Raw genomic sequence first — 57,671 nt, 5'->3', positions numbered from 1 at the left:
CTGCGCGTCAGCACGCGGCCAGGATTGCGCAGAAACAGCTCCAGTAGCGCCAGTTCGCGGCTCTTCAGGCTGACGGCTTCGCCATCGCACTGCACGCTGTGGCTGCCGGGCGCCATCACCACTTTGCCGTGTTTGAGTTCTGGCTGCAGTTGGCCGTGACGGCGACGGATCAACGCCTGCAAGCGTGCCGCCACTTCTGTTAATGCAAACGGCTTGCACAGGTAATCGTCAGCGCCGAGCTGCAATCCTTGCACGCGCTGATCGAGCGCATCGCGCGCGGTAAGAATCAGCACCGGCACATCCTGTCCTTGCTGGCGCCACTGACGCAGGATATCCAGACCATCGCGTTCTGGCAGCGATAGATCCAGCACCACCGCGTCCCAGGGCGCGGCCGCCAACGCCTGAAATCCGGCTTCGCCGGAGACAAACCAATCCACGCTGAAACCGAGTTTGGTCAACCCGACTTTCAAACCGTCGCCAATCAGCGTGTCATCTTCAATCAGTAAAATGCGCATCAACTCTCCTTCTGTTAAGCGGAGTTATACGAAGCACAATCACTCTTGTACAGCGAAAGTCCCAGCAAATAGACTATTTTTCATGAATGTTAGCTCAACGGATTCTCTTAAGATCCTGTTAAGAACCTTGTGGTGAAATAGCTCCCGTAAACCAACACATTCATGGAAAAGAGGTGACATATGAAAAAATCTGCAGCCCTGTTAGCTATCATCGCTCTGGCCGCCACGCCGGTTCTTGCCGCTCAACAAGGTGGCTTTGTTGATCCGAATGCACCCTCCACGCAGGTGAAGTCTGGTGGTTTCAAAGCCGATAACACCAGCGTTGTCACGGTGAAACAGGCCGAAGAGATGAAGGACGATAGCTGGATCACCGTGCGCGGTACGCTTGAGAAGCAAATCGGTGATGAGGATTATCAGTTCCGTGATGCCACCGGCACCATGAAGGTCGAGATCGATCATAAACGCTGGAACGGTTTGACCATCACGCCGAAGGATCAGGTTGAACTGACCGGCGAACTGGATAAAGATTTCAACTCCATCGAACTGGACGTGAAACAGGTACGTAAACTGCCTTAATCCCTGCTTCGGGGCCGCAGCAGCGGCTCCAACATCCCACCAAACTCAAATTCTCTCTGGCACAAGCGAAACGTTTCGATGGCGATCACATTTCCGTGATGCCGCCATTGAGTTGCCGTGCGCATTTTATACACTCCCGATCAGCGAAACGTTTCGCTGTGGAGTGGAATAAATGAAAAAAGGTCGCTTGTTAAACGCTGAAGTCTCTCATGTGATTGCTCGCCTGGGGCACACCGATACGCTGACGATTGCAGATGCAGGCTTGCCGATTCCGGCTGGTCCACAGCGCATCGATCTGGCGTTAACGCCGGGTACGCCCGAATTTTTACAGGTGGTTGAGGTTGTCACGCAGGAGATGCAGGTCGAAAGCGCCCTGATGGCGGAGGAGATTAAGCAGCACAATCCGCAGCTCCATAGCGCACTGCTCGCCGTGCTCGAAGCCTTGCAACAGCACCAGGGAAATATCATCACCATCCGTTACACCAGCCATGAACAATTCAAACAACAAACGCAGCGTAGTCAGGCGGTCATTCGCAGCGGAGAGTGTTCTCCGTATGCGAATGTCATCCTGAGCGCCGGCGTGACCTTCTGAGGCCGCTATGCAACCGTTATTGCAACTCAAAGGGATTGAAAAGTCGTTTCCTGGCGTTAAAGCGCTGAATGGCGCATCGCTCGCCGTTTATGCGGGACGCGCAATGGCGCTGGTGGGCGAAAACGGCGCGGGCAAATCCACCATGATGAAAGTGCTGACCGGCATATACAGCATGGATGCCGGTTCTATGCAGTGGCTCGGTAAGGATGTGGCGTTCTCTGGCCCGAAAGCGTCGCAGGAAGCGGGTATTGGCATTATCCATCAGGAACTTAACCTGATTCCGCAATTGACCGTCGCCGAGAATATCTTCCTTGGCCGCGAATTTGTTAACCGCTTTGGCCGCATCGAATGGAAAAAGATGTACGCCGAGGCGGATGCGCTATTAAAGCGCCTCAATCTGCGCTTCAACAGCCACAAGCTGGTGGGCGATTTGTCGATTGGCGATCAGCAGATGGTGGAGATCGCCAAAGTGCTCAGCTTCGAGTCGAAAGTCATCATTATGGATGAACCGACCGATGCGCTGACCGATACCGAAACGCTGTCGCTGTTCCGCGTCATCAACGAACTGAAAGCGCAGGGCTGCGGCATCGTCTATATCTCGCACCGCATGAAAGAGATCTTCGAGATTTGCGATGACGTCACCGTGTTCCGCGATGGGCAGTTTATTGCCGAGCGTGCGGTGTGCGATCTCAGCGAAGAGAGCCTGATCGAGATGATGGTCGGCCGCAAGCTGGAAGATCAATATCCGCGTATCGATCAACAGCCGGGTGAGATCCGCTTAAAAGTTGAAAACCTCAGCGGTCCGGGCGTTGATGACGTCAGCTTTACGCTGCGCAAAGGGGAAATCCTTGGCGTGTCGGGCCTGATGGGCGCGGGACGTACCGAACTGATGAAAGTGCTGTACGGCGCGCTGCCGCGCAGTAAAGGTAAAGTCACGCTGAATGGCCGCGAAATCACCACCCGCTCCCCGCAAGACGGATTGGCGAACGGCATCGTTTATATCTCCGAAGATCGTAAGCGCGATGGTTTGGTGTTGGGCATGTCGGTGAAAGAGAACATGTCGCTGACCGCGCTGCGCTATTTCAGCACCGGCGCGGGCAACCTGAGACACAGCGACGAGCAGCTGGCGGTGGGCGATTTTATCCGCCTGTTCAACGTCAAAACCCCTTCAATGGAGCAGCCAATTGGCCTGCTTTCCGGCGGTAATCAGCAAAAAGTGGCGATTGCGCGCGGCCTGATGACGCGCCCTGATGTGTTGATTCTTGATGAGCCAACGCGCGGCGTCGATGTCGGGGCAAAGAAAGAAATTTATCAGTTAATTAACCAGTTTAAAGCCGAAGGGCTGAGCATCATTTTGGTGTCGTCGGAAATGCCCGAAGTGCTGGGCATGAGCGACCGCATCGTGGTGATGCATGAAGGCCATCTGAGTGGCGAATTTTCCCGTGAGCAAGCTACCCAGGAATCCCTGATGGCGGCGGCAGTCGGTAAGCAACACAGCGAGGAGTTAGTTGTATGAGCACCCAAACCTTACCCGCCAGCCGTCGCTGGTTCAGCAAAGCCTGGCTGCTGGAGCAGAAATCACTGATTGCATTGATCGTGCTGATCGCCGTGGTTGCCAGCCAGAGCCCGAACTTCTTCACGCTGGCCAACATGTTCAACATTCTGCAGCAGACCTCGGTCAACGCCATTATGGCGGTCGGCATGACGCTGGTGATTCTGACTTCGGGCATTGATCTGTCCGTGGGATCGCTGCTGGCGCTGACCGGCGCGGTGGCGGCATCGATTGTCGGATTAGAAGTGAATGCGCTGGTGGCCGTTGCGGCTTCGCTGGCGCTGGGAGCGGCAATTGGCGGTATTACCGGCGTGATTGTGGCGCGCGGCAAGGTACAGGCTTTCATCGCCACGCTGGTGATGATGTTGCTGCTGCGCGGCGTCACCATGGTTTACACCAACGGCAGCCCGATCAATACCGGCTTCAACGATAACGCCGATCTGTTTGGCTGGTTCGGTATTGGTCGTCCGCTGGGCATCCCAACGCCGGTGTGGCTGATGGTCGCGGTGTTTGGGTTGGCGTGGTACATGCTGCATCACACGCGCCTTGGCCGTTACATCTATGCGTTGGGTGGCAACGAAGCGGCTACACGTTTGTCAGGCATCAACGTTAATCGCGTCAAAATCATCGTTTATTCGCTGTGCGGCCTGCTGGCGGCATTGGCGGGCACCATCGAGGTGGCGCGTCTCTCTTCCGCACAACCTACCGCGGGCACCGGTTATGAACTGGATGCGATCGCGGCGGTGGTGCTGGGTGGTACCAGCCTGGCGGGCGGCAAAGGTCGCATCATGGGCACGCTGATTGGTGCGTTGATCCTCGGTTTCCTGAACAACGGCCTGAATCTGATGGGCGTATCGTCTTACTACCAAATGATTGTTAAAGCCGTCGTCATTCTGCTAGCGGTGCTGGTGGATAACAAAAGCAGTAAATAACTCTGACCTTCACACAGGATTTAAAAATGAAAAAGTTAACTGCATTGGCCGTCATTCTTGGCGCCACCCTCAGTGCTGGCGCGATGGCAAAGGACACCATTGCTCTGGTGGTTTCAACCCTGAATAATCCGTTCTTTGTGTCTCTGAAAGATGGCGCACAGAAAGAAGCTGACCAACTGGGTTATAACCTCGTGGTGCTGGATTCGCAGAACAACCCGGCGAAAGAGCTGGCGAACGTGCAGGATCTGACGGTGCGCGGCACCAAGCTGCTGCTGATCAACCCAACCGATTCTGATGCGGTGGGTAACGCCGTTAAGATGGCAAACCAGGCGAATATTCCGGTGATCACGCTGGACCGCGTGGCAGCACAGGGCACCGTAGTGAGCCACGTGGCTTCTGACAACCGTTTCGGCGGCAAAATGGCCGGTGACTTCATCGCCAAAAAACTGGGTGATGGCGCGAAAATTATTGAACTGCAAGGCATTGCCGGTACGTCTGCGGCGCGCGAGCGTGGCGAAGGCTTTAAACAAGCGGCTGATGCGCACAAATTCAACATCCTGGCGAGCCAGCCTGCTGACTTCGACCGTACTAAAGGTCTGAACGTAATGCAGAACCTGCTGCAGGGACATCCGGATGTGCAGGCCGTCTTCGCTCAGAACGATGAAATGGCGCTGGGCGCGCTGCGTGCGCTGCAAACTGCCGGGAAAACCGACGTGCTGGTGGTGGGCTTTGACGGCACCGCTGACGGTGTGAAAGCTGTCGAATCAGGTAAACTGACCGCCACTGTGGCTCAGATGCCAGACAAGATTGGTGTGATTGGCGTGCAGACTGCCGATAAAGTATTGAAAGGCGAGAAGGTGCAGGCGGTTAATCCGGTTGACCTGAAGCTGGTTACCAAATAATAAGTAAAGAAAAGCAGGGCAACGCGCCACCGTCCTGGTGGCGCATCTTTCTGGATGAATCCCAATGACCACAAGCGCAAAACTGGCCGTTCTCGGCAGCATCAATGCCGATCACATCCTTAACCTCGCCCACTTTCCACGTCCGGGCGAAACGGTGATCGGGAAACAGTACCAAATTGCCTTTGGCGGCAAAGGGGCCAATCAGGCGGTGGCTGCGGGTCGTGCTGGTGCAGACATTGCCTTTATTGCCTGCGTCGGCGCTGATGATATCGGCGAGCGCATTCGTCAGCAGTTGCAGCAAGACCGTATTGATACCGCACCCGTTGAAACCGTCGCTGATGAATCGACCGGTGTAGCGATGATCTTCGTGAATGGCGAAGGCGAAAATAATATCGGCATCTATTCCGGTGCCAATGCCGCGCTGACGCCAGCTCGCGTTGCGCAGCATCAGCAAGTGATTGCCGATGCCGATGCGTTGCTGATGCAGCTGGAATCTCCGCTGGAAAGCGTTCTGGCCGCCGCGAAGATTGCTCGCGCGCAGCAGACGCAAGTGATCCTGAATCCCGCTCCGGCCACCGCGCTCTCTGATGAGCTGCTCGCGCTTATCGACATCATCACGCCAAATGAAACCGAAGCAGAAATTCTCACCGGCATTGCGGTGAAGAGCGATGAAGATGCCGCGCGTGCTGCTGCGGCATTGCATGCCAAAGGTATTGCTACCGTGTTAATTACGCTAGGTCGTCGCGGTGTGTGGCTGAGTGAGCAAGGCAACGGCGTGCGTATTCCGGGCTTCAGCGTGCAGGCCATCGATACTATCGCGGCTGGCGATACCTTCAACGGAGCGTTTATTACCGCACGTCTGGAAGGTGTGCCAATGCACGATGCCGTGCGTTTCGCCCATGCCGCCGCCGCGATTGCGGTAACGCGTCCGGGCGCGCAGCCCTCAGTGCCGTGGCGCACTGAAATCGACGCCTTCCTGCAACAACAGGGCTAAGCGCTTGGCTACCATGAAAGATGTCGCTCGCCTGGCGGGCGTCTCCACCTCCACCGTTTCACACGTCATTAATAACAATCGCTTTGTCAGCGAGCAGGTGCGTGAAAAGGTGGATCAGGCAATTCGTGAGCTTAACTATGCGCCGTCCGCGCTGGCCCGCAGCCTGAAGATCAAACAAACCCGCACCATCGGCATGCTGCTAACCGCCAGCAGTAACCCGTTCTATTCCGAAGTGGTGCGCGGCGTGGAAAACAGCTGCTACGAACGCGGCTACAGCCTGATTCTGTGTAATACCGAAGGCGATGAAGAGCGCATGAATCGCAGCCTCGAAACGCTGATGCAAAAGCGCGTCGATGGTTTACTGATAATGTGCACCGAAACCCATCTGCCATCGGCGGAGATCCTCAATCGCTATCCGTCGGTGCCGATGGTAATGATGGACTGGGCGCCATTTGAAGGGCGCGGCGACATTATTCAGGATAACGCGCTGCTAGGTGGCGAGCTGGCAACTCAGCATCTGATCGATCGCGGCTATACGCGCATTGCTTGTATTGCCGGCCCGCAGGATAAAACCCCCGCGCGTTTGCGTCTTGAAGGTTTCCATAAAGCGATGGCCAACAGCGGATTAGCGGTTCCGTCGGGTTATGTGGTTGATGGCGATTTCGAGTTTCAGGGCGGCTTCAACGCTATGAATCAATTGCTGACGCTGGATACGCTGCCAGAAGCGATATTCACCAGCAACGATGCGATGGCGGTTGGCGTCTATCACGCCTTGTTCCAGGCCGGATTGCGCGTGCCGCAGGATATTGCGGTGATGGGCTATGACAATATCGAGCTGGCGCGTTACCTGACGCCGCCGCTTAGCACCATCCATCAGCCGAAAGATGAGTTAGGCGAACTGGCGATTGATACCTTGATTCATCGTATGAGCGATCCCGACGCCAGTCAGCAAACGCTGGTGCTGACGCCGGAGTTGGTGGAGCGCGGTTCGGTCTAAGCCGTTTTCTTCTTTTTCTCGCGGTTGGCGATCAGATTACGGCCATCGCCCGGACGTAACATCATAAAGGTAAAGGCTGACAACACCGTGACGACGCCCATCGTCAGGAAGGTGGCGTGGAATTGTGCGACGGTTGTAGCCTCGACATCCTGATAGAAACGCAGCACTGCGGCGCTCACTGCCACACCAAAGCTGATCGACAGCTGCTGCGTTACCGCCAGTACACTGTTCCCGCCGCTGGCGTTCTCATCATTTAAATCCGCCAGCGTGATGGTGTTCATCGCGGTGAACTGCGTAGACATCGCCATCCCCAGAATCAACAGTGCCGCCAGCAACATCACCACGCTGCCACCCGGCGATTGCAGTGAGAAGGTGGCGATCAATATGCCAATGATGATGGTGATACCAACCAGCGTATGGCGATAACCGAAGCGGCGTAGCACTTGCGTCACCGTGGATTTGGCCAGCAGCGCGCCAATCGCTGTCGGTCCCATCATGCAACCGGCAATCAGTGCGGGATAACCAAAGCCCACTTGCAACATCAGCGGCATCAGGAACGGGATGCAGCCGGTTCCCAGACGTGAAGCGATGTTGCCAATGATGCCGACCGAGAAGGTGCGGGTTTTAAACATTGGCAGATTAATCAGCGGTGCCGGATGGCGACGCGCGTGCACTATATAGAGAAGAAGTAATGCAATGCCGCTAAACAGCACCAGCAAAGCTTGCCATGGCAATACCACGCGCTCGCCGAACAGTTCGATGCCGACCGAGATCAACACCAGACCCAAACCAAACAGCAGGAAGCCTGAAAAGTCGAAGCGGCGTTTTGGGGTAGTGAAGTCCGGCATATATTTGCGCGCGTAAAAGATGCCGGCGATACCGATGGGAATGTTGATGAGAAATATCCAGTGCCAGCTGGCGTAGGTCACTAACAGTCCGCCCAGCATCGGGCCGAGAATCGGCCCCACTAAACCCGGCATGGTAACGAAGTTCAACACCGGCAGCAGTTCACTGCGCGGATAAGCGCGTAACAGTGCCAGGCGCGCGACGGGCATCATCATCGCTCCGCCAATCCCTTGCACCACGCGCGAGACCACTAACATGCTCAGCGAGCCGGACAAGGCACAGGCCAGCGAACCGAGCGTAAATAGCGATACCGCAACAATGAAGATTTTGCGTGTGCCGTAGCGATCGGCCAACCAGCCACTCACCGGGATCAGCATTGCCACCGTTAGCGTGTAACTGATGATGGCGGATTGCATGGCTAAAGGAGAACGTTCGAGGCTGGTGGCGATAGCAGGAAGCGCAGTATTCAGGATGGTGGCATCAAGTGCTTGCATGAAAAACGCCATGGCGGCGATCCAGGGCAAGCCGGCCATACTGCGCGCGGAGCGAATCATTGAAAGTCCTTCTCGAATAATTGTCAGCCTGCGACAAAGAAATTACGTTTGGTTAAAGAGAATAGCATTGGTGTTTAAGGTGATGGCGCTGATTTATGCCGATGAAGCGGCGGTTTTGACTGATTCTTCGCCGGGAAATGTCTGTTTTTAACGCGTTCGTTTAAAAAAGAGGCGCTCAGTCATTTTTTTGCAATTAACCCTTGTCACCTCCGAATAACTCCCTATAATGCGCCACCACTGAGACGGCAAAGCGGCAACGCAGACGGCTCAGCAGGGAGTGAAGAAATTCATCCCGCCGGATGAAAACGCTGAAAAAAGTGTTTGACTCCGAAGGAGAGTAGCGTAGTATACGCCACCTCGCGACAGACGGTTCAGCCGCTGCTCGCAACGCTCTTTAACAATTTATCAGACAATCTGTGTGGGCACTCGCAGGATTGATATCAGCGTCTCCGGACGTAAAAAATATCAAAGCCTCACGAGTGAACACATAATGAAATTCATTATGACGTTTTACAGATGAGCACCGCTGAACTTGTTTCAGCAAATCAAACTTAAATTGAAGAGTTTGATCATGGCTCAGATTGAACGCTGGCGGCAGGCCTAACACATGCAAGTCGAACGGTAGCACAGAGAGCTTGCTCTCGGGTGACGAGTGGCGGACGGGTGAGTAATGTCTGGGAAACTGCCCGATGGAGGGGGATAACTACTGGAAACGGTAGCTAATACCGCATAACGTCGCAAGACCAAAGTGGGGGACCTTCGGGCCTCACACCATCGGATGTGCCCAGATGGGATTAGCTAGTAGGTGGGGTAATGGCTCACCTAGGCGACGATCCCTAGCTGGTCTGAGAGGATGACCAGCCACACTGGAACTGAGACACGGTCCAGACTCCTACGGGAGGCAGCAGTGGGGAATATTGCACAATGGGCGCAAGCCTGATGCAGCCATGCCGCGTGTATGAAGAAGGCCTTCGGGTTGTAAAGTACTTTCAGCGGGGAGGAAGGCGGTGGAGTTAATAACTTCACCGATTGACGTTACCCGCAGAAGAAGCACCGGCTAACTCCGTGCCAGCAGCCGCGGTAATACGGAGGGTGCAAGCGTTAATCGGAATTACTGGGCGTAAAGCGCACGCAGGCGGTCTGTCAAGTCGGATGTGAAATCCCCGGGCTTAACCTGGGAACTGCATTCGAAACTGGCAGGCTAGAGTCTTGTAGAGGGGGGTAGAATTCCAGGTGTAGCGGTGAAATGCGTAGAGATCTGGAGGAATACCGGTGGCGAAGGCGGCCCCCTGGACAAAGACTGACGCTCAGGTGCGAAAGCGTGGGGAGCAAACAGGATTAGATACCCTGGTAGTCCACGCCGTAAACGATGTCGACTTGGAGGTTGTTCCCTTGAGGAGTGGCTTCCGGAGCTAACGCGTTAAGTCGACCGCCTGGGGAGTACGGCCGCAAGGTTAAAACTCAAATGAATTGACGGGGGCCCGCACAAGCGGTGGAGCATGTGGTTTAATTCGATGCAACGCGAAGAACCTTACCTACTCTTGACATCCAGAGAACTTAGCAGAGATGCTTTGGTGCCTTCGGGAACTCTGAGACAGGTGCTGCATGGCTGTCGTCAGCTCGTGTTGTGAAATGTTGGGTTAAGTCCCGCAACGAGCGCAACCCTTATCCTTTGTTGCCAGCGGTTCGGCCGGGAACTCAAAGGAGACTGCCAGTGATAAACTGGAGGAAGGTGGGGATGACGTCAAGTCATCATGGCCCTTACGAGTAGGGCTACACACGTGCTACAATGGCGCATACAAAGAGAAGCGACCTCGCGAGAGCAAGCGGACCTCATAAAGTGCGTCGTAGTCCGGATCGGAGTCTGCAACTCGACTCCGTGAAGTCGGAATCGCTAGTAATCGTAGATCAGAATGCTACGGTGAATACGTTCCCGGGCCTTGTACACACCGCCCGTCACACCATGGGAGTGGGTTGCAAAAGAAGTAGGTAGCTTAACCTTCGGGAGGGCGCTTACCACTTTGTGATTCATGACTGGGGTGAAGTCGTAACAAGGTAACCGTAGGGGAACCTGCGGTTGGATCACCTCCTTACCTGAAGATACCTTCCCGCGCAGTGCTCACACAGATTGTCTGATAAAAAGTAATGAGCAAGACGGCTGCGAAGTCGTGACACTACTCGTGTCCCCTTCGTCTAGCGGTTAGGACTCCGCCCTTTCACGGCGGCAACAGGGGTTCGAATCCCCTAGGGGACGCCACTTGCTTGGTGACAGGTGAAAGGTGTCTCCACGAAGTATCTCAAAACTGACTTAACCGTCATGTTTGAGATATTGCTCTTTAACAATCCGGAACAAGCTGAAAATTGAAACGACGTGTTGGTTCATTTCTCCGTAATAGGAAATGAATAACAACATGTTCGAGTCTCTCAAATGCTTGCAGTCTGCACGCGTTGCAAAACGCCTGTGGGTTGTGAGGTTAAGCGACTAAGCGTACACGGTGGATGCCCTGGCAGTCAGAGGCGATGAAGGACGTGCTAATCTGCGTAAAGCGTCGGTAAGGTGATATGAACCGCTACAGCCGACGATGTCCGAATGGGGAAACCCGGTGCACTCAGTGCATCATCGCAACATGAATACATAGTGTTGCGAGGCGAACCTGGGGAACTGAAACATCTAAGTACCCAGAGGAAAAGAAATCAACCGAGATTCCCCCAGTAGCGGCGAGCGAACGGGGAACAGCCCAGAACCTGAATCAGTTTGTGCGTTAGTGGAAGCGTCTGGAAAGTCGCGCGATACCGGGTGATAGCCCCGTACACGAAAGTGCACATACTGTGAGTTCGAAGAGTAGGGCGGGACACGTGGTATCCTGTCTGAATATGGGGGGACCATCCTCCAAGGCTAAATACTCCTGACTGACCGATAGTGAACCAGTACCGTGAGGGAAAGGCGAAAAGAACCCCGGCGAGGGGAGTGAAACAGAACCTGAAACCGTGTACGTACAAGCAGTGGGAGCCTCATTTATGGGGTGACTGCGTACCTTTTGTATAATGGGTCAGCGACTTATATTCTGTAGCAAGGTTAACCGTATAGGGGAGCCGCAGGGAAACCGAGTCTTAACTGGGCGTTAAGTTGCAGGGTATAGACCCGAAACCCGGTGATCTAGCCATGGGCAGGTTGAAGGTTGGGTAACACTAACTGGAGGACCGAACCGACTAATGTTGAAAAATTAGCGGATGACTTGTGGCTGGGGGTGAAAGGCCAATCAAACCGGGAGATAGCTGGTTCTCCCCGAAAGCTATTTAGGTAGCGCCTCGTGAACTCATCTTCGGGGGTAGAGCACTGTTTCGGCTAGGGGGCCATCCCGGCTTACCAACCCGATGCAAACTGCGAATACCGAAGAATGTTATCACGGGAGACACACGGCGGGTGCTAACGTCCGTCGTGAAGAGGGAAACAACCCAGACCGCCAGCTAAGGTCCCAAAGTCATGGTTAAGTGGGAAACGATGTGGGAAGGCACAGACAGCCAGGATGTTGGCTTAGAAGCAGCCATCATTTAAAGAAAGCGTAATAGCTCACTGGTCGAGTCGGCCTGCGCGGAAGATGTAACGGGGCTAAACCATGCACCGAAGCTGCGGCAGCGACACTATGTGTTGTTGGGTAGGGGAGCGTTCTGTAAGCCGTTGAAGGTGTCCTGTGAGGGGTGCTGGAGGTATCAGAAGTGCGAATGCTGACATAAGTAACGATAAAGCGGGTGAAAAGCCCGCTCGCCGGAAGACCAAGGGTTCCTGTTCAACGTTAATCGGAGCAGGGTGAGTCGACCCCTAAGGCGAGGCTGAAAAGCGTAGTCGATGGGAAGCAGGTTAATATTCCTGCACTTGGTGTTACTGCGAAGGGGGGACGGAGAAGGCTAGGTTATCCGGGCGACGGTTGTCCCGGTTTAAGCGTGTAGGCTGATATCTTTGGTAAATCCGGGATATCTTAAGGCTGAGGCGTGACGACGAGCCACCACGGTGGTGAAGTAACTGATGCCCTGCTTCCAGGAAAAGCCTCTAAGCTCCAGGTAACACGAAATCGTACCCCAAACCGACACAGGTGGTCAGGTAGAGAATACCAAGGCGCTTGAGAGAACTCGGGTGAAGGAACTAGGCAAAATGGTGCCGTAACTTCGGGAGAAGGCACGCTGGCGCGTAGGTAGAGGGACTTGCTCCCCGAGCCGAAGCCAGTCGAAGATACCAGCTGGCTGCAACTGTTTATTAAAAACACAGCACTGTGCAAACACGAAAGTGGACGTATACGGTGTGACGCCTGCCCGGTGCCGGAAGGTTAATTGATGGGGTTATCCGCAAGGAGAAGCTCTTGATCGAAGCCCCGGTAAACGGCGGCCGTAACTATAACGGTCCTAAGGTAGCGAAATTCCTTGTCGGGTAAGTTCCGACCTGCACGAATGGCGTAATGATGGCCAGGCTGTCTCCACCCGAGACTCAGTGAAATTGAAATCGCTGTGAAGATGCAGTGTACCCGCGGCAAGACGGAAAGACCCCGTGAACCTTTACTATAGCTTGACACTGAACATTGAGCCTTGATGTGTAGGATAGGTGGGAGGCTTTGAAGCGTGGACGCCAGTCTGCGTGGAGCCAACCTTGAAATACCACCCTTTAATGTTTGATGTTCTAACGTAGGCCCGTGATCCGGGCTGCGGACAGTGTCTGGTGGGTAGTTTGACTGGGGCGGTCTCCTCCCAAAGAGTAACGGAGGAGCACGAAGGTTGGCTAATCCTGGTCGGACATCAGGAGGTTAGTGCAATGGCATAAGCCAGCTTGACTGCGAGAGTGACGGCTCGAGCAGGTGCGAAAGCAGGTCATAGTGATCCGGTGGTTCTGAATGGAAGGGCCATCGCTCAACGGATAAAAGGTACTCCGGGGATAACAGGCTGATACCGCCCAAGAGTTCATATCGACGGCGGTGTTTGGCACCTCGATGTCGGCTCATCACATCCTGGGGCTGAAGTAGGTCCCAAGGGTACGGCTGTTCGCCGTTTAAAGTGGTACGCGAGCTGGGTTTAGAACGTCGTGAGACAGTTCGGTCCCTATCTGCCGTGGGCGCTGGAGAATTGAGGGGGGTTGCTCCTAGTACGAGAGGACCGGAGTGAACGCACCACTGGTGTTCGGGTTGTCATGCCAATGGCATTGCCCGGTAGCTAAGTGCGGAAAAGATAAGTGCTGAAAGCATCTAAGCACGAAACTTGCCCCGAGATGAGTTCTCCCTGACTCCTTGAGAGTCCTGAAGGGACGTTGAAGACTACGACGTTGATAGGCCGGATGTGTAAGCGCAGCGATGCGTTGAGCTAACCGGTACTAATGACCCGTGAGGCTTAACCTTACAACGCCAGAGGCGTTTTAGTCTGAGAGACCGGATATTTTCAGCTTGTTTTACGGATTAAAGATTTAGCGGAAGCGAATGTTATTCGTTTTTGCAGCAGAATTTGCCTGGCGGCTTTAGCGCGGTGGTCCCACCTGACCCCATGCCGAACTCAGAAGTGAAACGCCGTAGCGCCGATGGTAGTGTGGGGTCTCCCCATGCGAGAGTAGGGAACTGCCAGGCATCAAATAAATGAAGAAGCCCCGAACGAAAGTTCGGGGCTTTTTTACGTCTGGATATTGGCTAAACGTCCACTATTTCAGCTTTTATTCAGCCACTGAGAAATAAAATCAGCAACCTGCATTGGTTGATTAATATCCAACACCGGCAAATTCAGTTCTATATCTTCATCAGTAGCGATTGCAATCACATACTGATCCAGCAAATCCTCAACCTTACCTTTAACGCCACGCCGCCAAAGTGCAATTTTGGGGACCGCCTCATCTTTAAAGCCCTCTACCAGCACCAGATCCAACGTCGAGCTATCCATCTGTGAAGCTAATTGCATCAGATTTAACGGTTTATCGAGTGTTTCAACCATTAACGCCCAGCGTTGATTACTGGCGACGATCACTTGGTCCGCCCCAGCTTTGCGCAGCAAATAGCTGTCTTTCCCCGGCGTATCGATATCCATCTGATGATGTGTGTGCTTAATTAAGCCTGAGCGAATCCCCCGAGCTTTGAGCAGCGGGATAACTTGCTCGAGCAAGGTCGTTTTTCCGGTCCCGCTCCACGCGGCAATAGCCAGTAAGCGCACGCTCATAAACACTTTTCCTCATTGACGAGGTCGTCTGGCGTATTGATATTGCGGAACGCAGATTCTGGATCCGAAAACGCAACGGCATGCCCGCCATGCTCATGTAAAAACTGCATTAAGCGTCTCTCGCCGCGCAGTAGCCAGGCTTCAAGATCATCAGCGAGCGCACGATTGACCAGCGCTAAGGCTGGATGATCACGCAGGGAAGACTTCACCCACACGGCGAGCGCATCATTACGCTGCTGCCATAAACGCGCGACGAAATCATTGGGGATCCATGGCGTATCGCAAGCGCAGAAAGCGATCCATTCGGTTTCACTGCTGCGTAAACCACTGAGTATGCCAGCCAGCGGTCCGGGATAATCGGGCAATAAATCGGTAACAACCTGACAACCACTTGCCTGATAGCGATCAATGTTACGATTAGCGCTTATCAACACAATATTGACCTGCGGCCGGAATCGACGCAAAACGTGCTGATAAAGGGGTTCGCCCTGTAACATCAACAGCCCTTTATCCTGGCCTCCCATACGGCTGCCTTGACCACCCGCGAGGATCACGCCAGTAAATGCTGTCATCTTCGTCTCCTTGCTTCATTCTGGACGATACTTACTGAGCGGCAGCGTACCATCTGCATAAAGGAATCAATGATGAAATATCACCGACTCAATGAACTGCTCGAGCTCCTGCAACCCGCATGGCAAAAGGATGCCGATCTCAACTTACTGGCATTTTTGCAAAAACTGGCGCAGGAATCTGGTTTCAGTGGCCCATTAAGTGAATTAACCGATGATGTATTGATTTACCATCTCAAAATGCGTGACACAGACAGCCAGAGTGTCATACCCGGCCTGAAAAAGGATTATGAAGTGGATTTCAAAACCGCGCTATTACGTGCACGCGGTGTGATTAAGGATGATGAGTAATGTTATCCTTGCGCATTAATCGCAAAGGTAACACACAGGCCAAATGATGAGCGAAGCCGCCTTTAATTTCCAGACGTTGAATCCCGATGTCATCCTTGATGCGCTTTGGGATGCAGGTCTGCGTGTCGAATCAGGCTTAACCGCCCTCAATAGCTATGAAAACCGCGTCTATCAGTTCAGCGATGATGATAAACGCCGCTATGTGGCTAAGTTTTATCGTCCGCAGCGCTGGAGCGCGCAACAGGTCCTCGAAGAGCATCAGTTCACTCAGGATTTATTAGAGGATGAAGTGCCGGTTGCCGCGCCGATCGTTCTGCAGGGCAGTACGCTGAATCATCATGCCGGCTTCATGTACGCGGTCTTTCCCAGTTTAGGTGGACGGCAATATGAAACCGATAACGAGGATCAGATGGAATGGGTTGGCCGCTTTCTTGGGCGCATCCATCAAACCGCCAGGCAAAGCCTGTTTCAGCAGCGACCAACTATCGACCTTGAAGAGTATGTGTTTCAACCGCGTCGGGAGCTAGAGCAAAGCGCGTTAGTACCGGCTTCGCTCAAAGACTTACTGCTTGCTGCCGTTGATAAGCTCAGCGCAACGCTGCAGCAGCGCTGGCATAGCCAGTGGCAGCCGTTAAGGTTGCACGGCGATTGCCATCCCGGCAATATTCTGTGGCGTGAAGGCCCGATGTTTGTCGATCTTGATGATGCCCGTAACGGGCCAGCAGTGCAGGATTTGTGGATGCTGGTCAATGGCGATCGTCAGGAACAGTTGATTCAATGGGACATTTTGCTGGAAGCCTATAATGAATTCGGTGATTTTGATTTACATGAATTGTCACTGATTGAACCTTTACGCGCTATGCGCATGGTTTATTATTTGGCCTGGGTGGTACGCCGCTGGCAGGATCCCGCTTTTCCGCGCGCCTTTCCCTGGATGACAGATGAGGATTTTTGGCGCCGGCAGATTGCATTATTTATCGAGCAGGAAAGGCTGTTACACGAACCGCCGTTGCAGCTTAGCCCGCAATATTAATGAAGTACTCAGGAGATTGTTTCACGATGAAAAAGATCATGTTTGCGCTGGTAGGTTTAATGCTGGCATTTGGCGCCTCAGCGGCACAGTTCAACGATGGTAAGCAGTTCGTTACTTTGCCAAAGCCAGTGGCGGGTGAGCCGCAGGTTCTGGAGTTCTTCTCCTTCTTCTGCCCACATTGCTACCAGTTCGAACGCGTTTATCACGTGAGCGATGCAGTGAAAAAGAACCTGCCGGCGGACACGAAAGTGACCAAATACCACGTTGATTTCCTGGGTGGTCAATTCGGTCCGGTTGTCACTCAGGCATGGGCTGTTGCCATGGCGCTGGGCGTAGAAAGCAAAGTTACTGCACCGATTTTCGACGGTATTCAGAAAACCCAAACTGTTACCGATGCAGCAAGCCTGAAAGAGACCTTTATTAAAGCGGCGGGTATCTCTTCAGAAGATTACGATGCAGCGTGGAACAGCTTCGCTGTAAAAGCGCTGGTTGCGCAGCAGCAGAAAGCGGCAGCAGACGTCAATCTGCAAGGTGTGCCAGCAATCTTTGTTAATGGCAAATATATGGTTAACAATGGTGGCCTGGATACCAGCTCAATGGACAACTTCGTTGCTGATTACGCCAACGTAGTGAAGTTCCTGGTAGAAAAGAAGTAATTTAGTTTTAAGAACGCCGGCACTGCCGGCGTTTTTTATTGCCTTTTTCGTGTTGCTTATACGATGTATTTATTAACCCTCCGCTTAATATCCACATGGACGATCGTCTTTTCATTAGGACGGATAAGGTCACAGTAAGTATTTAACTAACTGATATAATTTAATTTTTAATATTAAAGTAATTACAATTAACGTAAATAACAATACGTTATGATTTTTACGCACAAACTTATCCACAGATTGATCCTTGCGATCCGTGCCGCGTAACGACGAAAAAGATCCTGACTTCCCCGAGTGCATTCAACATTCTCCTCCGGTTGTGGCATCCTTATAGCCCTCATTATCGCAACGAAGAAAATACGAACCTATGGCGCAAATTGCAGAAAATCCCCTGATTCTGGTCGACGGCTCATCTTATCTGTACCGTGCATATCATGCCTTTCCGCCGCTAACGAACAGTGCAGGCGAGCCAACTGGCGCCATGTATGGTGTGCTCAACATGCTGAAAAGCCTGTTGATGCAGTATCAGCCAAGCCATGTGGCTGTGGTCTTCGATGCGAAAGGCAAAACTTTCCGCGATGAGCTCTTTGAGCACTACAAATCGCACCGTCCGCCAATGCCAGACGATCTGCGAGCGCAGATTGAGCCGCTACATGAAATGGTCAAAGCGATGGGCCTGCCGCTATTGGCGGTCTCTGGCGTTGAGGCGGATGATGTCATCGGTACGCTGGCGCTAGAGGCGGAAAAACTCGGGCGCCCGGTGTTGATCAGCACCGGCGATAAAGATATGGCGCAGTTGGTGACGCCTGCGATCACCTTGATCAACACCATGACCAATACCGTGCTTGGTCCGGAAGAGGTCGAGCAGAAATATGGCGTGCCACCAGCGTTGATTATCGATTTCCTTGCCATGATGGGCGACAGCTCGGACAACATTCCGGGCGTGCCGGGCGTTGGTGAGAAAACCGCACAGGCGCTGCTGCAAGGCTTGGGCGGTATGCAGTCAATCTATGACAATCTCGATAAAGTGGCCGATCTCTCGTTCCGCGGCGCGAAAACCATGGCGGCGAAGCTGGAGCAAAATCGCGATGTCGCTTTCCTGTCTTATCAACTGGCAACCATCAAAACCGACGTTGAGTTGGATCTGACGTGCGATCAGCTTGTCGTCAATGAACCCAATGTAGAATCACTGCAAACCTTGTTTAGCCGCTATGAATTTAAGCGCTGGATCACCGATTTGCAGGATGGCTCATGGCTGCAACAAGGTAAAAAGAGCAACGCGCAGACTAAGAAAGCGCAGCTCAGCGAACCTGCTGCGCCCGCTGCCGAAGCGACCAGCGTGCTCTCTGCGGATGGCTACGTCACTATCCTCGATGAAGCGACATTTGCTGAATGGCTGAAAAAGCTGAAAAGCGCCGAGCTCTTCGCTTTCGATCTTGAGACCGACTCGTTGGATACCTTAAGCGCCAATATTGTCGGTATTGGGTTTGCCGTCGCGCCGGGTGAAGCGGCTTATCTGCCGGTCGCTCACGATTATCTGGATGCGCCAGATCAGCTGGATCGTAGCGAAGTACTGAAGCAGCTAAAACCGCTGCTGGAAGATGGCAAAGCGGCGAAGGTTGGCCAGAATCTCAAATACGATCGCGGCGTGCTGAAGAACTACGACATTGAACTGAACGGCATCAAATTCGACACCATGCTGGAATCCTATTGCCTGAACAGCGTGGGTGGAAAACACGATATGGATAGCCTGGCCGCGCGCTGGCTGAACCATAAAACGGTGACTTTCGAAGAGATCGCGGGCAAAGGCAAAAACCAGCTCACTTTTAACCAAATTGCTATCGAGCAAGCCGGTCACTATGCGGCGGAAGATGCCGATGTCACGCTGCAATTGCATCTGAAAATGTGGGATAAGCTGGAGCCGGAAGCGGGACCGAAACAGGTATTTGAAGAGATCGAAATGCCGTTGTTGAAGGTGATATCGCGTATTGAGCGCAACGGCGTACTGATTGACCAGAATATCCTGGCGAAACACTCGCAGGAGCTGACCACGCGTGTGGCCGAGCTGGAGCTGAAAGCGCACGAGCTGGCGGGCGAACCGTTTAACCTCTCTTCACCTAAACAGCTGCAAACCATTCTGTTTGAAAAGCAGGGAATCAAGCCAACCAAGAAAACGCCGGGCGGCGCGCCGTCGACCAGCGAAGAGGTTTTGGCTGAGCTGGCGCTCGATTATCCACTGCCGAAAGTGATTCTTGAACATCGTGGTTTATCGAAGTTGAAATCAACTTACACCGATAAGCTGCCACTGATGATCAATCCGGTTACCGGCCGCGTGCATACTTCCTATCATCAGGCGGTAACCGCGACAGGACGACTCTCGTCTACCGATCCCAATCTGCAGAATATCCCGGTGCGCAACGAAGAAGGGCGTCGTATTCGTCAGGCGTTTATCGCCGGGCCGGGCAATCGTATTGTTGCTGCGGACTACTCACAGATTGAACTGCGCATCATGGCGCATCTGTCGCAAGACAAAGGCCTGCTGGATGCGTTTGCCCAGGGCGAAGATATTCACCGCGCCACCGCGTCAGAGGTGTTTGGTGTGGCGTTGAGCAAAGTTTCTGGTGAGCAGCGCCGCAGTGCTAAGGCGATCAACTTTGGCCTGATCTACGGAATGAGCGCATTTGGTCTCTCCCGCCAGCTGAATATCGGCGCGGGTGAGGCGAAAAAATATATGGATCTCTACTTTGAACGCTACCCGGGCGTGCTGCGTTATATGGAAGAGACGCGCGCGAAGGCGGCAGAGAAAGGCTATGTAGAAACGCTTGATGGTCGTCGCTTGTGGCTGCCTGATATCACCTCCAGCAATGCCATTCGTCGCAAAGCCGCGGAGCGTGCGGCGATCAACGCCCCAATGCAAGGCACGGCGGCAGACATCATCAAACGCGCGATGATTGCGGTGGATGGCTGGCTGTTAGAGCAAAAAGACGATGCTGTGCGCATGATTATGCAGGTACACGATGAACTGGTGTTTGAGATCCGCAGCGACGCGGTAGATGTCTCGATTAAGACCATCCGTGACCTGATGGAGAACAGCATGAAGCTGGATGTGCCGCTGCAGGTTGAAGTCGGAACCGGCGATAACTGGGATGAGGCGCACTGATTACGCGCATTCAGCGGCACTTGCGTGTCGCTGACATCATCATAAGAAAAAAGTTTACTTAATCGGTTCAGCAACTCCACAAAGCGGTCTATTAAATGCGCGTTTTGTAACTGCTTATCGGCTAAGCATTTTTTTAGTAATTAAACTACATCGCTCACGTGAAAGTGTGATGAACTTAGTAAAAAAGATGTCGAATCCTGAAACTTAACAACAAAAAACCCTTTGTAGGGCGCGGAAAATCAGGTAGAGTTTGTCGCGTAGGGTACAGAGGTAAGATGTTCTATCTTTCAGACCTTTTACTTCACGTAATCGGATTTGGCTGAATATTTAGCCGCCCCAGTCATTTATGACTGGGGCGTTTTTTATTGGGCTTTTTCGCAAAAGCCGCAACAAAATTACTCTGCTGTTTCTTCGCCGTCGCCTTCTTGCGCAGGCTCCAGTTCGCTAAACCAGCTGTCCAGCTTCTTACGCACAATATCAACGCCCATCTTCTTCAATGACGAGAACATTTCTACCTGCACATCACCGTTAAAGGCCAGCGATGCTTCGCGTACCATCGTCAGTTGTGCTTTACGCGCGCCTGATGCCAGCTTGTCGGCTTTGGTCAGCAAGACCAGCACGGGAATCTGGCTCTGTACAGCCCATTCAATCATGTTCTGATCGAGGTCTTTCAGCGGATGGCGAATATCCATCAATACCACCAAGCCTTTCAATGCCTGGCGTTTCTGTAAATATTCCGCCAGAGACTTTTGCCATTTGCGCTTCATCTCTTCCGGAACCTGGGCATAGCCATAACCGGGTAAATCGACCAGACATTTACCTTCAACCACTTCAAACAGGTTGATCAGCTGAGTACGACCTGGCGTTTTACTGGTACGTGCCAGACCCTTTTGGTTGGTGATGGTGTTCAGCGCGCTGGATTTGCCTGCATTCGAGCGCCCGGCAAAAGCAACTTCAATACCCACATCCGCCGGTAAATGGCGAATATCCGGGGCGCTGAGCATGAAATGGGTCATGTGATAGTTCAAAGCAGACAAAGTGAAACTCCAGCAAAATGAATCGGGCAATTGGGCTGATTATACCTGTAATGGCGCAAAAGTGCCCGATAGCGTCTAAACGCGTCATTTTGTAAGAGATCTATGATTTTTACTGCCAGTGATTACCGCTTCATGGAATATTAACAATCATTTTATGCATTTAATTTCAATAGCTTGAGATGCTTGTAGGAAATGCCACTCTAAAATAGAGACAAGTCTCACTTGTTCATTTTACCTATTAGTCTACATTTGTTGTCAGTGCACGGCAGCACCCATCAGGATGATGAGCTCAGGAGTGTCGGGGATGACCAAGAGCATGGCGGGAAGCGATTCAGGCAGGAATCGGACAAGGACAGGGAATAATCGCAGGAGCGATGTGGCGATGGAGCAACCGGGACGTTGTGAGCCGTAAAGGATTTATTCAGTGTTTCCTTCGTATGAAGGTGCGATAAAAGGCGATAGCATAGGCTATCGCCTTTTTTCTTTGCTTACTTTCTGCTAGATTTCGCCGCAATTCTATACTGAACTCACAAAGCACCGCCGAGACCGGACACCATGAAGCAACCTGCATCAGCCCCGCGTGGCAAACCTGCTGCGAAAGCCAAACGCAAATCGCGTGAAGACCTTAATCAGGAAGCGCGCGATCGCAAACGCGATAAAAAGCATAGCGGCCATAAATCTGGCAGCCGTGCCAATCCGGAAACGCAAACCGCTGGCAAAGGTCAGGGTAAAAAAGCTCAGGATCCACGCCTGGGAAGCAAAACGCCGATCGCATTAGTCGCTGATGGTAAAACCCAGCCGGCGAAAAAGCCTGAAGCGAAACCAAAGCCAAAAGCGGAAAAAGTTCGCCTGACGCCGCAAGAAGAGCTGGCGAAGCTGGAAAATGACGAACGTTTGGATACGTTGCTGGATCGCCTGGAAAACGGTGAAACTTTGAGTGGCGAAGATCAGGCCTGGCTGGATCAAACCTTAGACCGCATTGACGAGCTAATGGAAACGCTGGGCATCGCGCTGGATGACGAAGCGGAAGATGAGCAGGCCGAAGAAGATATGATGCGCCTGCTAAAAGGCAATTAAGGCCAATTTTGATCGGCATGCGTTTTCGCGCATGCCGCGCTAAACAGGTATTCACCTATGTTTTGGCCTGGATCAATTTTCGCGCTGCTACTGACATGTTATCTGCTCTGGTTATTGTTTAAACTACGCCGCCTGTCGCGTCTGAAGTCGCGTTTACGTCGGCGTTCAGCCCATCGCTTCGTCCACTCTTCTGCTACGCGACCCTCTCTCAGACGACGTCACCGTAAGGAGTGAGCATGTCATCGCAGCAGATTGATTGGGATCAGCGCCTCATCGAAAAATACAATTACGCTGGCCCGCGTTATACCTCTTACCCCACCGCGCTCGAGTTCAGTGAGAACTTTGGCGAGGCAGATTTTCAGCACGCCGTGCAGCGCTATCCCGATCGTCCTCTATCGCTGTATGTGCATATTCCGTTTTGCCATCGTCTTTGCTACTTCTGTGGCTGCAATAAAATCGTGACGCGCCAACTGCATAAAGCCGATCGCTACCTCGATGTGCTGGAGCAGGAAATCCGCCAGCGTGCGCCCTTGTTTGCGGGGCGCTGCGTCACTCAACTGCATTGGGGCGGCGGTACGCCGACATTCCTCAACCAGCAGCAGGTGAGCCGGCTGGTGGCGCTGCTACGCGATCATTTTACCATTGCCGATGATGTCGAAATGTCGATCGAGGTTGATCCGCGTGAAATCGAACTGGAGATGATCGATCATCTGCGCGCGGAAGGTTTTAATCGTCTGAGCATGGGCGTGCAGGACTTTAATAAAGCGGTGCAGGAGCGCGTGAATCGTGTGCAGGATGAAGAAACCATCTTTGCGCTGGTGCAGCGTGCGCGTGAGCGGGGCTTCCGTTCGGTTAGCCTCGATCTGATTTATGGCTTGCCGCTGCAGACGCCGGAAAGCTTCGCCTTCACTTTACAGCGCGTTATTGCACTCAATCCCGATCGCCTCAGCGTCTTCAACTATGCGCACATGCCAGCGCTGTTCGCTGCGCAGCGGAAGATTAAAGATGACGAGCTGCCAGGCGCCTCACAGAAACTGCAAATCCTGCAGGAAACCATCGCCACCTTAACCGGCGAAGGTTACCAGTTTATCGGCATGGATCACTTCGCGCGTCCGGATGATGAACTGGCGGTGGCACAACGCGCCGGCGAACTGCATCGTAATTTTCAGGGCTACACCACGCAGGGCGAAACCGATCTGCTCGGTTTGGGCGTGTCGGCCATCAGTATGCTGGGCGACAGCTATGCGCAAAATCACAAAGAGTTGAAAGCCTATTACGCAGATGTCGAGCAGCGCGGCAATGCGCTGTGGCGCGGGCTCACGTTGAGTGACGATGATTGTTTGCGCCGCGATGTGATTAAAGCCTTAATCTGCAATTTCGCACTGGATTTTGCTGCGATAGAAACGCAATACCCGATTGATTTTGAACGTTATTTTGTCGAGGATTTAGCGCTGTTAGCGCCGCTGGTGGCGGATGGATTAGTGGAACAGCACGGTCGCAGCCTGCACGTTACTGGCGTCGGCCGTTTGCTGATTCGAAACATCTGTATGTGCTTCGATGTGTATATGCGCCAAAAGGTGCGCATGCAGCAGTTCTCGCGAGTGATATAAAAAAGGGGAGCCCATGCGCTCCCCTGTATTAACACGCACAACGTGCGCGTTATTCCATTCCCAGCTCTTTCAGCTTACGCGTCAAGGTATTACGTCCCCAGCCGAGCAAGCGTGCCGCTTCCTGTTTGTGCCCTTGCGTGTGACGCAGCGCGGTGGTGAGCAGCGTGCGCTCCATCTCCGGCTGTGCTTCCGACAACAGGTTTTGATGACCGGAACGCAAGGCGCGATCTGCCCACTGCGCCAGCAGCGTGGCCCAGCTATCCGGCAACGATTGCACCGGATTGTCTGGCGTGCTGGATTCAAACAGTTCAGGCGGCAGATCCTGAATCAACACTTCCTGGCCCGCTGCCATCACCGTCAACCAGCGACAGGTATTTTCCAGCTGACGCACGTTACCTGACCAATGCAGACGCGTCAGCGCGGTTTCGGTTTCCGGATGCAGAATCTTCGCTTCCACGCCTAACTCACGCGCAGCGACCTGCAAGAAGTAACGCGCCAGGCGCGGAATATCTTCGCGGCGTTCACGCAGCGGCGGCAGATGAACGCGAATCACGTTAAGACGATGGAACAAGTCTTCACGGAATTTGCCTTCCTGCACGCGCAGCTCAAGATTTTGGTGGGTTGCCGCGATGATACGCACATCCACTTTCACCGGCGCATAGCCGCCAACGCGATAAAACTGGCCATCGGCCAATACGCGCAATAAGCGGGTCTGCACATCAAGCGGCATGTCACCAATTTCATCGAGGAACAGCGTGCCGCCATCGGCCTGCTCAAAACGTCCCTGACGAATCTGGTTCGCACCTGTAAACGCGCCTTTCTCGTGACCAAACAGCTCTGATTCAATCAAATCTTTGGGAATCGCCGCCATGTTCAGCGCGATAAAAGGGGACTTCGCACGTGGACTATGACGATGCAGCGCATGGGCGACCAACTCTTTACCGGTACCGGATTCACCGTTGATCAGCACGCTAATTGAGGAGCGTGAAAGACGACCAATGATGCGGAACACATCCTGCATGGCCGGCGCTTCGCCGATAATGTCGGTGGTCGGGCCGCTGACGGGCTGATTACGCGGCTGCTGCTGTTCCTGATAATGGCTAATCGCACGCTCAACCAGCGCCACCGCTTCATCAATATCAAACGGCTTTGGCAGGTAATCAAACGCACCTTGCTGATAAGCGCTGACGGCGGCATCCAGATCGGAGTGCGCGGTCATAATGATGACCGGCAGCATCGGATGGCGCTGCTTAATCTGTTTCAGCAGCGCAAGTCCATCCATGCCAGGCATACGAATGTCTGACAATAATACGTCTGGGGTTTTGCTTGCGAGCGCGTCCAATACCTCGTTAGCGCTGTCAAAGGTTGCACAGCTCAAACCGGCTCCAGTGAGTGCCCTTTCAAGCACCCAGCGGATGGAGCTATCGTCATCGACGATCCAGACTATCCCTCGTTGCATAGAAACCTCACTGGCGAATAGGCAGGTAAACCGAGAATTCGGTGTGTCCTGGCCAACTGTTAAATTCTATTTTCCCTGAATGCTGATCGATCAGGCTACGGGCGATGGACAGACCTAAACCGGTGCCGCCTTCGCGTCCGCTAACCATCGGATAGAACAGGGTGTCTTGTAGCTGGGCCGGAATCCCTGGGCCATCATCTTCAATATCAATACGTGCAACTAAACGGTAACGCGTGCCGTGTAGCGTGAGCTGGAAGGCAGTACGCGTGCGAATCACAATGGTGCCGCCTTCATCGCCTAAAGCTTGCAGGGCGTTACGCACCACATTCAACAGCACCTGTTCAATCTGGTCGGGATCGTGCGGCAGTTCCGGCAGGCTTGGATCGTAATCACGCACCAGCGAGACGTTATCCGGTAACTCCATCGACACCAGATTCACCACGCGCTCGGCGACCTGATGAATGCTTTGCGTTACGTGCAAGCCCGGCTGTTGCGGGCCGAGCAGGCGATCGACCAGATTACGCAGTCGGTCGGCTTGCTCAATGATGATGCGCGTATATTCATGCAGGGAAGGATCGGGTAAGGCGCGAGTCAGCAACTGCGCGGCGCCACGTAATCCTCCCAGCGGGTTTTTGATTTCATGCGCCAGACCGCGCACTAAATCGCGGGCAGCGACCTGCTGAGCATGCTGAATTTGTTCCTGGCTGAGACGACGTTGATTATCCATCGGCGCCATTTCCAGCAGAATAAAGCCATCCGGTAAGCGCTGTGCCGTGAGCGACATAATGTGCGCGCGACCATCGACCACCAACGTGACTTCGCTATCGGTAAAGCCCTGGCCAGCTCCGAGACTCTCGCTCATCACCTCAATATTCAGCGAAAAATAGCCGGTTAATTCCGGTAATGGCGTGCCGAACAATTTACGTGAGCTTTGCGCCAGTAATTGCTGAGCCGCCGGATTGGCGTAATGGATAACTAAATCGTTATCGACCAGCAAAATACTGTTGATCAGGGAGTTGAGAATCTGCCCCGCGTCGGGCAGCGTGCCAGTTGCCATACAGCGTTCCTCTGCACTAATTTAGTGCATTATAGCCTTTCAGGACGGAAATCTGTGCTTCGAACCATGAATGCGCGGAGAAAAAAGCCCATCCGGAGATGGGCTAAAGTTTCCACGGCAATATAAAAATCTTTCAGGCTGTTCACGCTGCAAAAAGAGAGCGTGAACAGTGAGCTGAAATTTTTAAATTAAACGCTGTAGTACAGTTCGAACTCAACTGGGTGCGGAGTCATACGCACACGGTCAACGTCTGGCTTACGCAGTTCGATGTATGCATCGATAGCGTCATCAGTGAACACGCCGCCACGAGTCAGGAACTCGCGGTCTTCGTTCAGTGCGTTCAGTGCTTCTTCCAGAGAACCTGCAACTTTTGGAATCTCAGCTTCTTCTTCCGGAGGCAGGTCATACAGGTTTTTGTCCATCGCATCGCCAGGGTGGATCTTGTTGATAACACCATCAAGACCGGCCATCAGCAGCGCGGTGAATGCCAGGTATGGGTTAGCCGCTGGATCCGGGAAGCGTGCTTCGATACGACGTGCTTTCGGGCTAGCAACCACTGGAATACGGATAGAAGCAGAACGGTTACGGGCAGAGTAAGCCAGCATAACGGGTGCTTCGTAGCCTGGGACCAGACGCTTGTATGAGTTGGTGGTTGGGTTCGCCAGGGCGTTGATCGCTTTAGCGTGCTTGATGATACCGCCGATGTAGAACAGAGCAGTTTCGGACAGGCCGCCGTACTTGTCGCCAGAGAACAGGTTCACGCCGCCTTTTGACAGGGACATGTGGCAGTGCATACCAGAACCGTTATCGCCGAACATTGGCTTAGGCATGAAGGTTGCAGTTTTGCCGTACGCGTGAGCAACGTTGTGCACCACGTATTTGTAGATCTGAATTTCGTCAGCTTTTTTGGTCATGGTGTTGAAGCGGGTTGCCACTTCGTTCTGACCAGCAGTTGCTACTTCGTGGTGATGTGCTTCAACCACCAGACCCATCTGCTCCATGGTCAGACACATGGCAGAACGGATGTCCTGTGCTGAGTCAACCGGTGGCACTGGGAAGTAACCGCCTTTCAGACCTGGACGGTGACCTTTGTTACCGCCTTCGTACTCTTTACCGGTGTTCCATGCTGCTTCGATATCGTCGATAGCAACGTGTGAACCTGAAGTAGAAGAACCGAAACGGATGTCATCGAACAGGAAGAACTCTGGCTCTGGTCCAAACAGCACGGTATCCGCGATGCCTGAAGAACGCAGGAACTCTTCTGCACGCTTAGCAATGGAGCGTGGGTCACGGTCGTAGCCCTGCAGTGTGCCTGGCTCAAGGATGTCGCAACGGATGATCAGGGTCGAGTCTTCGAAGAACGGATCCATTACTGCAGTGGTTGCATCCGGCATCAGCACCATGTCTGATTCGTTAATGCCTTTCCAGCCACCGATGGAGGAGCCATCGAACATTTTGCCTTCTTCGAAGAAGTCAGCGTTAACCTGGTGAGCAGGGATAGTAACGTGCTGTTCTTTACCTTTGGTATCGGTAAAACGCAGGTCAACAAACTTAACTTCATGCTCGTTCATCATCGAGAGAACGTGTTCAGCGGACATACTCAACTCTCCTGGAAATGGTCATTATCGTCATGGTGAGAGAACTTCGTTGCCGGGAATGTGTCACGACTGCTGACCATTCCTAACCAAAGATCTCGGCAAGCTCTATCAACCGTTTTATAACTGTCGTTTTCGCTTAAAATATATAAAGCGAATTCTGTGCCAACTTTATGACAATGGTGAAAATGGCGCTACAATGCGCCCTTTCGTGAGTCGAAGGCTGCACCAGGATGGATTGCATGCATCGTTATGGTGCGCCACAGGTGAAGTTAAGCACTAAATTGGTGCAAATTGCCATCGCAGTGCAGATTAATGCACCGTAAACGGTGCTAAAAACCAGCGCTACGAGAAACTTTCGGCGAAATCTGTGATCATGTTCAGTCTTCCGCTTAATCCGTGTACAATACCGCGTTATTTCTATAATGCCTGAGGCAAAGCTGTGATCGAAAATTTGCGTAACATCGCCATCATCGCGCACGTTGACCATGGTAAGACCACCCTGGTTGACAAGCTGCTCCAACAGTCCGGTACTTTTGATGCTCGTACCGAAGCGACTGAGCGCGTAATGGACTCCAACGATTTGGAGAAAGAGCGTGGGATTACCATCCTCGCAAAAAACACCGCCATCAAATGGAATGACTACCGTATCAACATCGTTGATACCCCAGGACACGCCGACTTCGGTGGTGAAGTGGAGCGCGTCATGTCCATGGTGGATTCGGTGCTGCTGGTTGTAGATGCGATGGATGGCCCTATGCCGCAAACCCGCTTCGTAACCAAGAAAGCATTTGCTCATGGTTTGAAGCCGATTGTGGTTATCAACAAAGTTGACCGTCCGGGCGCGCGTCCTGATTGGGTTGTTGATCAGGTATTTGACCTGTTCGTTAACCTGGATGCGACTGACGAGCAGCTGGACTTCCCGATCATCTTCGCTTCGGCGCTGAATGGTATCGCGGGTCTGGAACACACCGACATGGCTGACGACATGACCCCGCTGTATCAGGCGATCGTTGACCACGTTTCTCCACCTCAGGTTGAAGTTGAAGCGCCACTGCAGATGCAAATCTCGCAGCTGGACTACAACAACTATCTGGGCGTGATCGGCATCGGCCGCATCAAGCGCGGTACCGTGAAGCCGAACCAGCAAGTCACTATCATTGATAGCGAAGGCAAAACCCGTAACGGTAAAGTCGGTAAAGTGTTGGGCCACCTTGGTCTGGAGCGTATCGAAAGCACCCTGGCGGAAGCGGGCGACATCATCGCGATCACCGGTCTGGGCGAGCTGAACATCTCTGACACCATCTGCGACACGCAGAATGTGGAAGCGTTGCCAGCCCTGAGCGTCGACGAACCAACCGTAACCATGTTCTTCAACGTGAACACCTCACCGTTCTGCGGTAAAGAAGGTAAGTTCGTGACCTCGCGCCAGATTCTGGAGCGTTTGAACAAAGAGCTGGTACACAACGTGGCACTGCGCGTTGAAGAAACCGAAGATTCGGATGCGTTCCGCGTTTCTGGTCGTGGTGAGCTGCACTTGTCGGTTCTGATCGAGAACATGCGTCGTGAAGGTTTCGAGCTGGCGGTATCCCGTCCGAAAGTAATCTTCCGTGAGCATGAAGGCCGTAAGCAGGAGCCATTCGAAAACGTGACCCTCGACATCGAAGAAACCCATCAGGGTTCTGTGATGCAAGCGATGGGTGAGCGTAAAGGCGACCTGAAAAACATGGATCCAGATGGCAAAGGCCGTGTACGTCTTGACTACATGATCCCAAGCCGTGGTCTAATCGGCTTCCGTAACGAATTCATGACCATGACTTCAGGTACCGGTCTGCTGTACTCCACCTTCAGCCACTACGACGACGTTCGTCCGGGCGAAGTGGGCCAGCGTCAGAACGGCGTGCTGATCTCAAACGGTCAGGGTAAAGCGGTCGCGTTCGCCCTGTTCGGTCTGCAGGATCGCGGTAAGCTGTTCCTGGGTCACGGTGCGGAAGTATATGAAGGCCAGATCATCGGTATTCACAGCCGTTCTAACGACCTGACAGTAAACTGCCTGACCGGTAAGAAACTGACCAACATGCGTGCGTCAGGTACTGACGAAGCCACCACTCTGGTTCCACCGCAGAAAATGACGCTGGAACAGGCTATCGAGTTCATCGATGATGACGAACTGGTAGAAGTGACTCCGTTGTCAGTCCGTATTCGTAAACGTCACCTGACCGAGAACGATCGTAAGCGTTCTTCTCGCGGCAGCAAAGAGTAAGCGAAACAGTCTGATATTGAGCCCCGCACTTGCGGGGCTTTTTTATGCCTGCAACCCGCTGCAACGCTCGCTTAATGAAGTTTGGCTCCGCTTCCAGATTACTGATTTCCCGCCTTTCGTCCCTGTTCAGCTCCCACTTTTGCCGCTAAAGTGAATGATCCAGGGAACGAAAAGGAGAGGCGTCATGCTGTACATCTTTGATTTAGGCAATGTGATTGTTGATATCGATTTCAATCGTGTGCTCGGCGTCTGGAGCGATTTGGGGCGCGTGCCGTTATCCACGCTGCAAAGTCGTTTCCGCATGGATGAGGCTTTTGAGCAACACGAACGCGGCGAAATCAGCGATCCTGAATTTGCTGCACGTATCTGCGACCAGCTGGATATCGCGCTGAGCTATCCGCAATTCACCGCTGGCTGGCAGGCGGTCTTTGTCGGCGTGCGTCCGGAAACGCTGGCGATCATGAACAAGCTGCGTGCCAATGGCGAGCGCGTAGTGATCCTGTCGAATACCAATCAGCTGCACTTTGAGTTCTGGCCAACCCAATATCCCGATGTTCAACAGGCGGCCGATCATCTTTATATGTCGCAGGATATCGGCATGCGTAAGCCAGAAGCGCGCATCTATAACTATGTGCTGCAGCACGAAGGTTATCAGGCCAATCAGGCGGTGTTTTTCGATGATAACCAGGCCAATATTGACGCTGCGCGCGCGCTTGGCATTGAAAGCGTGCTGGTGGTTGATGAAAAAACCGTGCCGGACTGGTTTGCGGGTCGTCTCTGAGTGCTGAACCAACGACATCTGCGCCACTCGGCGCATGCCTTTTATTTGTGGGTAAAACTGCTGTGGCGACGCATTGACGATGACAACATGACGACGCAGGCGGGTAATCTCGCCTACGTTTCATTGCTGGCATTGGTGCCGCTGATTGCCGTGGTGTTCGCACTGTTTGCTGCTTTTCCGATGTTCTCGGATATCAGCGTGCAGTTGAAGAACTTCATCTTTACCAACTTCATCCCGGCAACGGGCGACGTCATTCAGCGTTATCTCGACCAGTTCGTCGCTAACGTCAATAAGATGACGGCGATCGGTATTGTGGGGTTGATCGTCACCGCGCTGCTGCTGATGCATTCGGTGGATAGCGCATTGAACGCCATCTGGCGCAGCGATAAGCCGCGTCCGATGGTCTATTCGTTTGCCGTTTACTGGATGATCTTAACGCTCGGCCCGCTGCTGGCGGGGGCAAGCTTAGCGCTCAGCTCCTATCTGTTATCGCTGCGCTGGTTGAGTGTGACAGGCGTTACAAGTCTGGTTGATCAGCTGCTCCGTATTTTCCCGCTGTGCCTCTCTATCCTCGCTTTCTGGCTGCTGTATAGCATTGTGCCGACGCGGCGCGTGCCCACGCGCGATGCACTGATCGGCGCCATCGTTGCCGGATTGCTGTTCGAGCTGGGCAAAAAAGGCTTTGCGCTCTATGTTACGATGTTCCCTTCGTATCAGTTAATTTACGGCGTTCTGGCGGTCATCCCCATTCTGTTCCTTTGGGTCTATTGGTCGTGGTGTATTGTGTTGTTAGGCGCGGAAATCACCGTCACGCTGGATGACTATCGCCAGCTAAAACAGCAGGAACGCGAAAAAGAACGTGAGGAAACATGATTGCTTTGATTCAGCGCGTCAGCCGCGCCAGTGTTAGCGTTGACGACGCGACAGTGGGCGAAATTGGCAATGGGTTATTGGTGTTATTGGGTGTGGAAAAGGGTGACGACGAACAAAAAGCGCAGCGTCTAACCGAGCGCGTGTTGGGCTACCGCATCTTTGCGGATGAGAATGACAAAATGAATCTCAATGTGCAGCAGGCGGGTGGCAGCGTGCTGGTGGTGTCGCAATTCACCCTCGCCGCGGATACCAATAAAGGGATGCGTCCCTCTTTCTCTGGCGGCGCAGAACCGGCGGAAGCCGAGCGCCTCTATGAATACTTTAGCGATTGCTGCCGAGCACAGGGCGTGACCACCGCAAACGGGCGCTTCGCCGCCAACATGCAGGTTTCGTTAGTAAACGATGGTCCGGTGACCTTCTGGTTACAGGTGTGAGGTTTTCAGCCGAGCGGCAAGGACTTAGCCACGCAAGCTCCGAACGAGAGAATCACTTTATGTATCATCTTCGCGTACCGCAAACGGCGGAAGAGCTGGATATGTATTACCAGTTCCGCTGGGAAATGTTACGAAAGCCGCTGCGTCAGCCGCAAGGTTCTGAGCGTGATGCCTGGGATGCGCTGGCACATCATCAAATGGTGGTGGATGAGCAGGGCAAACCAGTGGCGATCGGCCGTCTTTACATCAACGCCGAGAACGAAGCGGCGATTCGCTTCCTCGCCGTACATCCTTCTGTGCAGGGCAAAGGTCTTGGCACGCTGGTGGCGATGACGTTGGAATCGGTTGCGCGTCAGGAAGGGGCGAAACGCGTCACCTGTAGCGCACGTGAAGACGCGGTCGAATTCTTTGCCAAGCTTGGTTATGTCAATCAGGGTGAAATCACCGCGCCGCAAACCACGCCGGTGCGTCACTTCCTGATGATCAAACCGGTGGTGACGCTCGACGATATTCTGCATCGCGCCGACTGGTGCGGACAGCTGCAAAAAGCCTGGTACGAACACATCCCGCTGAGTGAAAAAATGGGCGTGCGCATTCTGCAATATACCGGGCAGAAATTCGTTACCACCATGCCTGAAGCGGGTAACCAGAATCCTCATCACACCTTATTTGCGGGCAGCCTGTTCTCGCTCGCCACGTTAACCGGCTGGGGCTTGATTTGGCTGCTGCTGCGCGAGCGACATCTTGGCGGCACCATTATTCTGGCGGATGCGCACATTCGCTACAGCAAACCGATCAGCGGCCGTCCGGGCGCAATTGCCGATCTCGGCTCACTCAGCGGCGATCTTGACCGTTTGGCGCGAGGCCGCAAAGCGCGCGTGCAGATGGAAGTGGAGCTGTTTGGTGATGATGAGCTGGGCGCGGTATTCGAAGGCGTGTATATCGTGCTGCCCGCCGATTCTGACGGAGCGCTGGAAGAGGGCGGGTCCGGCGCCCGTATCAACTAGCATGTAGGGTCGCCATTCATGGCGACCTTGTTATTTAAACTCACTGAACCCTTACTGAACCTGCCCGCCCCGCATCGTCTGCTGCACCGACTGCGCATCGGTCGTCACCGACAACGTACCATCCACGCTTGGGCGCAGTGGCGCGCTGGCGTTCAACGAACCTTTCACCTGCAGCTGCAAATTACTGTTCCCGCTCAACTGCAGCGTTGGCCAACCCCAATTTCCCAGCACGTTTGCCGGCACAGCCTGGCCTTTAAGATTCAGCGTCAGCGGACGTTGCGCATCCTGCCCAACCGTTGCTGAACCTTCCAGTAAACCGCTGCCGTTAAAGGCGCTCAACTCCGTTACCTGAATCTGCTGGTCATTGGCATTCAGCGCAATGGATGGATGGCGCAGATCGGTGCGATTGAAGGTGGCTTCAGCCGCGTTGAAGCTCGCTTTACCGGCCCAAATTCCCCACTGATGTTGACGTGCCAGCAGCAGGTTATCTGCGCTGCCATCCAGTGATGTCATCTGGAACGGGAACGCCGGATTGATATCAATAATCAGGTTACGGTTAGCGGTGGCGCGGGTTATCAGCACGCTATCCAGCCAGTCCGGTAAGGTTTGCTGCCAGCGTTCGCGCCAGTTTTGCGGCAAGGTATATTCCAGCCCGGCGATCGCCAGCTCATCCAGTGTCAGACGCTTGTTGCTGCGCGTCCAGTTGCCGCTGGCACGGACCACGCCATTCACCCAACGCGAACTGAACTGCGTCAGCGCGATGCCCTGCGGCGAGAGATCGGCATTAACGATAGGATCGTTGAGCTCAAAGCCACCGTTAATGAAATTCCCGGCGTTCATGGAGAGAGAACCGCCATCGCTTTCCCAGTCATCGCCGCGCAGGGTGACATTTTTCAGGGTTAAATCGAGATCGGTCACCGCCCAATCCGGTCCTTGCAGGCGCGCATCGGTCATATCCAGACGGTTGATGCTGACTGAAGGCACATCGCGCAGCGGATTGAGGAAGTCGCTCAGGCTTTGATGGGTTTGCAGGCGGATATCGTTGAGACGCAGTTGGTCGATCTTCCAGTTACCCTGCGCATCACGTTCGGCGTTGCCGGTCATCGAACCGCGCGCCAGATCGGCACCGATATTGCTCAGCACCAGACGACGTTGCTTAATGCTGCCCTGCAGCAACACGTTGTTGCCCGGCACACCATCCAGCGTCAGAGTGCCGGCGCTGATCTGGAACTGCGCGTCGCTGCCCAGCACGTCGTTAGGCAGCGGTTTCCACGGCAGAAGACCGCCGTTCACGCGCTGAGCGGTCATCGGCAACGCGCTATGTGGATTCTCAATGCGCACATTATTCAGCTGCAGGCGATTGGCTTGGATGGGCAGCGTGGTATCGGGCGCTTGATTAGCCAGATTGATTTCACCGTCGCGTATTTCGATGCTGTTGAAGTGCAACGGATCGCTGAACTGAACCAGCGCCAGACCGAGATCAACACGTTTCGCCACCAACACGGCGGGCTGGCCATCGTGGCCAAAGCTAAAGTCATCGAGAATGATGTGCGAAGGGGAGGAGAAGTCGTGCTCAATCTTGCTGAGAGAGAGATGCCAGGCGGTTTTATCGCTTACCCAGCGGCTAAACCAACCTGCGCCCCATTGTGTTTGCAGCAACACATACAGCACTACCAGCGCCAGCAGAATTAGCAGCAGTAAGGTAAGGAAAAACTTGCCTAAAAATTTCATCGCACTCATCCATCCCGATATTTATCCGGTGAGTGGTTGTTATGCCTGAATTACCGTTACAGCTCAACAGCCTGGATGTAAATGCGGATAAATATCAGGCAGGCGGAAGCCTGCCGTCTGGATTACTTTTCTTGCGGGAAGATCAGGTTCAGCACGATGGCGGTAATACCACCGGCCGCAATGCCAGATGAAAGCAGGGTTTTCAGCCAGTCCGGGGCAAATTGCAGAATCAGTGGCTGCTGAGAAACGCCCAAACCTACCGCCAGCGACAGCGCAATAATCATGATGGCACGACGATTCAGCGGTTCACGCGAAACGATGCGCACGCCAGATGCAGCGATGGTACCGAACATCACAATGGTCGCGCCGCCCAGCACCGGTTCTGGAATGTGCTGCACAAAACCGCTTACAGCCGGGAACAGGCCAAGCACGATCAGCATCAGCGCCACGACAAACCCCACATAGCGGCTGGCAACGCCGGTAAGTTGAATCACGCCGTTGTTCTGGCCAAAACAGGAGTTCGGGAAGGTATTGAACAGCGCCGAGACAAAGGAGTTAAGCCCGTTTGCCAACACGCCGCCTTTCAGACGCTTCATATACAGCGGGCCACTCACCGGCTGTTCGGAAACATCAGAGGTCGCGGTGATGTCGCCGATGGTTTCCAGCGAGGTCACCATAAACACCAACATCAGCGGGATCAGCAGATTCCAGTCAAAGCCCAGCCCGTAGTAGAGCGGCGATGGCACGGCAATCAGCGGCTGATCGGCTGGCGTGCTGGTGGCGGGCAGCATATCCAGCGCCCAGGCCAGCGCATAACCTACCGCCATGGCAATCACCAGCGAAGCCACGCGCAGATAAGCATTACGCTGACGATTAAGCAGGATAATCACCACCAATACCGAAGCCGCCAGCAATAAGTTTTTCGGGGCACCGAACGTGTGATCGCTCATCGCAGCAAAGCCGCCGCCGATAGAGGTCAAACCGACCTGAATCAGCGACAGGCCAATAATCATCACCACAATGCCGGAAACCAGCGGCGTAATGATGCGGCGCGCCAAGTGCAACACGCGTGACAGCACCATTTCGGTACAAGACGCTACCATCAGCGTGCCAAACAGCGCCGCCATCATGGTTGGTATATCAACGCCGCCGTTTTTCAGCGCCATACCGCCCATGATCAGCGGCGTGACGAAGTTAAAGCTGGTGCCCTGAATCGACAACAGTCCGGAACCCACCGGTCCCCAGGTTTTGATTTGCAGAATCGATGCCACGCCCGAGGCAAACAGCGACATGCTGATGATGTGCTGCGTATCCTGCGCCGGTAAACCCAGCGCCTGGCAAATTAATAGCGCGGGCGTAATCACCGCGACAAACATCGCCAGCAAATGCTGACAGGCAGCAAACAAGGTTTGCGGTAACGGTGGACGGTCTTCGAGGCGATAAATCAGTTCACTTTTCGGGCTTGCAGCGCTGGCAGGCTGGCGAGTTTCAGCGGTGTTGACGGACATGGTGGACGTTCTCAATTACAACAAAGGGGCGATTTTAAACGGTTGCGTTGTGAAAGCAATCGTTTGCAATGCCCCTTTTTACTTCCGTTGATCTAGAGCGTAAACACCGTGCGGCAGCGGCTGTCATCTTCCTGCCACGCCAGCGCGACGTCACTAAGCGGGCGCATCTGGAAGGCGATGGAAAAATCGCTCTCGGCAGCGGCCGTCAGCATTTCTCCGATGCAGGCGATCAACTCTTTATCCGACACGCTGCCGAGGCCGCTGCCCATTAATGTCAGCCCGGACGAGCGCAGCAGTTTGCTGTGCAGGGTAATTTCCTGTCCGCTCAACGAACCGATTTGCACAAAGCGCACCGTTTTTTCTCCGCCTGCTACGGCGGCCTGCATAATATCGAGCGCGCTCTGGCCCCAAAGATAATCCAGCACCACATCAATGCCTTCTTTCATCAATGCCGGTAATGCGCCCGGTAATTCATCCAGCGTTAAAGTAAGGTCTGCGCCCTGCGCGCGCAGTTGATCCAGCGCGGCGCGATTACGGCCGGTAGCGATGATTTTTCCTGCACCCAAATGCTGCGCGATGCGCACCGCTAAACCGCCCGACGTGCCCGTTGCGCCATTGATCAGCACGATTTCACCGGCGCGCAGCTGAGCGCGTCGGGTTAGTGCCGCCCAGGATGACATGCCCGGATTCGCCAGCGCAGCGGCCAGCACCGGATCCAGTGTGGCCGGCAACGAAACGACGCTGTCGGCGGGCACTAAGGTTCTTTCCGCCATGCTGCCCCACGGCGCATCAAAAGCGAGAAAGTAAACCGGATCGCCATTGCTCAGCGTGCCAGTACCATCAATGCCGGTAATAAAGGGATAGTGCGCGGCCGCACTGTAATGCGTACCGGCGGCGCGTGCTTTCGCCAGCTGGCTGACGGCGGCGGCTTTTACTGTCACCACCACATGGCTTTCATCAGCCTGCGGTTCAGGGAAATCACCGTAAACCGGCAGTTCACCTGCCGCGGAAACTATCGCTGCTTTCATGCTTTCACCTTCAGTAAATCGGAAACTATGTGTAATATGCACACATTAGGCTTGCCTCGGGATGACGTCAATGAAAAGTGTGCAAAATACACATAATAGTGCAGCATTTGATGATCTGCATAATGCGCTGCTGATGATTGTTGGAACCTTCAACCGTCCGCAACGTGATGAATTACTGATAAAAGAGTCGAATATCCAGCTCGATCGCGCGCTGTTTCCGCTGCTGATTCAGATCGGTCGCTTCGGCCCGATTGGCGTGGTCGAACTGGCGGAGCGTGCCGGGCGCGATTACACCACGGTGAGTCGGCAGGTGGCGAAGCTGGAGGAGTTAGGGTTGGCGCAGCGGCAGAAAAATGCCAAAGACAAACGGGTGAATGAAGCGGTGATCACGGCAGCAGGTAAAGCGATGACCGACAAGATCGATGCGGCGCGTGCGCAGATCTATCAGAACCTGTTTGCCAGCTGGCCGGATGTAGAGCGCGCCGAGCTGGCGCGTCTACTGCAGAAGTTTGTCGGGGATTTTATGGCTATCGATAAAGCGATAACGGCGGATTAAGCGTTGCTGTAGCGCTCGGTTTCCGGCAGCCAGCGCTCAATCAGTGCCTGCGCCTGTTCTGGATAATGCTGGTGGATATGACGCGCCACGCGCTGAACTTCGGGAATCATGCCCTGATCGCGCAGCAAATCAGCCACTTTAAACTCGGCGTTGCCGGTTTGACGTGTGCCGAGCATCTCACCCGGACCGCGAATCTCCAGATCGTGCTGAGCAATCACGAAGCCGTCGTTGCTATCGCGCAACACCTGCAAACGCTTCTGCGCGGTTTTGCTGAGCGGCGCTTTATACAACAACACGCAGTGTGAGGCGACAGCACCACGGCCCACGCGGCCGCGCAGCTGATGCAACTGGGCCAAACCGAGACGTTCCGGGTTTTCGATAATCATCAGGCTGGCATTCGGCACATCCACGCCCACTTCGATAACCGTGGTGGCGATCAGCAGCTGAATTTCATTGGCTTTGAACGCCGCCATCACCGCCTGTTTTTCGGCGGGCTTCATGCGGCCGTGTACCAGACCAACCTGCAAATCGGGCAGCGCCACTTTAAGCTCTTCCCAGGTTGCTTCCGCCGCCTGCGCTTCCAGCACTTCCGACTCTTCAATCAGCGTACACACCCAATAAGCCTGACGCCCTTCGTGACAGGCGCTTTGCACGCGCGTGATGATCTCACTGCGGCGGCTGTCGGGAATCGCCACCGTGGTGACCGGCGTACGGCCTGGCGGTAATTCGTCGATGGTGGAGGTATCAAGATCGGCGTAAGCGGTCATTGCCAGCGTGCGCGGAATCGGCGTGGCGGTCATGATCAGCTGATGCGGATGGAAGCCTTGTTCCTCGCCTTTTTCCCACAATGCTAAGCGCTGATGTACGCCAAAGCGGTGCTGTTCGTCGATGATCACCAGCGCCATGCCGTTGAATTTCACCTGTTCCTGGAACAGCGCATGGGTGCCAACCACCATCGCGACCTGGCCGCTGGCGATAGCTTCCTGCTGTGCTTCACGCGCTTTGCCTTTCTGCTTGCCCGCCAGCCAGCCCACTTCAATTCCCAGCGGTGCAAACCACTGGCGGAAGTTGTTGGCATGCTGCTCGGCCAGCAGTTCGGTCGGCGCCATCAGCACCACCTGTTTGCCGTGCGCGATGACGTTCAGTGCCGCCAGAGCGGCCACCAGCGTTTTACCGGAGCCGACATCGCCCTGCACCAAACGCATCATCGGAAAATCGTTGGCCAGATCTTTTTCGATTTCTGCCACCACGCGCTTTTGCGCACCGGTTGGCGAGAAGGGCAGCGCCGCCAGCAGCTGATCAACCAGCTCGTGGCGCGCCGTCATCGGCAACGCATGATGGCGCTGCGCACCGGCGCGTACCGCTAGCATGCTGAGGTTATGTGCCAGCAGCTCTTCCAGAATTAAACGTTTTTGTGCCGGATGGCGGCCGGTTTCCAGCTCGCTCAGACGCAAATCCGGCGGCGGACGATGCAGCGTGCGCAGTGCATCCGGCAGGCTAATCAGCCCGCCGCTCAGCTCAGACGGCAGCAGCTCGGCAATCGGGCAACTCTCCAGCAGCGTCAACGCCTGGTCGGTGAGATTGCGCAGTGTCGCCTGACGAATGCCTTCGGTGGTGGGATAGACCGGCGTCAGGGTTTCCTGCAGCTCAACGCCGCCTTGTTCGCCCTGCACGCGATACTCGGGATGAATGATTTCAGCACCGCGCTGACCGCGTTTAATCTCGCCATAGGCGGTAACGCGACGGCCCGAAGACAGGCTATTTTTCATCCCGGCATTGAAATTGAAGAAGCGCATGGTCAGCATGCCGCTGCCATCGCTGATCTGGCACACCAACATGCGGCGACGACCAAAAGTGATTTCGCTGCTCAGCACTTCACCTTCCACCGTGGCATAAACGCCCGGCAGCAGGTCATTGATTTTATACAGTTGGGTGCGGTCTTCGTAGCGCAGTGGCAGATGCAGCAGTAAATCCTGAATGGTAAACAGGCCAAGTTTGGCCAGCTTGCCCGCCTGACTGGCGCCGACGCCGGTCAGGGTACTGAGCGGGATGGCATCCAGCAGACGGCCTTTCATTTTCTACCTGTTGATTGCATGGTGGCCCACCAATCGGCGTCGGCTTCCACTTCGCCCTGGCCATTGATGTGCGGATACGGCAGATTTTTTTGTTTGGCGACGCGCGCCAGCACCGGATAACCGCCTTCAAACAGCAAACGCTGCTGCTCATCTTCATCCAGCAGGCTGTAGGTGCGTTGATACATGCCGGCATTCTGTCGCTGACGTTGCGCTTCATACAGAATCAGTGCGGAAGCCACCGAGACATTGAGCGACTGCACCATGCCGACCATCGGCACAATGATGTCCTGATCGGCCAGCGCCAGCGCTTCAGAAGTAATCCCGGTTTTTTCCTGACCCATCAGAATACAGGTCGGTTTGGTATAATCGATCTCGCGAAAATCTACCGCTTTGGCCGACAGATTGGTCGCCAGCACCTGCATGCCTTCATCCTTCAGATGACGCACCGCATCTGCAATATGCTGATGCGTTTTAACTTTCACCCAACTGTTACTGCCCGCCGAAGCAGCAACCATGGTGCGCATTCGCACGCTTGGCCAGACCGCGTGCACTTCATGAATACCCACCGCATCGGCGGTACGAATCATCGCCGAGACATTATGTGGTTTATGCACCTGTTCCATGCAGACGGTGAGATCGTGCTGGCGCAGGGCCAGCATCTCCTGAATTCGGGCAAAACGTTGAGCGTTCATCGACTAATTACGGTTGCGGTGAACTTTGATCACGTCCGGCATTACGCGGATTTTGCGCATAATATTCGCCAGATGGACGCGATCGTTCGCGGTGAGGCGGATAAAGGCGCTATACACGCGACCATCACGCTCTTCGGTATTCAGGCTCTGAATATTGGAACCGGCGGTGTTGATTGCCGCAGTCAGATTCGCCAGTGCGCCCTGATGATTGAACATGTCGACTTTAATCTCAGCGACAAATTCCTGATCGGTCACTTTATCCCACTCTACCGGCATGAACTTTTCAGGTTCTTTTTGGTAGCCGCGAATGTTCCGGCAGGATTCGTGATGCACCACCAAACCTTTGCCTGGACTGACGTGCGCCACAATCGGGTCGCCAGGAATCGGACGGCAGCATTTGGCGAAGGTAATTAGCACGCCATCCGCGCCTTTGATCGGCAGCTTTTTGCGTTTGCTATTGCTCTGCGGCTCTTCATTGCCGGACTGCAGCAAGTTCTTCGCCACCACCACGCTCATGGCGTTGCCTAAGCCAATTTCAGCCAGCAAATCATCAATGGCCGTCAGCTTCATGCGCTCAAGTTCGTGCTGAATGTTCTCAACCGGAATCTCTGCCAGCTTCTTGCTGCCGCCGAGCGCGTGGCTCAACAGACGACGGCCCAGGTTGACGGAGTCTTCACGCTTGAGGTTTTTCAGCAGCTGACGGATTTTGGCGCGCGCTTTCGAGCTGACGACAAAATTGAGCCAGGCAGCGTTCGGGCGAGCGCCCGGCGCGGTAATGATTTCAATGGTTTGGCCGCTGGTCAGCGATTGTGACAGCGGATAAGGCTGGCGATCGACGCGGGCGCCGACGCAGGCATGACCGATATCGGTATGCACTGCATAGGCGAAATCGACTGGCGTGGCGCCAGCAGGTAATTCGACGATGCGGCCTTCCGGCGTGAACACGTAGATCTCATCCGGGAAGAGATCGGATTTCACGCTTTCGATAAATTCAAATGAGCTACCGGCGCTTTGTTGCAGCTCCAACAAGCTTTGCAGCCAGCGTTGAGCACGAATCTGCGCGGTGGTGCCGCTGACTTCGCCGCTCTCTTTATACGCCCAGTGTGCTGCCACACCCATTTCTGCCATCTGATCCATATCTTCGGTACGGATCTGCACTTCAACCGGCACGCCGTGCGGGCCAATCATTGAGGTATGCAGCGATTGATAGCCGTTGGCCTTGGGAATGGCGATGTAATCTTTCACGCGTCCGGGACGCGGTTTGTACAAGCTGTGCATCTGTCCGAGCACGCGATAGCAGGTATCCAGATCTTTCACGATGACGCGGAAAGCATAGATATCCATGATCGAGTGGAAACGCTGCTCTTTCAGGTGCATTTTGCGGTAGATCGAATAGAGATGTTTTTCGCGTCCACTTACGCGGCAGGGAATGCCTGCTTCCTGTAAGCGACCGTCGATTTCAGCAAGGATCTTCTGAATCATCTCTTTACGGTTACCGCGCGCCGCTTTCACCACCTCTTTAATCACGCGGAAACGGTTCGGGTAGAGCGCTTCAAAGCCGAGCTCTTCCAGTTCTGTTTTCAGGTGATGAATACCAAGGCGGTGCGCCAGAGGACTGTAAATCTCCAGCGTTTCCAGCGCGATACGGCGTTTTTTATCCGGACGTAACGCGCCGAGCGTGCGCATGTTGTGCGTGCGGTCAGCCAGTTTGATCAAGATGACGCGGATATCCTGCACCATCGCCATGATCATTTTGCGGAAGTTTTCAGCCTGTGCTTCTTTCTTGTCGCGGAACTTCAGCTTATCGAGCTTGGATACACCTTCCACCAGTTCGGCAACGCTTTTACCAAACAGCTGTTCCATATCCTGATAAGTGGCGGGCGTATCTTCAATCACGTCATGCAGCAGCGCCGCCATCAGCGTTTCATGGTCGAGTTTCATCTCGGCCAGAATGCAGGCGACAGCAACAGGATGGGTGATATAAGGCTCGCCGCTGGAGCGTGTTTGACCCTCGTGGGCATCACGCGCGACTAGATAAGCTTGCTTGAGGCGCTTAATTTGCTCCTCAGGCAAGTATTTTTCAATCAGTTGATTGAGGCTTTCAAACAGATACAAGGGCGACCTGCGAAGTGCTGTTAACGACGACCTTCAGCGATAGCGGTAACGGCTTGTAACTCAGCGGCTTCCTGCTCATGCTGTTCCTGACGATCACGGACATCCAGAATCTGGGTAGTGATCAGACCTTCTTCGATTTCGCGCAGGGCGATAACGGTTGGCTTATCGTTCTCTTCCGGAACCAGCGCATCTTTACCGCCTACCTGCATCTGACGTGCACGACGTGCAGCGACCAACACCAGGTCAAAACGGTTACCAACTTTCTCTACTGCGTCCTGAACGGTTACGCGTGCCATAGGTGTGCTACTCCACAGATGATGAAGAAATGACTGGGCATAATACTGAAAGTGAATTCAGACTGCCAATAGTTTGCTGATTAAAGCATCATGTCGCGATTTTTGGCGACCCATACGCAGACGTTCTGCGCGAATAATGGTTTTCAGATCTGACAGCGCCAGATCGAAATCATCATTAACAATTAAATAGTCATACTCGGCGTAGTGGCTCATTTCTGCCACGGCCTGTTGCATACGACGGGCAATCACCTCTTCGCTGTCCTGACCGCGGCCACGCAGGCGACGATCCAACTCTTCGGTAGAAGGCGGCAGCACAAAGATGCTGCGTGCTGCAGGCATTTTCTGGCGAATTTGCTGCGCACCTTGCCAGTCGATATCCAGGAAGACGTCCACGCCGGTCGCCAGCACCTGCTCAATCGCCGCGCGTGACGTACCGTAATAATTGCCAAACACTTCCGCATGTTCGAGGAAGTCGTCTGTGGCAATCATGGTCTCGAATTCGGACTTAGAGACGAAAAAGTAGTGCTCACCATGAGCTTCACCGGGACGCACGCCACGGGTGGTATGAGAAATAGACACCTGCGTATCGTACAGCGGTTGTGTCTTTAACAGCGCCTGAATCAGGCTGGATTTACCCGCGCCGCTGGGGGCGGAAACTATATAAAGCGTGCCTTGAGCCATGGTTATCTTGAATTGAGTAAAGAGCGGAGTCGATTTCCTGCACAGTATACACGGCTTGGTGTGGTCACGCAGCGTTTGCCGCTTGGCTGAGGCAATTCTTTTTTCTGTGAAGCCGCGCCAGAGGCTGATGTAGCAGGCTGCAACAGCGAATTAATCTCTGGAATCTACTTCCAGCGCGCGATTTTCATGGCTGGTAAAAGGCTGCGCTGCGCTCTCCAATAGCGAAAAAGGAGAGCGAAGATGAAAGGATGTCTGAGTTTATTGTGTTGCTTATTCAGCATCGGTTGCTGGGCCGAAGCGCTCTGCCCGAACTGGTCGCCGGTGCGCGCGGGGCAGGAAATCGCACAACTGCAAACCCAGCTACGACAATGGGATGATGCCTATTACCGGCAGGGCGCTAATCTGGTGACCGATGCCGATTACGACAGCCTGCAACAGCGATTGCAGCAGTGGCAGCGCTGTTTCACGCCGGCGCAAGCCACCTACGATGCACAACTCTCCACCGATGGCAGCACGCATCATCCGGTGGCGCATACCGGCGTGCGCAAATTGCGCGATAAACTGGCGGTGGCGTACTGGATGCAGGATAAATCTGCGCTATGGCTGCAGCCGAAAGTCGATGGCGTCGCCGTCACCTTGGTGTATCGGCAAGGCCAGTTAGTGTCATTGATCAGCCGCGGCGATGGTTTGCGTGGCGAAGAGTGGCTGGCAAAATCCGCACATATTCCCGCCATTCCGCAGCGGCTGGATACTTTGCGTGAGGAAGTGGTGCTGCAAGGTGAGCTGTTTCTGCAAATGACCGATCATCAACAGGCGCGAGACGGCGGTAAGAACGCGCGTGCTCAGGTGGCGGGGGCGATGATGCGTCACGACAATAGCCCGCTGCTTGCGCGACTTGGCATCTTTATCTGGGCGTGGCCGGATGGGCCAAATTCGATGCCCGATCGTCTGGCGCAACTCACACAATGGGGATTTGGACTGGCGCAGAGCTGGAGCCGCCAGGTGAGTAATGAAGAGGAAGTCGCGGTGTGGCGCGATCGCTGGTTCCATGAATCATTGCCGTTTGTCACCGATGGCGTGGTGATCCATCAGTCACCGCTCAGCGCAGGGCGCGACTGGCAGCCTGGTCAGGGCAGTTGGTCAGCGGCATGGAAATATCAACCGGCGGAAGTCAGCAGTGAAGTGCTGTCAGTGGATTTCAATGTGGGGCGCACGGGCAAGATCGCCGTGGTGCTGAATCTAATACCGGTGCAACTGGAGGACAAAACGGTACGCCGGGTAAACATTGGTTCACTGCGACGCTGGCGTGAATTGGATGTGATCGCGGGTGATGAGGTGACGCTCACACTGGCGGGATTAGGCATTCCGCGACTAGAGCGGGTGATTTGGCGCGTGGCGCAGCGCGATTATCCTGCGTCGCCACTGGATAGCGAATTCAACGGCTTAACCTGTTTGCACTTTAGCGCCGATTGCCGGGCGCAGTTTTTGTCTCGCCTTAGCTGGCTAAGCCAGAAATCGGTACTCGATATTGCGGGCGTACAGCGCAGCAGCTGGCAGCGCCTGCTGGATAGCGGTGCAATCACTCATCTCTTTTCCTGGCTGACGTTGACGCCGGAGCAGATTGCGCAGGCTAATGGCATCACGCCAGTTCGCGCGCAACTTATCTGGCACCGCTTTAACCTGACGCGGCAGCAGCCGCTGCGGCGCTGGGTGAGTGCGCTTGGCTTGCCGTTGCCGCGCGCAGCGTTACAGGCTTTACCGGATGTGCAGTGGTCGCAGTTGCTGACGCGAAAGGCGGAAAGCTGGCAGCAGTTGCCCGGCATCGGAAGCGTGCTGGCGCAGCGGATTGTGATGATGCTGCAGGATGCGCACCTGCAACAGTTGATTCACTTTCTACAGCAGCAGGAGATTCCTGCCACTGACTCAATGTTCAGGATGGGGATAGTTGAAGATCGGCAAGCCGAGGCGGAAACGCAGCGCCAGTAAGCGGGCGAAGAAGCCGAACAGTAGCGTGATGATCACCACCGCTTCATGCGCCAGCGGCGTTTTCAGCAGCAGGATGTACATCCAACCTGAGGCGAAAGCGATCCCGGCATACAGCTCTTTCTGGAACACCAGCGGAATGCGGTTGCAGAACATATCGCGCAGCACGCCGCCAAACACGCCTGTGATCACGGCGGCGATGGCGGCAATGATGGAGGCGTGCCCGCTATCCAGCGCGACCTGGGCACCAATAATCGAGAACACCACCAAACCCAGCGCATCCAGCACCAGAAACACTTTGCGCAGGTGCGTCATCAGCGGCGCAACAAAGGTGGTCACCACCGCCGCCGCCGCAACGATCATGATGTATTCCGGGTTCTTAACCCAGCTGAGCGGATAGTGGCCCAACAGAATGTCACGTACCGAGCCGCCGCCAATGGCGGTGACCGAGGCGATGATAATCACGCCAAACAGGTCCATTTTACGACGTCCTGCCGCCAACGCGCCGGTCATGGCTTCGGCTGTAATACCAATAATATATAGAACGGTTAATAACATAGAGCACTCCAATAAATTGGCGGCAAGGCTAAAGATTTCCCAGAGTGTAGACCACTGAGATTTTCTAAATACAGCGCTATCGGATTAGGCATTTTGATGGCGAGCATGCTAACAGGCTTATTTGGCGGGATACATCCGCTTTTAATGATAATTTCGCATGAGTATAAATGATGCGAATGGGCCTGAAACTGTCTTCTTAAGTTCCATTCTTTTTGTGTCGTAAGTGATTACTGCCTGCTCAACCGGGCTTATCACTCATTGGCATCAGACGAAGCAACTATTGGACAGGCATGAAAACGCGTAACGAAGACATTCTCTATTTTTCTTCTGACAAACTGGCGGCGCTTGGGCTGGAGAGTCTTTTGTCCACGTTACCTTGCGCGGGACAGATACATGAATTATGGTCTCTTAGCACTGTTATAGCTCAGTGTGAAAAACTCAAACCGCGATTACTGGTATGTATCTTTCATGAAAACATGCCCCTCGCAGGGACATTAAAGGTGCTTTACGCCTTACAGCAGCAATTCCCTGCGATGCAAATGCTGGTGCTTACGCGACGCTTGTTACCGCTGATGCATGCGCTCAGTCGTTATCTGCCTTCGCTCACTGTTTTGGATTTAAAATCCTCGCGCCAAATGCTTTCCAGCCGACTGCTCACCAGCATCAATACCCATGCCCAGGTACAGTTATTAGAAGGCGCGGATATTATTCTGCCCGACCGGCAATTGCGGGTGCTCCTGATGATGGCGTGGGGGTACAGCATGGAACACATCGGCATTCGCTTAGGAATTAGTCACAAAACGGTTAATGCACACAAGCTCAATGCACTGACGCGGCTGCAGATCAAAAGCAAGAATGATATGGCCGATCTGTTTATGGTGATTGATGAGTTACGCATGATAGTGAGTTGGCTGCGCTTACAGCGTAACGGCAAGTTAAGTGAACTCAGTTTTCAGTCACTGGAAGAGTTACTGGAAGCCTAAAAAGAAAAAAGCGTGCTGGCAACCAGCACGCGAACGCATCTTTTCAGATGCCCAGAGCCCACCATACAGACTTGTTTTTATTATCCGTTTCTTGCTCGCACGTTAGCGAAACTTTTCAGGCTAAAACGGTATTCTGGCTGGAACCAGGAGCGACCGTAGTAGCAGTAGATCAGCATTCTGATGGATACCATCGCGAGGTAGCCCCAGATGGCGCACAGCACTGAAGGTGTCAGCCACACGGTAAACAGTGTGATGCCTAATCCCACCAGTACAGAAGCTATTTCCGCAAAAGCGATGCGCGAAAATTGGTTTTCCCGCTGTAATATGGCGCGATAATGTTGTCCCTGCGGAATAATGATGAATATGACCGACATCATCTCCAGCATGATTGCCATTTCGGGCTGATTCATTATACGACTGGAAATATCGCTGCCAATAAACAGTGCGGCAAAAATGGCCAGGCCGCTTAATACATTTCCCCAATATAATATTGAGAGATCGCTGTTATTCAGGTTTTTACTTCTAATAATTCTATTGCCAAATCCGCGATCGGCCAGCGTATCAATAATTAATAACATCACAATGGCAATGGCGAGTAGATCTAACTCGTTTGCCTGGAGTATTTGTGCCAGAAGTGAAAGTTGTAAAACACCAATGCCGACGATTTTAATCGATGACAAAATTGACCATTTAGTGTTAGCCAGATTTTTTTCTCTTATCGCCATACTCTGCTCATTATGGTACATGTACCAGTGCAATTAAGGGTTTACCCTGGCCGCAGGCCAAAGCACAGTTCACATTAATGCAGCGTTTCCTGACGCAGCCCTGATATACCTTTCAGGTTTTGCCACGTAAAGATGCTTTCAATTAAATGATGTTCTGAATTTATTAAGATGCCCCTGGCGCCTAATGGTGTTGTTGTCTTAATGGTATCTCCTCCTGTGCGGAGGAAATCCGTAAGATCATTATAAAATCCCTTTGCGTTTATATATTCCCCGGCCAGCATCCGCCTGGCAATCTCAACGAATTCTTTTTCTGACAACAAAGGATAGGTTGAGCGATCCATGTTATTTCCCTGCTGTTGTTATTATGGTTACTGCTGTGTGTGAATGAGTTATACCGTGTTTTAATTAAATTAACACCATCAGAAAACTCCTATAAATAGACCACAGGAATAAATGGTTTCAGAATTTGCATCAGAATATATAAGGCGAGTGATTTACTATTTATTAGTGCTTTTCTTCATTCCAGGCTGATTAATCAAGAAGTGTTCGAGGCAATTTGAAAAAACTTCGATAAATCAGAGTGACTCAGCATTTTCATGCGCATCCTCACCAGGAATTTTCCTGCTGAGGATGCTTAAGCCGGGCTGGTGAATAACAGATAAACACGAGAAGGTTTGAGTGAAACAGTTAAACGCTACTGAGCAAAAAAGTAACCGATTTTTATTGATTGATTCCAGCATGCGTTAAAGAGGCGAGCGCTGCATAATCCATTGATTCTAATGAGTTAACAGATGGAGGAGCTGTTCCAGGTCGCGTTTTACCCATGCAACATCCCCCGCAAACTTCTCGTCAGACATGAACGGTTGACGGTAAACCACCATCACCACTTCCGCACCTTGCTCGTTAGCAATCACCCGCATCGGCATATAAATCTCTTTACCGTTTCCGGTATCAATCCAGTGATCCATCACGCCAAACGGATTGTGTGGGGTAAAGCGAATCTTCACCGTTCCCTCGGGGCCTTTGGCTTTCCAGATGTTCCCTTCCTGCGTCAGCGTACTTGCGCTCAGCCCGCTCGCCCATTTTGCAAAGCATTCAGGTTTCCAGATGGTTTCATACAAATCTAACCAGTTGCGTGGAACCGTGAGTGTGACTGTCTGAGATGGCAGCATGGAACCTCCTAATGAGCAAACAAGAAGTCATTAAAGCACGCTGATACCGGGCTGCAAACGGCCCGGTCATGGAAGTGTGGGACAGCAGCGGTTTCCGTGAAAACGCTGTAATCAGATAAACTTGCCGCGCCCCTGAATATCCTGCTCTTCGCCCGCACCATCAGCATGGCGCAACACAAAGCGATCGGACTGCGCAACCACCGCGCAGCTGTGGTTAGGGAATATCCGCAGCAGCGCACCAACGGCTGGTGCCTGTTCAGCGTATTGCAGGAAGCCATGCTCTTCCGACAGCTTCAATACTTCATAGTGATTGCCTTGCTCATCCACGGCGATACCAAATCCGCTGGCATTGGTGCCATGCGGGCCTTTGTCAGAGCTAAGCATTTTGGAACCGGCATCAATAATGGCGAAGTGCGGATTGACGGCCACCACGCGCGTCACCACGCTCAGCGCCAACGCATCTGGCGTGCAGAGACCCAAACGCCATGCGGTGAGATCGAGCAACGCGTAGTTGCCTGGACGGATTTCATCGCTGCCCTGTGCGACGGGCGCTGCCAATGCCGTTGGCGTTGAACCGACAGAAATCGGGCAGTGCGCAAAACCGGCGGCAATCAGGCGCTTTTGAAGATCCTGCATCAGTGCAATTTCCTGCAAGGCTACTTCTGCAATCGCCGTGGCGTTACCTGCGCCATACGCGTGACCAGCATGTGAAACTAGTCCGGCAAAAGTGAGGCCCGCATCCTGAATCTGCTGCGCCAGCGTAATGGCAGCATCGCTGTGCGGATCAACGCCGATGCGATGTAATCCCACATCCACCTTGATGGCTAACGCCAGCTTACAATCGGGCTGGCGCTGATGTGCAGCCGCTATTGCCGCCACGGCATTGGCGCAATCAGCAATGCAGGTAATGCGCGCCTGATGCTGTGCGGCCACCGCCAAAAACTCTTTCAGTGTTTCGGCATGCACAATAGGATAAGCCAGCATCAGATCGCGTTCGCCACCCAGAATAAAAGCGATGCCTTCACTCGGCTTAGATACGGTAATGCCGCGCGCGCCGAGCATGCGCTGCTGCTCAGCAATCCAGACACTTTTATGGGTTTTGATGTGAGGACGTAGCGTGACGCCAGCGGCATCGGCTTTTTGCTGCATCTGTTGCAGGTTACGCTGCAGGCGCGCGGCGTCAATTTCGAGGTAAGGCGTCAGTCGATCGGCAATCAGAGGCCGCAACCAGCCAGCCTCAATATTCTGTTCCATCATAATAGTCCGCAGGTGATTACACAGTGCGGACTATGATTCATCAATGCACGGCAGAATGCCAGCCGGCAAAACCTGCACATTCCTGCGTAGGGGCGCCATTCATGGCGACCTTTTCAAACTTGAGAGCTGCCGCTCTGGAATCCGCCGCCCAAATCCTCAATCAACACTACCGCAAGGTTAATCTGTTGTGCCTTCAGCGTTACCAGTTTCTGGTCGGATTCAATCAGCTGATTTTGGATTGTCAGCACATCCAGATACGGACGCAGGCCCGCCGCGTATTCGCGATGCAAATCATCCCACGCACTGTGAATCAGCTGGTTGGCGCTTTCCTGCTGCGCCAGCTGATCCTGAATCGACTGCAGCTGCGTGATGGTATCGCTGATATTACCTAATGAACTGATCAGCAGCTTATTGTACTGCGCCACCGCCAGATCCCAGTTGGCGTCGCTCTCGGCTAAATCAGCGCGACGTTTGCCCGCGTCAAAGATCGGCAACGACAGGCTCGGGCCCACGTTAAAGAAACGACTTGGCGCGCCGAGGAAAGCATCGCCGAGCAGGGATTTGGTGCCGGCTTCAGCCACCAGATTGATGTTGGGATAGAACTCGGTTTTGCTGGCGGCGATTTGTTTCGATGCCGCTTCAACGCGCCAACGCGCGGCCACTACATCAGGACGACGTCCCAGCAGTTCTGCCGGGATGGTGTTTGGCAGCATTGCGGCGACCGGCACATTCATCTGCGCCGGTTTTAACTGGTGCCAGTAATCCGGGCCTTTACCAATCAATATCGAAAGCTGAATACCGGCATCGGTGACATCTTGTTTGGCTTCAGTCACTCCGGCTTGCGCCGTTTTTTGCTGCGACAGCGCCTGCTTATATTGATAATCGGAAGTGAGCCCGGCGCTGACATATTGCTGCTGAATTTTGGCGATACCCGCAGCCCGCTCAAGATTCTGCTGTGCCAGTTCTGCATTATTCCAGGCGAGATTAAGGTTGTTCCATGCTCGCGTCACGTTCGCAGCCAACGTTAACTGGCTAGCCTGACGATCCAACTCGCTGGCGCGTGCTTGCCCCAGCGCGGCTTCAGCGGCATCTTTTTTGCCGCCCCACAAATCAAAGGTGTAGCTCAATCCAACGTTAGCGGTGCGCAGCGTGCTGTAGCTCTTGCCCTCCAGCAGCGGATCATCCACTTTTGCCACGCGCGAGCGCGTAATGCCAGCGTTGAGATCGACATCCGGATAGCGCTCGGCATCGGCGGCAATCACCTGTGCATTGGCTTTATCCGCCTGCGCGTTGACCACCTGCAAATCCGGGCTGGAAGCCATCGCATCATTAATCAGTCGATTGAGTTGAGCATCGTTAAAACTTTGCCACCATTCGCTCTTCGGCCAATTCGCGGCGCTGAAGTGCGCATCTTTTAGGGATTGATTGGCTTGCAGAGTGTTGGCATCGAGTAGCGTGTTTTTGGTGTGTAAGCCGTGTGAATTGGCACAACTGGCCAGCAGCGCAGTGGCAACGGCCAGCGCGAGAAATTTGCAATGAAAGTGCTGTGTCATGGTTCTGGTCAAAGAGAGGAGGAGGCGACCATTACAAGAGGCAGGACAGATTTTGACAAACCTGTTTTTCGTTAAGAATGGTTGTTAAATGTGAGCTGGGAAAATGAGCAGCAGGCGAAAACCTGCTGCATCAAGAGATTAGATATAAAGAGATGCTTCACCCGGCGGGCGGGTTTTAAAGCGACGGTGCAGCCACAGATATTGATCGGGTGCACGCAGAATTTCTTTCTCGATAACGCGATTCATGTAAGCAGCGGCGGCGGCCTCATCTTCATACGGATAATTTTCCAGTTCTGGCTGAATGATCAGCTGATAACCGCTCTTGTCCTGATTGCGAATCAGCACGATGGTTAACATCGCCGGTTTCGCCAGACGAGAAAGCACAAAGGTGCCATTGGTAGTCGCCGCTTGTTTAACCGCAAACAGCGGGGCAAACACGCTGCCTTTCGGGCCGTAATCCTGATCCGGTGCGAACCAGACCGCTTCGCCTTTTTTCAGCGCCTGCACCATGCCGCGCAAATCGCGGCGGTCGATCATCGCCTTATTTGAGCGCATGCGACCTTTGGTCTGTGCCCACTCCATCGCCTGATTGTTGTGCGGACGATACATCGCCATCATTGGCTGGCATAAACCGGTAATGCGGCCGCCCAGCTCCAGCGACATGAAGTGCACACCAATAACCATCACGCCGCGCTGGTGGCTTTGCGCGTGCTGCAGGTTTTCGAGTCCGCTGACTTTGAAGTAGCGACGTACGCGCGCATCGGACCAGAACCAGGCAATGCCGGTTTCTGCCAGCGCCATTCCCAGTGATTCGAAGTTGCCGGCGATCATCGCTTCTTTCTTCTCTTCATCAATATTAGGGAAGCACAGCTCGATATTGCGACGAGTGATGCGTTCGCGACGCTTGAGGAAGTGACGTGACAATTTGCCAGCGCCCGCGCCAAGCCGGATCAAAATGGGGTAAGGAAGTTGCACCAGCAGCCACAGCACACCTAGCCCAAACCAGGTAAACCAATAGCGGGGATGCAGAAGTTTGGAACGGAACTGCCTGGATTTCGTCATAACGCCTTCATGTCGGGAGAAAATGTATCGCACTAAGAAGAGAGTCCATGAGTTCCTGGCGGTACAACTGTTCTAATTACGACCAGTAGATTAACAAATAGTGCCGTCAAAGAAACGCGATCTCCACAATCTTTAAGATTAAAGGAAATCATTGATGAGGCGACTATTAGCAGGTTAATGGCTATCTGATGGATATTTTTCAATTCTAACAAAGATTTAATCACAGTGTTGAGTGCAGTTTTCTCATGCTGTTTGCGCGCTTAAATGCGCGGCAGAAATGATTTTATATCATTGCTGACACTATTTTTACGCTAATGGCTAAAAATTTGTCTCAATCAGGCTAGCTTAAACTCTTTAAGACAATCCCTGCATTCGTTAATGGTTGATCTCGGTTTTTTTCACGCATAAAAAAAAGAATTATAAAAAGTATTTATAAATCATAGCTTTATGTGGTTGCTGGTGAGGCTAATAAGGATCGCATGAGGAAAGTCATTATTGAAACTTCAGCTTTAGTTATCGGATTCTCACTCTTTAATGCGTCAGCGATGGCCGCCGATGATAACGGACGTGTAACCTTTCATGGACAGATTATTGATGGCGATTCACCTTGTTTAATCGGCCACGCCGACAACGATCGGGCGATTCTCTGTCTGCCACCAAAACCAGCGCGTTTTATTGAGGGGTAATCTTTGTAGTGTTGAAACCTTGCAAGGCATTACCGCTTCTCAAATGCCAACATAATCCCTACCAAAAACAGCCGTGGCCAGTTGCTCAATGCAACACCACTTAGCCTCGCCTTGAGCCAGCAGCTCACACTGGATTTCACCGCTAGCGCGGCATCATCAAATACCCACAGTTGTAGCAGTATCAGATTGACCAGCGTCGCTACGAATTAGTCCAGCAGGACGATCAAATAAAAAAATGCTTTTTTAAGTGGAGGTGTTTTAAATTAAAGTAGAGCGAGCTAGAAAATCTATTTTTAATGAGTTAATTTTTTTGCAAAACATAAGATTTTAAAAATACTTTTGTGATCGAGTAAATGGCAATAGGGATGGCTACTGCAAAGAGCGATGTTATCAGAAACCCTAATAAAGCATGATCGATATAACCATCGAAAATTCTCTGCGGTAAAAAGTAAAAATAAAGATACATCAGGAAGAAGAAATATACAGGTTTAATCATAATCACTAAGCTTTCAAAAGCAAATGTCTTAACGCGAATTATCTCCTTGTATCGGTATCTTTTGATGCATGTTTTTAATGTTGAGTAGATTAATCCGCTGGTGGTAAATAAGATAAATAAACAAATTATGGTATGGATTCTACTATACGCATGTTCTGGTCTGGCTCCCCAGAATGATTGAGTAAGTTTATCGGCTACTTCATAAGGTATATTTTTCTCGATTAAGTTAAATAGGATATCTGTTTCAGCTATTCCGATCGTTACAAGAGTAGCTAAAAAAGTCGAAAAAAATATCATAAGCATTGTAACTGCACATTTTTTCATTCGTTGCATCATTGTTAATGGTCTTGGTTCTATAAAAAAGGCGTGAAGATGTGTCGATTATAGGAAGGTTTTTTTCGATTAAAAGTAAACAATATTTTAATGTGGGGATGTCGTGAGCATTTGAGACGGTTCTCAACGTTGTGAGTATTTATTGTTACTGTTTTAAAATATTTCCTTACCTGTCTTTTTACAAAATAATAAAGCCCGCGATGCGGGCTTTATTATCAACCGTGACCATCAGCAAAAACTATTCGATGTTCTGAATCTGCTCACGCATCTGCTCAATCAACACTTTCAGCTCAATCGCTGATGTAGTGATCTCAGCGTTAATCGATTTCGAAGCCAGCGTGTTCGATTCGCGGTTGAACTCCTGCATCATAAAGTCGAGGCGGCGGCCAACGGCTTCTTTCTTTTTCAGGATGTTGTAGGTCTCTTTAACGTGCGCATCCAGACGATCCAGCTCTTCTGAAACATCGGTGCGCTGCGCCATCATTACCAGCTCTTGCTCGAGGCGATTATTTTCCAGCTGCACTTCGGCTTCTTCCAGCTTGGTCACCAGACGCTCGCGCTGCCATTTGATCACTTCCGGCATCTGCGCGCGCACTTTGCTGACTTCGTTCGATACGCCTTCCAGACGCTGTTCAATCATCGCTTTCAGCGCGGTACCTTCGCTTTCACGCGCTTCGATAAAGTCATCCAATGCGCCATCCAGCGCCACCAGCAGTTCAGCGTTAATAGCGTCGAGATCCTGCTCTTGCGCGGACATCACGCCCGGCCAGCGCAGAATATCCAGCGGATTAATCGCGCCTTCATCACTCTGCATCTTCACCCAGTTGGCGGCCTGCACCAGCTGCTTGGCCAGCGATTCATTCAGCTGCAGTTCGCCTTGCGCGCTGGCATCGGCGTCATAACGCAGGTTGCACTCGATTTTACCGCGCGTCAGACGATTGCGGATGCGCTCGCGGATTACCGGCTCCAGACCACGAAATTGCTCCGGTAGGCGGATATAGGTTTCCAGATAGCGCTGGTTAACCGAACGGATTTCCCAGGCGGCGCTGCCCCAGTGGCCTTTGGCTTCGCGGCGGGCGTAAGCGGTCATACTGCGGATCATAGTCGTCTTCTCTTTTTCAGAAATGTTGGGTGAAGTATAGCGAGGCAGCCTCGACGCTAACAGGCATAAGCGCACTTAAGCTTGAATAACAAAAAATTACCCCTTTTGCCGACAGACACTTATGCTTAGCGCTGGTTCGCTTAAAAGGATGAAGTGATGTTCCGCTCTCTGGCTCTTTCTGCTCTATTAACCTTACTGCTCGCGGGTTGTCAGGCACCGTCGACAGCAACGCAACAGATCCCGCCCAACACTGCGCCGGTCGCGGTATGCGGATCAGGTGACGTGATGATGCAAACCACTCTGTGGTTTGGCATGAACAAACCGAAAGGTGGCATCGTTAGCAGCAGCGAATGGCAGCAGTTTGTTGATAACGATGTGACGCCGCGTTTCAAAGACGGTTTATCGGTATATGACGCAAAAGGGCAGTGGCTGGGCGAGAACGGCAAGCTGGCGCGGGAAAACAGCAAAGCGCTGATGCTGATTCACAATCCGGATTTAGCGAGTTCTGAGAGTATCAATAAGCTGCGTGACGTGTATAAAAAGCGCTTTGAGCAGGAATCGGTGATGCGGGTTGATTCACTGGTGTGCGTGGCGTTTTAAAAAATGGCGGCCACGTAGCCGCCATGCGTTATCAGATAAACAGCCCGGCGAATGCGGCCGAAAGCAAGCTCACCAGCGTGGAGCCATACACCAGCTTCCAGCCAAAGCGTGAAACCACATTGCCCTGTTTCTCGTTCAGGCCTTTAATCGCACCGGCAACGATGCCGATTGAGGCGAAGTTAGCGAACGAAACCAGGAACACCGACAGAATCCCCAGTCCGCGCGGCGTCATCTCAGCCGCCACTTTCTTCAGCTCGATCATCGCGACAAATTCATTCGCCACCAGTTTGGTGGCCATAATACTCGCCGCCTGCAAGGCATCAGCGGAGGGAATGCCAACCAGCCACGCAAACGGATAGAAAACGTAGCCGAGTAGCTGCTGGAAGCTGTAGCCAAATACCGCAGAAAATAGCGCATTGATCGCCGCAATTAACGCGATAAAACCAATCAGCATCGCCATGATGATCATCGCCACTTTAAAACCGGCGAGGATGTATTCGCCCAGCATCTCAAAGAAGCTCTGATCTTCGTGCAGCTTATCCAGCGCAATCTGCTCTTCATTTTCCGGACGGGTTGGATTGATGATCGAGAGGATAATAAAGGTGCTGAACATATTGAGCAGCAGCGCCGCGACCACATATTTGGCATCAATCATCGACATATATGCGCCAACAATCGACAGCGAAACCGTCGACATCGCCGTCGCCGCCATGGTGTACATACGCGGCGCAGAGATATCGGCGAGAATGCCTTTATAAGCGATGAAGTTCTCCGATTGGCCGAGAATCAAGGTGCTGACAGCGTTAAACGACTCCAGCTTGCCCATGCCATTCACTTTCGACAACAGAGTACCAACGGCGCGAATCAGCAGCGGCAG

50 protein-coding genes, 1 tRNA gene and 3 rRNA genes (2 of these 54 only partly in view) are annotated in these 57,671 nt (G+C 53.2%); 28 read left to right on the top strand and 26 right to left on the bottom strand.

What is annotated here, in order from left to right; genetic code table 11:
• Window positions 1-515 carry the 5' portion of a quorum sensing response regulator transcription factor QseB gene (qseB, locus tag VIJ98_RS19830; RefSeq protein WP_323275654.1) on the bottom strand. 148 nt of this gene lie to the left of the window's left edge, so the window shows 515 of its 663 coding nt (coding positions 1-515); the start codon lies at window positions 513-515; the stop codon falls past the left edge of the window.
• A 180-nt stretch (window positions 516-695) separates the two neighbouring features.
• Here qseB and VIJ98_RS19825 point away from each other — a divergent pair, with 180 nt between their 5' ends.
• The 7 genes from VIJ98_RS19825 to rbsR all read left to right on the top strand — a co-directional run bounded on the left by VIJ98_RS19825 (window position 696) and on the right by rbsR (window position 7,060).
• Window positions 696-1,091: a YgiW/YdeI family stress tolerance OB fold protein gene (locus tag VIJ98_RS19825; protein WP_323275652.1), complete on the top strand. Its 396-nt coding sequence runs from the start codon at window positions 696-698 to the stop codon at window positions 1,089-1,091.
• Between the two features lie 172 nt (window positions 1,092-1,263).
• Window positions 1,264-1,683 carry a D-ribose pyranase gene (gene rbsD / locus VIJ98_RS19820; protein ID WP_323275650.1) on the top strand — a complete coding sequence of 140 codons (420 nt, stop codon included), beginning with the start codon at window positions 1,264-1,266 and terminating at the stop codon, window positions 1,681-1,683.
• 7 nt (window positions 1,684-1,690) lie between these two features.
• On the top strand, window positions 1,691-3,199 hold the full coding sequence (gene rbsA, locus VIJ98_RS19815) for a ribose ABC transporter ATP-binding protein RbsA (protein WP_154194989.1): 1,509 nt from the start codon (window positions 1,691-1,693) through the stop codon (window positions 3,197-3,199).
• On the top strand, window positions 3,196-4,167 hold the full coding sequence (gene rbsC, locus VIJ98_RS19810; protein ID WP_008106756.1) for a ribose ABC transporter permease: 972 nt from the start codon (window positions 3,196-3,198) through the stop codon (window positions 4,165-4,167). The genes rbsA and rbsC overlap by 4 nt, the downstream gene beginning before the upstream one ends.
• Before the next feature lie 26 nt (window positions 4,168-4,193).
• Window positions 4,194-5,069, top strand: a complete 876-nt coding sequence (rbsB, locus tag VIJ98_RS19805) for a ribose ABC transporter substrate-binding protein RbsB (protein WP_008106759.1) — start codon at window positions 4,194-4,196, stop codon at window positions 5,067-5,069.
• A gap of 64 nt (window positions 5,070-5,133) precedes the next feature.
• Window positions 5,134-6,063: a ribokinase gene (rbsK, locus tag VIJ98_RS19800; protein ID WP_323275648.1), complete on the top strand. Its 930-nt coding sequence runs from the start codon at window positions 5,134-5,136 to the stop codon at window positions 6,061-6,063.
• A 4-nt stretch (window positions 6,064-6,067) separates the two neighbouring features.
• Entirely contained in the window at window positions 6,068-7,060 is a 993-nt protein-coding gene (gene rbsR, locus VIJ98_RS19795; protein WP_407330287.1) for a ribose operon transcriptional repressor RbsR, read from the top strand.
• On the opposite strand, the gene mdtD is transcribed toward rbsR, so the two are convergent.
• Entirely contained in the window at window positions 7,057-8,460 is a 1,404-nt protein-coding gene (gene mdtD / locus VIJ98_RS19790) for a multidrug transporter subunit MdtD (RefSeq protein ID WP_323275646.1), read from the bottom strand. The two genes, rbsR and mdtD, sit on opposite strands and share 4 nt — an antisense overlap.
• Between mdtD and VIJ98_RS19785 the strand changes: the two genes are divergently transcribed.
• The 5 genes from VIJ98_RS19785 to rrf all read left to right on the top strand — a co-directional run bounded on the left by VIJ98_RS19785 (window position 8,399) and on the right by rrf (window position 14,060).
• A complete protein-coding gene (locus tag VIJ98_RS19785; protein WP_323275886.1) occupies window positions 8,399-8,611 on the top strand; it encodes a hypothetical protein in 213 nt (70 codons plus the stop codon). The genes mdtD and VIJ98_RS19785 overlap by 62 nt on opposite strands.
• Window positions 8,612-9,013: 402 nt before the next feature.
• Window positions 9,014-10,553: ribosomal RNA gene (locus VIJ98_RS19780) — 16S ribosomal RNA — on the top strand.
• Window positions 10,554-10,642: 89 nt separating this feature from the next.
• Window positions 10,643-10,717: transfer RNA gene (locus tag VIJ98_RS19775), tRNA-Glu, on the top strand.
• A gap of 215 nt (window positions 10,718-10,932) precedes the next feature.
• Window positions 10,933-13,838 (top strand): 23S ribosomal RNA (locus VIJ98_RS19770).
• Between the two features lie 106 nt (window positions 13,839-13,944).
• Window positions 13,945-14,060 (top strand): 5S ribosomal RNA (gene rrf, locus VIJ98_RS19765).
• The 16S, 23S and 5S rRNA genes sit together here with 1 tRNA gene alongside, the layout of an rRNA operon.
• Before the next feature lie 76 nt (window positions 14,061-14,136).
• Here rrf and mobB read toward each other — a convergent pair.
• Both mobB and mobA read right to left on the bottom strand, forming a co-directional pair.
• Window positions 14,137-14,640 (bottom strand): molybdopterin-guanine dinucleotide biosynthesis protein MobB, encoded by a 504-nt coding sequence (mobB, locus tag VIJ98_RS19760; RefSeq protein ID WP_323275644.1) that lies wholly within the window; start codon window positions 14,638-14,640, stop codon window positions 14,137-14,139.
• Window positions 14,637-15,212, bottom strand: a complete 576-nt coding sequence (gene mobA, locus VIJ98_RS19755) for a molybdenum cofactor guanylyltransferase MobA (RefSeq protein ID WP_323275642.1) — start codon at window positions 15,210-15,212, stop codon at window positions 14,637-14,639. Before mobA ends, mobB begins: the two co-directional genes overlap by 4 nt.
• A 72-nt stretch (window positions 15,213-15,284) precedes the next feature.
• On the opposite strand from mobA, the gene VIJ98_RS19750 reads away from it, so the two are divergent.
• The 4 genes from VIJ98_RS19750 to polA all read left to right on the top strand — a co-directional run bounded on the left by VIJ98_RS19750 (window position 15,285) and on the right by polA (window position 20,409).
• Window positions 15,285-15,560 carry a YihD family protein gene (locus VIJ98_RS19750; RefSeq protein ID WP_179453153.1) on the top strand — a complete coding sequence of 92 codons (276 nt, stop codon included), beginning with the start codon at window positions 15,285-15,287 and terminating at the stop codon, window positions 15,558-15,560.
• Window positions 15,561-15,606: 46 nt separating this feature from the next.
• Window positions 15,607-16,593: a serine/threonine protein kinase gene (locus VIJ98_RS19745; protein WP_323275640.1), complete on the top strand. Its 987-nt coding sequence runs from the start codon at window positions 15,607-15,609 to the stop codon at window positions 16,591-16,593.
• Between the two features lie 26 nt (window positions 16,594-16,619).
• Window positions 16,620-17,249 (top strand): thiol:disulfide interchange protein DsbA, encoded by a 630-nt coding sequence (dsbA, locus tag VIJ98_RS19740; protein WP_008109808.1) that lies wholly within the window; start codon window positions 16,620-16,622, stop codon window positions 17,247-17,249.
• A 367-nt stretch (window positions 17,250-17,616) separates the two neighbouring features.
• Window positions 17,617-20,409 (top strand): DNA polymerase I, encoded by a 2,793-nt coding sequence (polA, locus tag VIJ98_RS19735; protein ID WP_323275638.1) that lies wholly within the window; start codon window positions 17,617-17,619, stop codon window positions 20,407-20,409.
• 395 nt (window positions 20,410-20,804) lie between these two features.
• Here the strand turns inward: polA and yihA are convergent, their stop codons facing one another.
• Window positions 20,805-21,446, bottom strand: coding sequence for a ribosome biogenesis GTP-binding protein YihA/YsxC (gene yihA / locus VIJ98_RS19730; protein WP_008109805.1), 642 nt, complete (start codon window positions 21,444-21,446; stop codon window positions 20,805-20,807).
• 555 nt (window positions 21,447-22,001) lie between these two features.
• Here yihA and yihI point away from each other — a divergent pair.
• Together yihI and hemN are read left to right on the top strand one after the other, a co-directional pair.
• Complete coding sequence (gene yihI, locus VIJ98_RS19725; RefSeq protein WP_008109804.1) at window positions 22,002-22,523, top strand: Der GTPase-activating protein YihI; 522 nt, start codon at window positions 22,002-22,004, stop codon at window positions 22,521-22,523.
• Between the two features lie 236 nt (window positions 22,524-22,759).
• Window positions 22,760-24,133: an oxygen-independent coproporphyrinogen III oxidase gene (gene hemN / locus VIJ98_RS19720; RefSeq protein WP_323275636.1), complete on the top strand. Its 1,374-nt coding sequence runs from the start codon at window positions 22,760-22,762 to the stop codon at window positions 24,131-24,133.
• Between the two features lie 49 nt (window positions 24,134-24,182).
• Here the strand turns inward: hemN and glnG are convergent, their stop codons facing one another.
• The 3 genes from glnG to glnA all read right to left on the bottom strand — a co-directional run bounded on the left by glnG (window position 24,183) and on the right by glnA (window position 28,247).
• Complete coding sequence (gene glnG / locus VIJ98_RS19715; protein ID WP_008109800.1) at window positions 24,183-25,592, bottom strand: nitrogen regulation protein NR(I); 1,410 nt, start codon at window positions 25,590-25,592, stop codon at window positions 24,183-24,185.
• 7 nt (window positions 25,593-25,599) lie between these two features.
• Window positions 25,600-26,649, bottom strand: a complete 1,050-nt coding sequence (glnL, locus tag VIJ98_RS19710) for a nitrogen regulation protein NR(II) (RefSeq protein ID WP_008109798.1) — start codon at window positions 26,647-26,649, stop codon at window positions 25,600-25,602.
• 188 nt (window positions 26,650-26,837) lie between these two features.
• Window positions 26,838-28,247 carry a glutamate--ammonia ligase gene (gene glnA / locus VIJ98_RS19705; protein ID WP_008109796.1) on the bottom strand — a complete coding sequence of 470 codons (1,410 nt, stop codon included), beginning with the start codon at window positions 28,245-28,247 and terminating at the stop codon, window positions 26,838-26,840.
• Between the two features lie 439 nt (window positions 28,248-28,686).
• Between glnA and typA the strand changes: the two genes are divergently transcribed.
• The 5 genes from typA (at window position 28,687) to fabY (ending at window position 33,602) form a co-directional block, all read left to right on the top strand.
• Window positions 28,687-30,507, top strand: a complete 1,821-nt coding sequence (typA, locus tag VIJ98_RS19700; RefSeq protein ID WP_008109794.1) for a ribosome-dependent GTPase TypA — start codon at window positions 28,687-28,689, stop codon at window positions 30,505-30,507.
• A gap of 184 nt (window positions 30,508-30,691) precedes the next feature.
• Window positions 30,692-31,288 (top strand): glucose-1-phosphatase, encoded by a 597-nt coding sequence (gene yihX, locus VIJ98_RS19695; RefSeq protein ID WP_258144214.1) that lies wholly within the window; start codon window positions 30,692-30,694, stop codon window positions 31,286-31,288.
• Window positions 31,289-31,291: 3 nt separating this feature from the next.
• On the top strand, window positions 31,292-32,161 hold the full coding sequence (locus VIJ98_RS19690) for a virulence factor BrkB family protein (RefSeq protein WP_154183215.1): 870 nt from the start codon (window positions 31,292-31,294) through the stop codon (window positions 32,159-32,161).
• Entirely contained in the window at window positions 32,158-32,595 is a 438-nt protein-coding gene (gene dtd, locus VIJ98_RS19685; protein WP_154194899.1) for a D-aminoacyl-tRNA deacylase, read from the top strand. Before VIJ98_RS19690 ends, dtd begins: the two co-directional genes overlap by 4 nt.
• Before the next feature lie 59 nt (window positions 32,596-32,654).
• Window positions 32,655-33,602: a fatty acid biosynthesis protein FabY gene (gene fabY / locus VIJ98_RS19680; protein ID WP_323275632.1), complete on the top strand. Its 948-nt coding sequence runs from the start codon at window positions 32,655-32,657 to the stop codon at window positions 33,600-33,602.
• Window positions 33,603-33,653: 51 nt separating this feature from the next.
• On the opposite strand, the gene VIJ98_RS19675 is transcribed toward fabY, so the two are convergent.
• From VIJ98_RS19675 to VIJ98_RS19665, 3 genes are all read right to left on the bottom strand, one after another.
• Window positions 33,654-35,333: an AsmA family protein gene (locus tag VIJ98_RS19675; RefSeq protein WP_323275630.1), complete on the bottom strand. Its 1,680-nt coding sequence runs from the start codon at window positions 35,331-35,333 to the stop codon at window positions 33,654-33,656.
• Between the two features lie 122 nt (window positions 35,334-35,455).
• Complete coding sequence (locus VIJ98_RS19670; RefSeq protein ID WP_323275628.1) at window positions 35,456-36,841, bottom strand: uracil-xanthine permease family protein; 1,386 nt, start codon at window positions 36,839-36,841, stop codon at window positions 35,456-35,458.
• A gap of 92 nt (window positions 36,842-36,933) precedes the next feature.
• Entirely contained in the window at window positions 36,934-37,869 is a 936-nt protein-coding gene (locus VIJ98_RS19665) for a zinc-binding alcohol dehydrogenase family protein (RefSeq protein ID WP_323275626.1), read from the bottom strand.
• A gap of 61 nt (window positions 37,870-37,930) precedes the next feature.
• On the opposite strand from VIJ98_RS19665, the gene VIJ98_RS19660 reads away from it, so the two are divergent.
• Window positions 37,931-38,425 carry a MarR family winged helix-turn-helix transcriptional regulator gene (locus VIJ98_RS19660; protein WP_323275624.1) on the top strand — a complete coding sequence of 165 codons (495 nt, stop codon included), beginning with the start codon at window positions 37,931-37,933 and terminating at the stop codon, window positions 38,423-38,425.
• On the opposite strand, the gene recG is transcribed toward VIJ98_RS19660, so the two are convergent.
• The 5 genes from recG to gmk are packed head-to-tail and all read right to left on the bottom strand — an operon-like array spanning window position 38,422 to window position 44,284.
• Entirely contained in the window at window positions 38,422-40,500 is a 2,079-nt protein-coding gene (gene recG, locus VIJ98_RS19655; RefSeq protein WP_323275622.1) for an ATP-dependent DNA helicase RecG, read from the bottom strand. The genes VIJ98_RS19660 and recG overlap by 4 nt on opposite strands.
• The gene (trmH, locus tag VIJ98_RS19650; RefSeq protein ID WP_323275620.1) at window positions 40,497-41,192 is read right to left on the bottom strand and encodes a tRNA (guanosine(18)-2'-O)-methyltransferase TrmH; all 696 of its coding nucleotides are present in this window, start codon (window positions 41,190-41,192) and stop codon (window positions 40,497-40,499) included. The genes recG and trmH overlap by 4 nt, the downstream gene beginning before the upstream one ends.
• Window positions 41,193-41,195: 3 nt before the next feature.
• The gene (gene spoT / locus VIJ98_RS19645; protein ID WP_008109771.1) at window positions 41,196-43,307 is read right to left on the bottom strand and encodes a bifunctional GTP diphosphokinase/guanosine-3',5'-bis pyrophosphate 3'-pyrophosphohydrolase; all 2,112 of its coding nucleotides are present in this window, start codon (window positions 43,305-43,307) and stop codon (window positions 41,196-41,198) included.
• Between the two features lie 20 nt (window positions 43,308-43,327).
• Entirely contained in the window at window positions 43,328-43,603 is a 276-nt protein-coding gene (rpoZ, locus tag VIJ98_RS19640) for a DNA-directed RNA polymerase subunit omega (RefSeq protein WP_007885265.1), read from the bottom strand.
• Window positions 43,604-43,660: 57 nt separating this feature from the next.
• On the bottom strand, window positions 43,661-44,284 hold the full coding sequence (gmk, locus tag VIJ98_RS19635; protein WP_008109768.1) for a guanylate kinase: 624 nt from the start codon (window positions 44,282-44,284) through the stop codon (window positions 43,661-43,663).
• Between the two features lie 240 nt (window positions 44,285-44,524).
• On the opposite strand from gmk, the gene ligB reads away from it, so the two are divergent.
• A complete protein-coding gene (gene ligB, locus VIJ98_RS19630) occupies window positions 44,525-46,270 on the top strand; it encodes an NAD-dependent DNA ligase LigB (protein ID WP_323275618.1) in 1,746 nt (581 codons plus the stop codon).
• On the opposite strand, the gene VIJ98_RS19625 is transcribed toward ligB, so the two are convergent.
• A complete protein-coding gene (locus tag VIJ98_RS19625) occupies window positions 46,208-46,825 on the bottom strand; it encodes a trimeric intracellular cation channel family protein (protein WP_008109765.1) in 618 nt (205 codons plus the stop codon). The two genes, ligB and VIJ98_RS19625, sit on opposite strands and share 63 nt — an antisense overlap.
• Window positions 46,826-47,115: 290 nt before the next feature.
• On the opposite strand from VIJ98_RS19625, the gene VIJ98_RS19620 reads away from it, so the two are divergent.
• Entirely contained in the window at window positions 47,116-47,808 is a 693-nt protein-coding gene (locus VIJ98_RS19620) for a LuxR C-terminal-related transcriptional regulator (protein WP_323275616.1), read from the top strand.
• A gap of 80 nt (window positions 47,809-47,888) precedes the next feature.
• Here VIJ98_RS19620 and VIJ98_RS19615 read toward each other — a convergent pair whose 3' ends face one another.
• The 6 genes from VIJ98_RS19615 to lpxP all read right to left on the bottom strand — a co-directional run bounded on the left by VIJ98_RS19615 (window position 47,889) and on the right by lpxP (window position 53,577).
• Window positions 47,889-48,533, bottom strand: coding sequence for an oligosaccharide flippase family protein (locus VIJ98_RS19615; protein WP_154157475.1), 645 nt, complete (start codon window positions 48,531-48,533; stop codon window positions 47,889-47,891).
• Between the two features lie 74 nt (window positions 48,534-48,607).
• Window positions 48,608-48,874, bottom strand: coding sequence for a hypothetical protein (locus VIJ98_RS19610; protein WP_323275614.1), 267 nt, complete (start codon window positions 48,872-48,874; stop codon window positions 48,608-48,610).
• Between the two features lie 435 nt (window positions 48,875-49,309).
• On the bottom strand, window positions 49,310-49,705 hold the full coding sequence (locus tag VIJ98_RS19605; protein ID WP_008109760.1) for a hypothetical protein: 396 nt from the start codon (window positions 49,703-49,705) through the stop codon (window positions 49,310-49,312).
• A 111-nt stretch (window positions 49,706-49,816) separates the two neighbouring features.
• On the bottom strand, window positions 49,817-50,959 hold the full coding sequence (locus tag VIJ98_RS19600; RefSeq protein WP_323275875.1) for an alanine racemase: 1,143 nt from the start codon (window positions 50,957-50,959) through the stop codon (window positions 49,817-49,819).
• Window positions 50,960-51,075: 116 nt separating this feature from the next.
• Entirely contained in the window at window positions 51,076-52,515 is a 1,440-nt protein-coding gene (locus VIJ98_RS19595) for an efflux transporter outer membrane subunit (RefSeq protein ID WP_323275612.1), read from the bottom strand.
• A gap of 138 nt (window positions 52,516-52,653) precedes the next feature.
• Complete coding sequence (lpxP, locus tag VIJ98_RS19590; protein WP_008109757.1) at window positions 52,654-53,577, bottom strand: kdo(2)-lipid IV(A) palmitoleoyltransferase; 924 nt, start codon at window positions 53,575-53,577, stop codon at window positions 52,654-52,656.
• A 479-nt stretch (window positions 53,578-54,056) separates the two neighbouring features.
• Here lpxP and VIJ98_RS19585 point away from each other — a divergent pair, with 479 nt between their 5' ends.
• Window positions 54,057-54,263, top strand: coding sequence for a hypothetical protein (locus VIJ98_RS19585; protein WP_154157457.1), 207 nt, complete (start codon window positions 54,057-54,059; stop codon window positions 54,261-54,263).
• 301 nt (window positions 54,264-54,564) lie between these two features.
• Here the strand turns inward: VIJ98_RS19585 and VIJ98_RS19580 are convergent, their stop codons facing one another.
• Window positions 54,565-55,095: a hypothetical protein gene (locus VIJ98_RS19580; RefSeq protein WP_154157456.1), complete on the bottom strand. Its 531-nt coding sequence runs from the start codon at window positions 55,093-55,095 to the stop codon at window positions 54,565-54,567.
• A 235-nt stretch (window positions 55,096-55,330) separates the two neighbouring features.
• Window positions 55,331-56,194, bottom strand: a complete 864-nt coding sequence (locus VIJ98_RS19575; protein WP_008109755.1) for a YicC/YloC family endoribonuclease — start codon at window positions 56,192-56,194, stop codon at window positions 55,331-55,333.
• A gap of 156 nt (window positions 56,195-56,350) precedes the next feature.
• On the opposite strand from VIJ98_RS19575, the gene VIJ98_RS19570 reads away from it, so the two are divergent.
• On the top strand, window positions 56,351-56,794 hold the full coding sequence (locus VIJ98_RS19570; protein WP_323275610.1) for a DUF3574 domain-containing protein: 444 nt from the start codon (window positions 56,351-56,353) through the stop codon (window positions 56,792-56,794).
• 31 nt (window positions 56,795-56,825) lie between these two features.
• On the opposite strand, the gene VIJ98_RS19565 is transcribed toward VIJ98_RS19570, so the two are convergent.
• On the bottom strand, window positions 56,826-57,671 hold the 3' portion of the coding sequence (locus VIJ98_RS19565; protein ID WP_323275608.1) for a nucleoside transporter C-terminal domain-containing protein. It continues 339 nt past the right edge of the window; the window shows 846 of its 1,185 coding nt (coding positions 340-1,185); its start codon lies off the right edge, out of view; the stop codon is at window positions 56,826-56,828.

It is taken from the genome of Pantoea sp. S18, from assembly GCF_045689705.1.
GTDB lineage: Bacteria > Pseudomonadota > Gammaproteobacteria > Enterobacterales > Enterobacteriaceae > Pantoea > Pantoea symbiotica.
Note: the sequence above shows the minus strand (reverse complement) of the source record. Positions and strands in the feature narration are given on the sequence as shown.

What these genes read in the sequence shown, in the direction of transcription:
- VIJ98_RS19605 (WP_008109760.1), bottom strand. Translation starts at nt 49,705, where the DNA reads ATGCTGCCATCTCAGACAGTCACACTCACGGTTCCACGCAACTGGTTA.
- glnL (WP_008109798.1), bottom strand. Translation starts at nt 26,649, where the DNA reads ATGGCAACTGGCACGCTGCCCGACGCGGGGCAGATTCTCAACTCCCTG.
- VIJ98_RS19625 (WP_008109765.1), bottom strand. Translation starts at nt 46,825, where the DNA reads ATGTTATTAACCGTTCTATATATTATTGGTATTACAGCCGAAGCCATG.
- VIJ98_RS19825 (WP_323275652.1), top strand. Translation starts at nt 696, where the DNA reads ATGAAAAAATCTGCAGCCCTGTTAGCTATCATCGCTCTGGCCGCCACG.
- dtd (WP_154194899.1), top strand. Translation starts at nt 32,158, where the DNA reads ATGATTGCTTTGATTCAGCGCGTCAGCCGCGCCAGTGTTAGCGTTGAC.
- VIJ98_RS19595 (WP_323275612.1), bottom strand. Translation starts at nt 52,515, where the DNA reads ATGACACAGCACTTTCATTGCAAATTTCTCGCGCTGGCCGTTGCCACT.
- VIJ98_RS19675 (WP_323275630.1), bottom strand. Translation starts at nt 35,333, where the DNA reads ATGAAATTTTTAGGCAAGTTTTTCCTTACCTTACTGCTGCTAATTCTG.
- VIJ98_RS19750 (WP_179453153.1), top strand. Translation starts at nt 15,285, where the DNA reads ATGAAATATCACCGACTCAATGAACTGCTCGAGCTCCTGCAACCCGCA.
- glnG (WP_008109800.1), bottom strand. Translation starts at nt 25,592, where the DNA reads ATGCAACGAGGGATAGTCTGGATCGTCGATGACGATAGCTCCATCCGC.
- polA (WP_323275638.1), top strand. Translation starts at nt 17,617, where the DNA reads ATGGCGCAAATTGCAGAAAATCCCCTGATTCTGGTCGACGGCTCATCT.
- rbsA (WP_154194989.1), top strand. Translation starts at nt 1,691, where the DNA reads ATGCAACCGTTATTGCAACTCAAAGGGATTGAAAAGTCGTTTCCTGGC.
- rbsK (WP_323275648.1), top strand. Translation starts at nt 5,134, where the DNA reads ATGACCACAAGCGCAAAACTGGCCGTTCTCGGCAGCATCAATGCCGAT.
- mdtD (WP_323275646.1), bottom strand. Translation starts at nt 8,460, where the DNA reads ATGATTCGCTCCGCGCGCAGTATGGCCGGCTTGCCCTGGATCGCCGCC.
- gmk (WP_008109768.1), bottom strand. Translation starts at nt 44,284, where the DNA reads ATGGCTCAAGGCACGCTTTATATAGTTTCCGCCCCCAGCGGCGCGGGT.
- rbsB (WP_008106759.1), top strand. Translation starts at nt 4,194, where the DNA reads ATGAAAAAGTTAACTGCATTGGCCGTCATTCTTGGCGCCACCCTCAGT.
- recG (WP_323275622.1), bottom strand. Translation starts at nt 40,500, where the DNA reads ATGAAAGGCCGTCTGCTGGATGCCATCCCGCTCAGTACCCTGACCGGC.
- mobA (WP_323275642.1), bottom strand. Translation starts at nt 15,212, where the DNA reads ATGACAGCATTTACTGGCGTGATCCTCGCGGGTGGTCAAGGCAGCCGT.
- VIJ98_RS19745 (WP_323275640.1), top strand. Translation starts at nt 15,607, where the DNA reads ATGAGCGAAGCCGCCTTTAATTTCCAGACGTTGAATCCCGATGTCATC.
- VIJ98_RS19660 (WP_323275624.1), top strand. Translation starts at nt 37,931, where the DNA reads ATGACGTCAATGAAAAGTGTGCAAAATACACATAATAGTGCAGCATTT.
- VIJ98_RS19620 (WP_323275616.1), top strand. Translation starts at nt 47,116, where the DNA reads ATGAAAACGCGTAACGAAGACATTCTCTATTTTTCTTCTGACAAACTG.
- rbsD (WP_323275650.1), top strand. Translation starts at nt 1,264, where the DNA reads ATGAAAAAAGGTCGCTTGTTAAACGCTGAAGTCTCTCATGTGATTGCT.
- rbsC (WP_008106756.1), top strand. Translation starts at nt 3,196, where the DNA reads ATGAGCACCCAAACCTTACCCGCCAGCCGTCGCTGGTTCAGCAAAGCC.
- glnA (WP_008109796.1), bottom strand. Translation starts at nt 28,247, where the DNA reads ATGTCCGCTGAACACGTTCTCTCGATGATGAACGAGCATGAAGTTAAG.
- VIJ98_RS19610 (WP_323275614.1), bottom strand. Translation starts at nt 48,874, where the DNA reads ATGGATCGCTCAACCTATCCTTTGTTGTCAGAAAAAGAATTCGTTGAG.
- VIJ98_RS19785 (WP_323275886.1), top strand. Translation starts at nt 8,399, where the DNA reads ATGAAAAACGCCATGGCGGCGATCCAGGGCAAGCCGGCCATACTGCGC.
- dsbA (WP_008109808.1), top strand. Translation starts at nt 16,620, where the DNA reads ATGAAAAAGATCATGTTTGCGCTGGTAGGTTTAATGCTGGCATTTGGC.
- VIJ98_RS19670 (WP_323275628.1), bottom strand. Translation starts at nt 36,841, where the DNA reads ATGTCCGTCAACACCGCTGAAACTCGCCAGCCTGCCAGCGCTGCAAGC.
- VIJ98_RS19570 (WP_323275610.1), top strand. Translation starts at nt 56,351, where the DNA reads ATGTTCCGCTCTCTGGCTCTTTCTGCTCTATTAACCTTACTGCTCGCG.
- VIJ98_RS19580 (WP_154157456.1), bottom strand. Translation starts at nt 55,095, where the DNA reads ATGATGCAACGAATGAAAAAATGTGCAGTTACAATGCTTATGATATTT.
- VIJ98_RS19615 (WP_154157475.1), bottom strand. Translation starts at nt 48,533, where the DNA reads ATGGCGATAAGAGAAAAAAATCTGGCTAACACTAAATGGTCAATTTTG.
- VIJ98_RS19585 (WP_154157457.1), top strand. Translation starts at nt 54,057, where the DNA reads ATGAGGAAAGTCATTATTGAAACTTCAGCTTTAGTTATCGGATTCTCA.
- rpoZ (WP_007885265.1), bottom strand. Translation starts at nt 43,603, where the DNA reads ATGGCACGCGTAACCGTTCAGGACGCAGTAGAGAAAGTTGGTAACCGT.
- yihI (WP_008109804.1), top strand. Translation starts at nt 22,002, where the DNA reads ATGAAGCAACCTGCATCAGCCCCGCGTGGCAAACCTGCTGCGAAAGCC.
- VIJ98_RS19665 (WP_323275626.1), bottom strand. Translation starts at nt 37,869, where the DNA reads ATGAAAGCAGCGATAGTTTCCGCGGCAGGTGAACTGCCGGTTTACGGT.
- VIJ98_RS19575 (WP_008109755.1), bottom strand. Translation starts at nt 56,194, where the DNA reads ATGATCCGCAGTATGACCGCTTACGCCCGCCGCGAAGCCAAAGGCCAC.
- trmH (WP_323275620.1), bottom strand. Translation starts at nt 41,192, where the DNA reads ATGAACGCTCAACGTTTTGCCCGAATTCAGGAGATGCTGGCCCTGCGC.
- fabY (WP_323275632.1), top strand. Translation starts at nt 32,655, where the DNA reads ATGTATCATCTTCGCGTACCGCAAACGGCGGAAGAGCTGGATATGTAT.
- lpxP (WP_008109757.1), bottom strand. Translation starts at nt 53,577, where the DNA reads ATGACGAAATCCAGGCAGTTCCGTTCCAAACTTCTGCATCCCCGCTAT.
- mobB (WP_323275644.1), bottom strand. Translation starts at nt 14,640, where the DNA reads ATGAGCGTGCGCTTACTGGCTATTGCCGCGTGGAGCGGGACCGGAAAA.
- VIJ98_RS19600 (WP_323275875.1), bottom strand. Translation starts at nt 50,959, where the DNA reads ATGGAACAGAATATTGAGGCTGGCTGGTTGCGGCCTCTGATTGCCGAT.
- ligB (WP_323275618.1), top strand. Translation starts at nt 44,525, where the DNA reads ATGAAAGGATGTCTGAGTTTATTGTGTTGCTTATTCAGCATCGGTTGC.
- hemN (WP_323275636.1), top strand. Translation starts at nt 22,760, where the DNA reads ATGTCATCGCAGCAGATTGATTGGGATCAGCGCCTCATCGAAAAATAC.
- yihX (WP_258144214.1), top strand. Translation starts at nt 30,692, where the DNA reads ATGCTGTACATCTTTGATTTAGGCAATGTGATTGTTGATATCGATTTC.